At 70.3% G+C, this 57,671-nt stretch carries 49 protein-coding genes (2 of these 49 only partly in view); 24 read left to right on the forward strand and 25 right to left on the reverse strand.

Annotated features, from left to right (window positions below; translation table 11 throughout):
• From OH768_RS06570 to OH768_RS06585, 4 genes are all read left to right on the forward strand, one after another.
• Positions 1-3,552, forward strand: the 3' portion of a protein-coding gene (locus tag OH768_RS06570) for a beta-ketoacyl synthase N-terminal-like domain-containing protein (RefSeq protein WP_406450976.1). Its footprint begins 543 nt before the window's first position; only the last 3,552 of its 4,095 coding nucleotides appear in the window; its start codon lies beyond the left edge, outside the window; it ends in the stop codon at positions 3,550-3,552.
• Positions 3,553-3,731: 179 nt separating this feature from the next.
• A complete protein-coding gene (locus tag OH768_RS06575; RefSeq protein ID WP_406465168.1) occupies positions 3,732-4,655 on the forward strand; it encodes an alpha/beta hydrolase in 924 nt (307 codons plus the stop codon).
• 122 nt (positions 4,656-4,777) lie between these two features.
• Entirely contained in the window at positions 4,778-6,031 is a 1,254-nt protein-coding gene (locus OH768_RS06580; RefSeq protein ID WP_406450978.1) for a PucR family transcriptional regulator, read from the forward strand.
• Between the two features lie 95 nt (positions 6,032-6,126).
• A complete protein-coding gene (locus OH768_RS06585) occupies positions 6,127-6,768 on the forward strand; it encodes a cutinase family protein (protein WP_406450980.1) in 642 nt (213 codons plus the stop codon).
• A gap of 53 nt (positions 6,769-6,821) precedes the next feature.
• Here OH768_RS06585 and OH768_RS06590 read toward each other — a convergent pair whose 3' ends face one another.
• Both OH768_RS06590 and OH768_RS06595 read right to left on the reverse strand, forming a co-directional pair.
• On the reverse strand, positions 6,822-8,555 hold the full coding sequence (locus OH768_RS06590) for a hypothetical protein (protein WP_406450982.1): 1,734 nt from the start codon (positions 8,553-8,555) through the stop codon (positions 6,822-6,824).
• Positions 8,556-8,685: 130 nt separating this feature from the next.
• Entirely contained in the window at positions 8,686-9,120 is a 435-nt protein-coding gene (locus OH768_RS06595) for an OsmC family protein (RefSeq protein ID WP_406450984.1), read from the reverse strand.
• 288 nt (positions 9,121-9,408) lie between these two features.
• Here OH768_RS06595 and OH768_RS06600 point away from each other — a divergent pair, with 288 nt between their 5' ends.
• Entirely contained in the window at positions 9,409-13,680 is a 4,272-nt protein-coding gene (locus OH768_RS06600) for a discoidin domain-containing protein (protein ID WP_406450986.1), read from the forward strand.
• A 73-nt stretch (positions 13,681-13,753) separates the two neighbouring features.
• On the opposite strand, the gene OH768_RS06605 is transcribed toward OH768_RS06600, so the two are convergent.
• The 6 genes from OH768_RS06605 to OH768_RS06630 all read right to left on the reverse strand — a co-directional run bounded on the left by OH768_RS06605 (position 13,754) and on the right by OH768_RS06630 (position 21,053).
• Entirely contained in the window at positions 13,754-15,106 is a 1,353-nt protein-coding gene (locus tag OH768_RS06605) for a beta-1,3-glucanase family protein (protein WP_406450988.1), read from the reverse strand.
• 178 nt (positions 15,107-15,284) lie between these two features.
• Positions 15,285-16,634: a D-arabinono-1,4-lactone oxidase gene (locus OH768_RS06610; protein WP_406450990.1), complete on the reverse strand. Its 1,350-nt coding sequence runs from the start codon at positions 16,632-16,634 to the stop codon at positions 15,285-15,287.
• A 46-nt stretch (positions 16,635-16,680) separates the two neighbouring features.
• Entirely contained in the window at positions 16,681-17,952 is a 1,272-nt protein-coding gene (locus OH768_RS06615; protein WP_406450992.1) for an MFS transporter, read from the reverse strand.
• A 59-nt stretch (positions 17,953-18,011) separates the two neighbouring features.
• Entirely contained in the window at positions 18,012-19,280 is a 1,269-nt protein-coding gene (locus tag OH768_RS06620) for an amino acid deaminase/aldolase (protein WP_406450994.1), read from the reverse strand.
• 1 nt (position 19,281) lies between these two features.
• Positions 19,282-20,145, reverse strand: a complete 864-nt coding sequence (locus OH768_RS06625) for an SDR family NAD(P)-dependent oxidoreductase (RefSeq protein ID WP_406450996.1) — start codon at positions 20,143-20,145, stop codon at positions 19,282-19,284.
• Between the two features lie 74 nt (positions 20,146-20,219).
• Positions 20,220-21,053 carry an SMP-30/gluconolactonase/LRE family protein gene (locus tag OH768_RS06630; protein WP_406450998.1) on the reverse strand — a complete coding sequence of 278 codons (834 nt, stop codon included), beginning with the start codon at positions 21,051-21,053 and terminating at the stop codon, positions 20,220-20,222.
• Positions 21,054-21,305: 252 nt separating this feature from the next.
• Here OH768_RS06630 and OH768_RS06635 point away from each other — a divergent pair, with 252 nt between their 5' ends.
• A complete protein-coding gene (locus OH768_RS06635) occupies positions 21,306-22,847 on the forward strand; it encodes a succinic semialdehyde dehydrogenase (protein WP_406451000.1) in 1,542 nt (513 codons plus the stop codon).
• Between the two features lie 40 nt (positions 22,848-22,887).
• Positions 22,888-23,697, forward strand: coding sequence for a class II aldolase/adducin family protein (locus OH768_RS06640; protein ID WP_406451002.1), 810 nt, complete (start codon positions 22,888-22,890; stop codon positions 23,695-23,697).
• 19 nt (positions 23,698-23,716) lie between these two features.
• Here the strand turns inward: OH768_RS06640 and OH768_RS06645 are convergent, their stop codons facing one another.
• Positions 23,717-24,355 (reverse strand): TetR/AcrR family transcriptional regulator, encoded by a 639-nt coding sequence (locus OH768_RS06645; RefSeq protein WP_406451004.1) that lies wholly within the window; start codon positions 24,353-24,355, stop codon positions 23,717-23,719.
• Positions 24,356-24,546: 191 nt separating this feature from the next.
• Here OH768_RS06645 and OH768_RS06650 point away from each other — a divergent pair, with 191 nt between their 5' ends.
• Positions 24,547-25,308 (forward strand): class I SAM-dependent methyltransferase, encoded by a 762-nt coding sequence (locus OH768_RS06650; RefSeq protein WP_406451006.1) that lies wholly within the window; start codon positions 24,547-24,549, stop codon positions 25,306-25,308.
• Between the two features lie 63 nt (positions 25,309-25,371).
• Here OH768_RS06650 and OH768_RS06655 read toward each other — a convergent pair whose 3' ends face one another.
• The 6 genes from OH768_RS06655 to OH768_RS06680 all read right to left on the reverse strand — a co-directional run bounded on the left by OH768_RS06655 (position 25,372) and on the right by OH768_RS06680 (position 29,844).
• Positions 25,372-25,533 (reverse strand): hypothetical protein, encoded by a 162-nt coding sequence (locus OH768_RS06655; protein WP_406451008.1) that lies wholly within the window; start codon positions 25,531-25,533, stop codon positions 25,372-25,374.
• Positions 25,530-25,670, reverse strand: coding sequence for a hypothetical protein (locus OH768_RS06660; RefSeq protein WP_406451010.1), 141 nt, complete (start codon positions 25,668-25,670; stop codon positions 25,530-25,532). The genes OH768_RS06655 and OH768_RS06660 overlap by 4 nt, the downstream gene beginning before the upstream one ends.
• Positions 25,667-26,296 carry a tetrahydrofolate dehydrogenase/cyclohydrolase catalytic domain-containing protein gene (locus tag OH768_RS06665; protein ID WP_406451012.1) on the reverse strand — a complete coding sequence of 210 codons (630 nt, stop codon included), beginning with the start codon at positions 26,294-26,296 and terminating at the stop codon, positions 25,667-25,669. Before OH768_RS06665 ends, OH768_RS06660 begins: the two co-directional genes overlap by 4 nt.
• 206 nt (positions 26,297-26,502) lie before the next feature.
• Positions 26,503-27,411 carry a formyltetrahydrofolate deformylase gene (gene purU, locus OH768_RS06670; RefSeq protein WP_406451014.1) on the reverse strand — a complete coding sequence of 303 codons (909 nt, stop codon included), beginning with the start codon at positions 27,409-27,411 and terminating at the stop codon, positions 26,503-26,505.
• Positions 27,408-28,280, reverse strand: coding sequence for a methylenetetrahydrofolate reductase (locus OH768_RS06675; RefSeq protein WP_406451016.1), 873 nt, complete (start codon positions 28,278-28,280; stop codon positions 27,408-27,410). The genes purU and OH768_RS06675 overlap by 4 nt, the downstream gene beginning before the upstream one ends.
• Positions 28,281-28,503: 223 nt before the next feature.
• A complete protein-coding gene (locus OH768_RS06680; RefSeq protein WP_406451018.1) occupies positions 28,504-29,844 on the reverse strand; it encodes an aminomethyl transferase family protein in 1,341 nt (446 codons plus the stop codon).
• Positions 29,845-30,725: 881 nt separating this feature from the next.
• Here OH768_RS06680 and OH768_RS06685 point away from each other — a divergent pair.
• Both OH768_RS06685 and OH768_RS06690 read left to right on the forward strand, forming a co-directional pair.
• On the forward strand, positions 30,726-31,625 hold the full coding sequence (locus tag OH768_RS06685) for a LacI family DNA-binding transcriptional regulator (protein WP_406465170.1): 900 nt from the start codon (positions 30,726-30,728) through the stop codon (positions 31,623-31,625).
• A gap of 635 nt (positions 31,626-32,260) precedes the next feature.
• The gene (locus OH768_RS06690) at positions 32,261-32,749 is read left to right on the forward strand and encodes a hypothetical protein (RefSeq protein ID WP_406451020.1); all 489 of its coding nucleotides are present in this window, start codon (positions 32,261-32,263) and stop codon (positions 32,747-32,749) included.
• 121 nt (positions 32,750-32,870) lie between these two features.
• On the opposite strand, the gene OH768_RS06695 is transcribed toward OH768_RS06690, so the two are convergent.
• Positions 32,871-33,293 (reverse strand): YjbQ family protein, encoded by a 423-nt coding sequence (locus OH768_RS06695; RefSeq protein WP_388103954.1) that lies wholly within the window; start codon positions 33,291-33,293, stop codon positions 32,871-32,873.
• Positions 33,294-33,415: 122 nt separating this feature from the next.
• Here OH768_RS06695 and OH768_RS06700 point away from each other — a divergent pair, with 122 nt between their 5' ends.
• The 6 genes from OH768_RS06700 to OH768_RS06725 all read left to right on the forward strand — a co-directional run bounded on the left by OH768_RS06700 (position 33,416) and on the right by OH768_RS06725 (position 38,601).
• Entirely contained in the window at positions 33,416-33,499 is an 84-nt protein-coding gene (locus tag OH768_RS06700; protein ID WP_315986669.1) for a putative leader peptide, read from the forward strand.
• 126 nt (positions 33,500-33,625) lie between these two features.
• Positions 33,626-34,519 carry an ABC transporter permease gene (locus tag OH768_RS06705; protein WP_406451022.1) on the forward strand — a complete coding sequence of 298 codons (894 nt, stop codon included), beginning with the start codon at positions 33,626-33,628 and terminating at the stop codon, positions 34,517-34,519.
• Positions 34,492-35,259, forward strand: coding sequence for an ABC transporter ATP-binding protein (locus tag OH768_RS06710; protein WP_406451024.1), 768 nt, complete (start codon positions 34,492-34,494; stop codon positions 35,257-35,259). The genes OH768_RS06705 and OH768_RS06710 overlap by 28 nt, the downstream gene beginning before the upstream one ends.
• 42 nt (positions 35,260-35,301) lie before the next feature.
• A complete protein-coding gene (locus tag OH768_RS06715; protein ID WP_406451026.1) occupies positions 35,302-36,327 on the forward strand; it encodes an ABC transporter substrate-binding protein in 1,026 nt (341 codons plus the stop codon).
• Position 36,328: 1 nt separating this feature from the next.
• Positions 36,329-37,471, forward strand: coding sequence for an LLM class flavin-dependent oxidoreductase (locus OH768_RS06720; RefSeq protein ID WP_406451028.1), 1,143 nt, complete (start codon positions 36,329-36,331; stop codon positions 37,469-37,471).
• Positions 37,472-37,524: 53 nt separating this feature from the next.
• Positions 37,525-38,601: an NAD(P)-binding domain-containing protein gene (locus OH768_RS06725; RefSeq protein ID WP_406451030.1), complete on the forward strand. Its 1,077-nt coding sequence runs from the start codon at positions 37,525-37,527 to the stop codon at positions 38,599-38,601.
• Between the two features lie 16 nt (positions 38,602-38,617).
• Here OH768_RS06725 and OH768_RS06730 read toward each other — a convergent pair whose 3' ends face one another.
• The 3 genes from OH768_RS06730 to OH768_RS06740 form a co-directional block, all read right to left on the reverse strand.
• Complete coding sequence (locus OH768_RS06730) at positions 38,618-38,815, reverse strand: hypothetical protein (RefSeq protein ID WP_406451032.1); 198 nt, start codon at positions 38,813-38,815, stop codon at positions 38,618-38,620.
• Between the two features lie 79 nt (positions 38,816-38,894).
• Positions 38,895-39,740, reverse strand: a complete 846-nt coding sequence (gene mltG / locus OH768_RS06735) for an endolytic transglycosylase MltG (protein ID WP_406451034.1) — start codon at positions 39,738-39,740, stop codon at positions 38,895-38,897.
• A gap of 43 nt (positions 39,741-39,783) precedes the next feature.
• Positions 39,784-41,592 carry an ABC transporter ATP-binding protein gene (locus OH768_RS06740; RefSeq protein ID WP_406451036.1) on the reverse strand — a complete coding sequence of 603 codons (1,809 nt, stop codon included), beginning with the start codon at positions 41,590-41,592 and terminating at the stop codon, positions 39,784-39,786.
• Positions 41,593-41,722: 130 nt separating this feature from the next.
• Between OH768_RS06740 and OH768_RS06745 the strand changes: the two genes are divergently transcribed.
• Entirely contained in the window at positions 41,723-42,190 is a 468-nt protein-coding gene (locus OH768_RS06745; protein WP_406451038.1) for a MarR family winged helix-turn-helix transcriptional regulator, read from the forward strand.
• A 21-nt stretch (positions 42,191-42,211) separates the two neighbouring features.
• Here OH768_RS06745 and OH768_RS06750 read toward each other — a convergent pair whose 3' ends face one another.
• Positions 42,212-42,850 (reverse strand): HD domain-containing protein, encoded by a 639-nt coding sequence (locus OH768_RS06750; protein WP_406451040.1) that lies wholly within the window; start codon positions 42,848-42,850, stop codon positions 42,212-42,214.
• Positions 42,851-42,946: 96 nt separating this feature from the next.
• Between OH768_RS06750 and OH768_RS06755 the strand changes: the two genes are divergently transcribed.
• Positions 42,947-43,933 (forward strand): GlxA family transcriptional regulator, encoded by a 987-nt coding sequence (locus OH768_RS06755; RefSeq protein WP_406451042.1) that lies wholly within the window; start codon positions 42,947-42,949, stop codon positions 43,931-43,933.
• Between the two features lie 15 nt (positions 43,934-43,948).
• Here the strand turns inward: OH768_RS06755 and OH768_RS06760 are convergent, their stop codons facing one another.
• The gene (locus tag OH768_RS06760) at positions 43,949-44,608 is read right to left on the reverse strand and encodes a TetR family transcriptional regulator (protein ID WP_406451044.1); all 660 of its coding nucleotides are present in this window, start codon (positions 44,606-44,608) and stop codon (positions 43,949-43,951) included.
• 59 nt (positions 44,609-44,667) lie between these two features.
• On the opposite strand from OH768_RS06760, the gene OH768_RS06765 reads away from it, so the two are divergent.
• On the forward strand, positions 44,668-45,528 hold the full coding sequence (locus OH768_RS06765) for an SDR family NAD(P)-dependent oxidoreductase (RefSeq protein WP_406451046.1): 861 nt from the start codon (positions 44,668-44,670) through the stop codon (positions 45,526-45,528).
• Between the two features lie 64 nt (positions 45,529-45,592).
• Here the strand turns inward: OH768_RS06765 and OH768_RS06770 are convergent, their stop codons facing one another.
• The 3 genes from OH768_RS06770 to OH768_RS06780 all read right to left on the reverse strand — a co-directional run bounded on the left by OH768_RS06770 (position 45,593) and on the right by OH768_RS06780 (position 49,520).
• The gene (locus OH768_RS06770; RefSeq protein WP_406451048.1) at positions 45,593-46,993 is read right to left on the reverse strand and encodes a cation:dicarboxylate symporter family transporter; all 1,401 of its coding nucleotides are present in this window, start codon (positions 46,991-46,993) and stop codon (positions 45,593-45,595) included.
• A 174-nt stretch (positions 46,994-47,167) separates the two neighbouring features.
• Positions 47,168-48,787, reverse strand: a complete 1,620-nt coding sequence (locus tag OH768_RS06775) for a peptide-N4-asparagine amidase (RefSeq protein WP_406451050.1) — start codon at positions 48,785-48,787, stop codon at positions 47,168-47,170.
• A gap of 10 nt (positions 48,788-48,797) precedes the next feature.
• Positions 48,798-49,520: a L,D-transpeptidase family protein gene (locus OH768_RS06780; RefSeq protein ID WP_406465171.1), complete on the reverse strand. Its 723-nt coding sequence runs from the start codon at positions 49,518-49,520 to the stop codon at positions 48,798-48,800.
• A gap of 222 nt (positions 49,521-49,742) precedes the next feature.
• Here OH768_RS06780 and OH768_RS06785 point away from each other — a divergent pair, with 222 nt between their 5' ends.
• From OH768_RS06785 to OH768_RS06800, 4 genes are all read left to right on the forward strand, one after another.
• Positions 49,743-51,584: an ABC transporter ATP-binding protein gene (locus OH768_RS06785; RefSeq protein ID WP_406451052.1), complete on the forward strand. Its 1,842-nt coding sequence runs from the start codon at positions 49,743-49,745 to the stop codon at positions 51,582-51,584.
• Entirely contained in the window at positions 51,581-53,362 is a 1,782-nt protein-coding gene (locus OH768_RS06790) for an ABC transporter ATP-binding protein (protein ID WP_406451054.1), read from the forward strand. Before OH768_RS06785 ends, OH768_RS06790 begins: the two co-directional genes overlap by 4 nt.
• A 324-nt stretch (positions 53,363-53,686) precedes the next feature.
• Entirely contained in the window at positions 53,687-54,163 is a 477-nt protein-coding gene (locus OH768_RS06795; RefSeq protein WP_406451056.1) for a DUF5709 domain-containing protein, read from the forward strand.
• A 57-nt stretch (positions 54,164-54,220) separates the two neighbouring features.
• The gene (locus OH768_RS06800) at positions 54,221-54,490 is read left to right on the forward strand and encodes a type B 50S ribosomal protein L31 (RefSeq protein ID WP_406451058.1); all 270 of its coding nucleotides are present in this window, start codon (positions 54,221-54,223) and stop codon (positions 54,488-54,490) included.
• Positions 54,491-54,528: 38 nt separating this feature from the next.
• On the opposite strand, the gene OH768_RS06805 is transcribed toward OH768_RS06800, so the two are convergent.
• Positions 54,529-55,320, reverse strand: coding sequence for a metal-dependent hydrolase (locus OH768_RS06805; RefSeq protein ID WP_359612795.1), 792 nt, complete (start codon positions 55,318-55,320; stop codon positions 54,529-54,531).
• Positions 55,321-55,465: 145 nt separating this feature from the next.
• Here OH768_RS06805 and OH768_RS06810 point away from each other — a divergent pair, with 145 nt between their 5' ends.
• Positions 55,466-57,671, forward strand: partial view of a DUF3516 domain-containing protein gene (locus tag OH768_RS06810; RefSeq protein ID WP_406451061.1) — the 5' portion only. 308 nt of this gene lie beyond the right edge of the window; the window shows 2,206 of its 2,514 coding nt (coding positions 1-2,206); its start codon is at positions 55,466-55,468; its stop codon lies beyond the right edge, outside the window.

Raw genomic sequence — 57,671 nt, forward strand, 5'->3', positions numbered from 1 at the left:
GACCCCCAGCAGCGGATCCTCCTGGAGGTCGTCCGCGAGACGCTCGACCACGCCGCCGTCCCGGCCACGGCCCTCGCGGGCACGGCCACCGGCATCTACGTCGGCGTCTCGGCCCCGGAGTACGGCCGCCTCACCGGCGCCGACGCGCACACCGTCGACCCCTGGGCCCCGGCGGGCGCGGCACTCAGTGTGACGGCGGGCCGACTGGCGTACGTCCTGGACACCCACGGTCCCAACATGGCTGTGGACACGGCCTGTTCGTCCTCCCTGGTCGCGCTGCACCAGGCCTGCGTGAGCCTGCGCGGCGGCGAGACCGACACGGCGATCGCCGCCGGGGTCAACGTCCTGCTCTCCCCCGTTGTCGGTGTCGCCTTCGCCCGGGCGGGGGCACTCGCGCCGGACGGCCGCTGCAAGCCGTTCGCCACCACGGCCGACGGCATCGGGCGCGGTGAGGGTTGCGCGGCGGTGCTGCTGAAACGGCTGTCCGACGCCGAGCGCGACGGTGACCGCGTCCTCGCGGTGATCCGCGCCACCGCGGTCAACTCCGACGGCCGCTCGGGCGGCCTGCTGGCCCCCAACCCGGCCGCGCAGCAAGCCCTGTTGGCCACGGCGTACGGGCGGGCCGGACTCGCCCCGGCCCACGTGGACTATGTGGAGGCGCACGGGACCGGTACCCCGCTGGGCGACCCGATCGAGGCGGGCGCGCTCGGCGCGGTACTGGGCGCGGGCCGTGACCGCGAACAGCCCTTGCTGCTGGGCTCGGTGAAGGGCAACCTCGGGCACCTGGAATGCGCGGCCGGTCTCGCCGGCCTGGTGAAGACGGTCCTCGCCCTCCACCACGACCTCGTCCCGCCGTCGCTGCACGGCACGTCGCTTCCCGACACACGGCTGCGTCTGGTCACCGAGCCCGAACCCTGGCCCCGCTACGGCGGTACGGCCACGGCAGGTGTCTCGGGCTTCGGCTTCGGTGGCACCAACGCCCATGCGGTACTGGAGGAATGGCGGCCTGCCATACCTCCGTCCGGGAGGTCGGGGGCGACGGAGGCCGACAAGTCCGGCGCCAGGGCGGCCGAGAAGCCCAGAGCCACGGCGGTGGAGGAATCGACCGCCCGCCTGCATCTCCTCTCCGACATCGACACCGAGCGGGTCCGCGACACCGCGGCCCGGCTCGCCGCGTGGCTGCGCACGCCCGTGGGGAGCGCGGCCCGCCCCGCCGATGTGGCACGCACGCTCGCGGGACGTACCGGGCGCGGGCCGGTACGTGCCGCAGTCGTCGCCCACGACGGGCGCGAACTGGCCGACGTACTGGGCGCGTTGGGGCAGGGCGGCCGGGACCCGCGGGTGATCACCGGCGACCGTGATCGGGTGGGGCGCGGTCCGGTGTGGGTGTTCTCCGGATACGGCAGCCAGTGGACCGGCATGGGACGCCAACTCCTCGTGGAGGAACCGGCCTTCGCCGCCGCCGTGGAGAAACTCGACGCACAGCTCGCCGACGTCTTCGGCTTCTCGCTCCGCGCACACCTGGCCTCCGCCGGACCTCTCGACCGGCTCGACGTGTCCCAACCAGTGCTCTTCGGCACACAGTTGGCGCTCGCCGAGCTGTGGCGGTCCTACGGCGTCGAACCCGCCGCCGTGATCGGTCACTCCCTGGGCGAGGTGGCCGCCGCCGTGTGCGCGGACGCGCTGGACGTGGTGGACGCGGCGCGGGTCGTCGCCGTGCGGGCCCGGTTGCTCGGTGGGCTCCGCGGGGGCGCGATGGCCGTCGTGGACCTGGAGGACGGTGAACTGCCCGACCTGGACCGGGAGTTCCCGGGTGTCCAGGTCGCCGTGCACTCCTCGCCCCGGCAGAAGGTCGTCACCGGTGACGAGGCGGCGGTCGCCCGATTGGTGCGCCGGCTGGAGGAGCGAGGGCGTGCCGCCCGGGCCATGCGGGTCGTCGGCGCCGGGCACTCGCCCCAGGTGGACCCGCTGTTGCCTGAGCTGGTCGAGGCCCTCGCGGACCTCCGGGGCCGGTCACCGCGGGTCCCCGTCTACTCCACCGTCCTCGACGACCCGCGCGGTGTCTGCGAGTTCGGCGCCGACCACTGGGCGGCCAACCTGCGCCGGCCGGTGCGGCTGGACCGGGCCCTCGCGGCGGCTGCGGCGGACGGTCGTACCGCCTTCGTCGAGATCTCGCCGCATCCGGTCCTGGCCCGGTCCATCACCGACACCGTGCCCGGCGCTCTCACCGTGAGTACTCTGCGGCGCGACGCGGCCGGATCCGCCGCGTTCCTCGGGGAGTTGGGTGCCTTGTACGCGGCGGGGCTGTCCCTGCCGGTACCGGCCGGTCGGGTCGTCGACCTTCCGCTGCCGCGCTGGCGGCACGTCCGGTACTGGTGGACGGACGGGCGGGGGCACGTCACGGCGGAGCGGTGGGCGGGGACTGCCGTCGCGGCCGTCGTCCCGGAGCCCGCCGTTGCGCCAGAACTCGCCGCTGTTGTGGAACCCGCGCCTGCTTCCGTGGTCGCCCGTCTGAGTCACCACATCGCCGCCGTCACCGGCCATTCCCCGGCCCGCGTCTCCCCCACCACGGCGTTGGCCGACCTCGGCCTGGATTCCCTGATGGCCGTCCGGATCCGTACCGCACTGGACCGCGAGTTCGGGATCGAGCTGCGTCTGCACGACCTGTTCGACGCCACGACGGTCGATGAAGTCGCCGCCCGGATACGGCAGTTGACCGACGACCCGACCCCTCTCCGCACGTTGCGCGGAGGCGGCACGCAGGCCCCGCTCTTCCTCTTCCATGCCGCCGGCGGTACCACCGACGTCTACCGCGCGCTCGCCCAACACCTGGGCGACGACCGGCCGGTGCACGGTCTCGACCGGATCGAGGACGCCCGTACGGTGTCGGAGAAGGCGCGGCGCTACGCCGAGGAGATCACCGCCGTGCACCCCGACGGGCCGTGTGCGCTGGGCGGTTGGTCCTTCGGCGGGTTCGTCGCCCAGGAGACGGCACGCCGGCTCGCCGCCGCCGGGCGGGACGTCGAACTCGTCGCGCTCATCGACTCCGTACGTCCCCTCCCCCAGCCCGGCCGCACCCCCGCCGACCGCGTCCGTGCCCACCTCACCGGCTTCGCCAGGCACGTCGCCGACGCGTACGGCGTCCAACTGCCGCTGCCGTACGACGAACTCGTGGCGATGGACGACGACCGCACACGCATCGACGCCGTGCTGCGCACCCTGCGCGGGGCCGTGCGGGTGCCGCCCGCCGCGCTGGAGCACCAGCGTGCCTCGTACCTGGATCTGAGGATCGGCGAGGCACACCGCCCGGGCCGGTACGAGGGCCCGGTGGTGCTGTACCGGGCCACGGAACCGGCGCCGCACACCGTGCGCGACCCGGCGTACGAACGGGACGACGACGCGCTCGGCTGGGACGAGCTGTGCCCGCGCCTGACGGTCGTACCGGTGTCGGGGCATCACCTGTCGCTGCTCGACCCGCCGCACGTCGACGAGATCGCCGCCCATCTGCGGCGGGTGCTGGCCTCGCCGGGCGGACCCACCGCACCGGCCTGAGGACCCGCCGACCCGACCGAGGAGCCGCCATGCCGCACCACCGCCCCACCGAACCGACCCCCGGCACCGCCGTATCGCGTCACCGCCCCGCCGGAGTGACCCCGGGCGCCGCCACATCGCACCACCACCCCACCGGGATCTCCCCGCGCGCCACCCTGCCGCAGCGCCCGTCCGGCGGGATGTCCCGGCGTGCCGCCGGGCGGGTCGCCGCGGCCACCGGGCTTGCCGTGCTGTTCGGTGCCACGGCCGCCGTGGGCCGTGCGCGGGCCGCGACGCAGGTCTCGGCGCGTACCTTCGACGTGTCCGTGTCCTCGGCCGCGCTGGGCCGCAGTGCGCCGGTGCGGCTGATCCTGCCGTCGGACTTCGCCGCGCAGCCCGGTCGGACGTATCCCGTGCTGTATCTGCTGCACGGGGCGCACGACGACTACACGTCCTGGACCCGGGAGACGGACATCGAGGCCTTCACCGAGGGACGGGATCTCATCGTCGCGATGCCGGACGCGGGTCCGACCGGCATCCCCAGCGTCTGGCGCGAGGGCCCCGACTACGAGACCTTCCAACTCCTGGAGGTTCCGGCGCTGTTGGCCCGCGACTACCGGGCGTCCAGTGTGCGGGCGGTCGCCGGGGTGTCCACCGGCGGCTACGGCGCGATGGCGCACGCGGCCCGCCACCCGGGCGCGTTCGCCGCCGCCGCGTCCTACAGCGGGATCCTCGACACCACGGCCCCCGGAGTGCCCTCGCTGGTGGACGCCATCGTGGCCCGCGAGAGCCTGGCGCCCCGCACGCTGTGGGGCAACCCTCTGCTGGATGGCCTCACTTGGCGGGCCTTCAATCCGCGCGCCCGGGCCGGCGGTCTGCGCGGCACACCGCTGTACGTGTCCAACGGCAGTGGTGTGGCCGGGGGTTCGGGCGACTGGCTGCCCGAGGCGCTGGAGAGTCTGCTGTGGCCGTCCGCGCACAGTTTCACCGGTGTTCTCGCGCTGCTCGGCATACCGGTCGCCACCCACTTCTATCCGGGCGGAGGGCACAGCTGGGCCTACTGGAAAGGGGAGTTCACCGCCTCGTGGCCGATGCTCGCCGCCGCGCTGGGGCTGCCGGAGTGATGTCGGTGCAGCCGGGGCACGGAACGGAGCGCAGGGGACGGCCGTCCAACACGGGACGTCCCCCTCGTCCCACGGGCAACGGTCCGTGGGCGAGCCGCCTCCGGGGGAAAGGAGTGTCCGTCGTGGCCGTCCCCACCCCGCGCGGAGTACCCGCCGATCCCGCCACCGCCCCGGTCCCGCCCGAGCTGGCCGAGCTGCTGCGCGCCCAACTGCCGCGCGTCGCCGACGAGGTGGAGGAGGAGGTCCGCAGACAGGTGCCCGAGTACGGGCTGCCGTCCGGTGCCGTCTACCGCGAGAATCTGCGGGCCGGTGTGGTGCAGGCACTCACCCTGTTCATCGACCACATCGCGGACCCGCGCGACCAGCGGGCCGCGATGGCCACGACGTACTACGAGATCGGGCGTGGTGTGGCGCTGGAGGGCCGCAGCCTGGACGCGGTGCAGTCCGCGTTACGGGTGGGCGGGCTGCACGCCTGGCGGCTGATGGGACGGACGGCGGAGGAACTCGGCCTGGACTCGCAAGTCGTGGCCGCGCTCGGCGAATTGGCGTTCCAGACCGTGCACGAGGTCGCCGAGGCGGCAGCCGCCGGTTACGCGGACGCGCGGTCCCACAGCGCGGACGAGCTGGAGCGGCGGCGCGGACGGCTGCTCGATCTGCTGCTGGGCGACGGGCCGGTGTCTCCGGAGGAGTTGCAGGACCTGGCACACGGCGCGCGGTGGCGGGTGCCGTCCCGGGTCGCCGTCATCGCGCTGGCGGGACCCGCGGACCCGCGTACGGAGGACCGGCCGCCGGCGATGCCCGGCGCGCTGGCCGACATGGAGTCACGGCCGCCGCGTGTGCTGGTACCGGACCCGGAGGGCTACGGCCGGTTCGGCGGGCGGTCGTTCGTCCTCGGCCTGGGCGGCCGTCCGGCGGCGATCGGTCCCACGGTCCCGGTGGCGGAGGCCGCGCGGTCGTTGCGCTGGGCCACGCGGGCGCTGGGGCTGATGGGACGCGGGGTGCTGCCCCGGCAGGGCGTGGTGCTGTGCGCGGACCATCTGTCGACGCTGCTGCTGCACAGCGACGAGCCGCTGCTCGCGCAGTTGGAGGCCCGGGTCCTGGCACCGCTCGACGCGGCTTCCGAGGGCCAACGCGCCCGGCTGGCCGAGACGTTGCTCGCCTGGCTGCTCAGCGGCAGCAACGTCCCGGACGTCGCCGCCCGGCTCCACATCCACCCGCAGACGGTCCGCTACCGCCTGCGCCAGCTGGAGAAGCTCTTCGGCGAGTCCCTGCACGACCCCGGCACCCGGCTGGACCTGATTCTCGCGCTGCGTTCGGCGTCGTCGCGGGAGAGCGAGCGCGACTCACGCGCCGACAAAAACAGGGACGGTTTCTGAATTCCCGTCCATAACACCCGGTGAAACAACGCGAATACCTTCGAGGTGTCCTTTCCACAGGCGCGTCGCACGCGCCCCACCCTCAAAGGATTCCCATGCGTATTCGCTTGTGCCTGGCCGCGCTCTCGCTGGTCGGCGGAGCCGGTCTCGCCACTCTCACCACGCCCACGGCGTCGGCCGCCACCTGTGCGGACCTCGACGTCGTGGCGGCTCGCGGCACCCTCGAGCCGGGGACTCTCGGTCTGATCGTCGGCGACCCGGTGTTCTCCGCGCTCCAGCAGAAAATCACCGGAAAGACCCTCTCCAGCTATGCGGTGAACTATCCCGCCGACCTTTCCCTGACGTCCGCCGCGACGGGAAACGCCGATTTGGTGAACCACGTCAACGCGCAGGCGGCGGCCTGTCCGAATCAGCGTTTCATTCTCGTCGGCTATTCGCAGGGCGCGAATGTCGTCGACAACTCCATGGGGATCAGCAGCGACGGCGCGGTGGTCGGCAGCCCGATCGTGGCGACGATCCCGGCGGCGGTCGAACCCAAGGTCGCCGCGGTGCTGCTGTTCGGCAACCCGATCCGCGCCCTCGGCAAGAGCGTCACGGGCACCTACCAGAGCCGCACCATCGACTTCTGCGCCACGGGTGACCCCATCTGCCAGAACGGCGGGACGGACGTGCTGGCGCACCTCGGCTACACCTCCGACGCCGGTGCGGCGGCGACGTTCGCGGCGGGCAAGGTCTGAGCCGTAACAGCACTGTGGGGCCCGGGAGTTGATCCTCCCGGGCCCCGGTCGGTCTACTTGGGTGACGCGGCGAACCCGGCGAGGCTGCTGGAAACGACTTCGGGCCGGCCGTTGTTCTGGACGGGCGCCGCCGTCAGGACGTCCAGGTGCTGGTATCCGGGGGCGATCACCGGATGCAGTTCGGCCGGGACGCGGCCCGCGAGGAGTCCGTCGCCGGCGAGCACGGTGAGCGTCGGGTCGGCCGTCAACCCGCCCGGGTGGACGACGAGTTGCTTGACCTGCGGGGAGGTGGCCAGCTCGATGTCGGTGACCAGCTTGGTCGGGAAGTACTGCTCGGTGAAGTCCAGCGGCTGCTCCCCCATGCTGCGGGCCAGCTCGTGGATGTCGGTGACCTCCTTGGAGGCGTTGGTGAAGGGGGTGCCGTCGGCCGACCGGTACCCGGGGTCGTCGGCGGCGCCGACCCGGTCGTAGTTGCGCCAGGTGTAGAGCGGCCCGTGCGGCTGCGCCGGAATCGCCTTGTACTCGACGCCGAACAGCTGCGACTGGTCCGAACTCCCGTTGGCTGCGGGGAAGTTCTTGTCGGTGAGCGGTCCGCCGTCGAAGAGGCCCACGCTGCTCTGCAGGAACGCCAGCGGTTCGGAGTTGTCGTCCATGAGCGCCCCGAGCACGGCGTCGTCGGTGAGCCGGAAGTCCTTCACGGCGGGTGAGCCGGTGAGGAAGGTGGCGGTGTCCTTGGAGAACAGGAACCGGTTCGTGGCCTCGATGTTGAGGTTTGAGGGCAGAGAGGCGGGCAGATCCGACTCGCCGTCCGGGTCGCGTACGGCGCCCAGGCCCGCGATGGCGAGCAGGGTCATGGTCTCGGGGTTGAGCAGCACCGGCGCGGACAGGGAGCGCGACAGCACCCCGCTGTCGAGCCCCGCCTGCACGACGGCGTAACCGAGCCCGATGTCGGGCAGGTTGGTGTCGTCCGGGATGCTGCCGCTCAGGTCCGCGAGCGAGGTGGAGATCGTGGTGTCGAGGGCGAAGTAGCCGGCGCACTGGTTCTGTCCGGCGTCGGCCATGGTGGCGGGGTTCCCGTCGAAGTCGGCCGCCGCGAAGTACCCGGTGATCACCCCGCCGAGCGAGTGCCCGCCGCACAGCACCTTGCTCTTGCGCACTCCCTGACCGGGCAACTCGGCGACGAGCAGGTCGTATTCGTCCCGCACGGTCTGCTCGATGCCGAGCTTGGCCATCCAGCCGAGCTGGTCGTTGCCGACGAACCCGGCGAAGGTCCGGCCGTCGACGACCTTGCCGCGGTAGTAGTAGTCGACGGCCGTGTGCTGGTCGCCGGAGGCGATTCCGGTGGGATCCTCAAGGCAGTTGGAGCGCCGGTCCAGGGCCCAGAACTCGAAGTGCCGTCCCTGCGCGGCGGCTTGGGCGACAGTGTCGCGGGCGACGCTGTCGAATGCTCCGGCCCCTTCGAGGATGCCGGGCTGGGCCACGAGGATCCGGTCGGCGTCGGCCGAGGCGCGTGGGCCGTCGGCGGAGCGGTAGCGCAGATACGACAGCCAGTCGCACGCCGCGGGGCGGGTACCGAACGACTGCGGTAACGGCACTTTCACCCGCACCACCGACTCGACCACACCGTCGGCGGGATGCGTCGACGCGACCGGGGTCTCGGTGCGCGCGCTCTCGCCCTGCGCCTGCGGGGCGGCGGCGGTGAGCGTGCCCGCGGTCAACAGCGCCGCGAGCGCGGCACCGTGCCATGTCCTTGCCCTTGTCCGTCCTGTGCTGCGACTCGTCTTCATGGCCGGACCGTAGGACGCTCGCACCCCGGGGATCAGGCAGTGCTCACAAGAACGCAGCGCCCGGCGAACCCCTTGTCACCGGCCCGCAGAGAAAGAGCAGGGACCGGTGAGGTCGGGCACCCCTTGCCCGTCAGGCGTCCTTGATCGTCGCGGTGACGGGCGTGCCGGTCTCCACCGTGCGGCTGACCGTGCACAGCCGGTCGTGGGAGACGGCGACCGCCCGGGGCAGGATGGCGCGGGCCCGGTCCCCGGCCTCGCCCTCCGGGAAGGTCACGGCGAAGGTGACCGCGAGGTCGGTCATCCGGTTGCCGAGGTCGTCGCTGACCTTGTTGCCGGTCACGGTGACGGTGAAGCCGTCCGGCTCCGCGTGCCGGGTGGTGGCCACGTCGACATCGGCCGCGGTGCAGCCCCCGATCGCTGCGAGCAGCAGCTCGACGGGGGTGAACTCGGTGCCGCCACCGTTCGCGGTGCCGAACTCGACGGTGCCGCCACGGGCGTTGGTGGCGGTGAACCGGCCGGGGCCGGTGCGGTCGACGGTGACGAGGCGCTGCGGGTTGTCGCTCATGGTGGCGATCCTCCCAGAGAAGCGGATCACCCGGCGGAGGACGTCGGGCCGTACCGGAGGCATACGACGGACACAGAACAGAACAACGCAAGATTCCGGTGTTCGACCTGTAGACCGACTCACTCGACTCTGCAATATTTCGATGAAACAACGCAAAATCCTGCCCCACACGGTCCTCGCGCAGAGCACCGCACCGATCGTCCCGCACCTTTCTGCACCACTCCGTCAGGAATGAGCCGCCCTCGCCGCCCCACCGGCGCGCGAGCCTCCGCAGGAAGCGACCCCCGCATGACTCGACACAAGCAGAGATCCCCCGGGCGGCGCGCAGCGACCGCCGCCCTCGCCGCCACCGTCATGGTTCTCGGCCTGCCCGCCGTCGCCGCGCACGCGGCCGGCGGCCCCAACGCCGCAGCCGACGCCAGGACTTCGGCGGGCAGCACCCGTGGAAAGCACACCGCCGCGAACATCACCGACGGCGACCTCGACACCTACTGGCAGGCCGGGAAGAAGTCGGCCCAGTGGGTGGAGACCGACCTCGGGAAGAGCAAGCGCGTCCGCCAGGTCGTGCTGCGGCTGCCGGAGGGCTGGGGGACCCGCAAGCAGACGTTCGCGCTCCAGGGCAGCGACGACGGCAAGAGCTTCGCCACCCTCAAGTCGTCGGCGCAGTACGTCTTCGGCCCCGCCAACGACAACACGGTGAAGGTCTCCATCCCCGCGACCCTCGCCCGGTACGTACGCGCCGACTTCAGCGCCAACTCGGTCGCCGGTACAGCCCAGTTGGGCGAGATGCAGGTCCTCACGACCGCCGCCTCGACCCCCAACCTCGCCCAGGGCAAGCCCTTCAGCGAGAGCGGGCACGCCGATGTCTACGGCGCGGCCAACGCCGGTGACGGCAACCGCGACACCTACTGGGAGAGCACCAACAACGCCTTCCCGCAGTGGCTCCAGGTCGACCTCGGCTCCTCGGTCAAGATCAACCAGGTGACGCTGCGGCTGCCCAGCGGCTGGCCGAGCCGCAGCCAGACCTTCAAGATCCAGGGCTCGACCGACAACCAGAACTTCACCGACCTGACGGCCTCGAAGGCGTACACCTTCGACAGTTCCGACGACCAGTCGACGACGATCAGTTTCGACACGACCACCACCCGGTACGTGCGCGCGCTGTTCACCGCCAACACGGGCTGGCCCGCCGGGCAGGCGTCCGAGCTGGAGGTCTACGGGCCGGTCACCGGCGACACCCAGGCGCCCACCGCCCCGACGAACCTGGCCTACACCGAACCCGCCACCGGGCAGATCAAGCTGACCTGGAGCGCGGCCACCGACGACACCGCCGTGACGGGCTACGACGTCTACGCCAACGGGCAGTTGAGGGCTAGCGTCGCCGGGAACGTCCTGACCTACACCGACACCCAGCCCGCCGGCAGCGACATCACGTACTTCGTGCGGGCCAAGGACGCGGCGGGCAACGTCTCCGCGAACAGCAACAGCGTGACCCGCAAGGGATCGAGCGGCGACACCCAGGCGCCCACCGCACCGGGCAACCTCGCCTACACGCAGTCGGGCAGCGACGTGAAGCTGACCTGGCAGGCGTCGAGCGACAACGTCCAGGTGACCGGCTACGACGTGTACGCCAACGACCAGTTGCTCAAGTCCGTTGCCGGTGACGCGACTTCGTACACCGACACCCCGTCGGCCACAGCCACGGTCACCTACTACGTGAAGGCCAAGGACGCCGCCGGGAACGTGTCGGTGGCGAGCAACAGCGTCACCCGGGCAGGCAACGGCGCCGGCTCCGACCTCGCACAGGGCAAGCCCATCGAGGCCTCCTCGTACACGTTCACGTATGTCGCGGCGAACGCCAACGACGGCCAGATCGCGACCTATTGGGAGAGCGGGGGCGGCGCCTATCCGGCCACCCTCACCACCAAGCTGGGTGCCAACGCCGACCTGAGTCAGGTCGTCGTCAAGCTCAACCCGGACGCCGCCTGGTCCACGCGCACGCAGAACATCCAGGTGCTCGGCCGCGACCAGGACGCGACCGCGTTCACGAGTCTCGTCACGGCGAAGGACTACACGTTCAACCCGGCCACCGGCAACACGGTGACCATCCCGGTCTCCGGCGCGGCGGCCGACATCCAGCTCAAGTTCGCCTCCAACACGGGCGCCCCGGGCGGGCAGGTCGCCGAGTTCCAGGTGATCGGCACCCCGGCCGCCAACCCGGACCTGAAGGTCACCGGCATCACCAACTCGCCTGCGGCGCCGGTCGAGTCGGACGCCATCAGCCTCTCCGCGACCGTCACCAACAGCGGCAGCAAGGCGTCCAAGGCCACCGACCTGAACTTCACGCTCGGCGGTACGAAGGTCGCCACGGCCGATGTCCCGGTCCTCGCGGCCGGCGCGTCGACGACGGTCACCGCGAGCATCGGCGCCCAGGACGCGGGCAGTTACCCGGTCGGCGCCGAGGTGGACCCGTCCAACAAGGTCATCGAGCAGAACGAGGGGAACAACACCTTCACCCGTTCCGACGCCCTCGTCGTCAAGCCGGTCTCCAGCTCCGACCTGGTCGCCGCACCGGTGGCCTGGACCCCGTCCAGCCCCTCGGCGGGCGACAACGTCGCGTTCAGCGTGGCGATCAAGAACCAGGGCACGACCGACTCGGCCTCCGGCACGCACGGCGTCACGCTGACGGTCCAGGACGCGAACGGCGCCACCGTCAAGACACTCACCGGCTCCTACAACGGCACCATCGCCTCCGGCCAGACCACCGCACCGATCAGCCTCGGCTCCTGGACGGCCGCCAACGGCAAGTACACCGTCAAGACGGTCATCGCCGACGACGCCAACGAACTCCCCGTCAAGCGGACCAACAACACCACCGCACAACCCCTGTTCGTCGGCCGCGGCGCCGACATGCCGTACGACATGTACGAGGCCGAGGACGGCACGGTCGGCGGTGGCGCCACGGTCGTCGGCCCCAACCGGACCATCGGCGACATCGCGGGCGAGGCGAGCGGCCGCAAGGCGGTGACCCTCAACTCGACCGGCCAGTACGTCGAGTGGACCACCCGAGCAGCGACCAACACCCTGGTCACCCGCTTCTCCATCCCGGACGGCACCGACACGACGCTCGACGTCTATGTGGACGGCCAGTTCCTCAAGGCGATCGACCTCACCTCCAAGTACGCCTGGCTGTACGGCAGCGAGACCGCGCCAGGCAACTCGCCGAGCGCCGGAACCCAGCGCCACATCTACGACGAGGCAAATCTCCTGCTGGGCAAGACAGTTCCGGCAGGCTCGAAGATCCGTCTCCAGAAGGACGCGGCCAACTCCTCCACCTACGCGATCGACTTCATCAACCTCGAACAGGCGACGGCGATCCCGAACCCCGACCCGGCCGCCTACACGGTCCCGGCCGGCTTCTCGCAGCAGGACGTGCAGAACGCGCTCGACAAGGTCCGCATGGACACCACGGGCAAGCTCGTCGGCGTCTATCTGCCCGCCGGTGACTACGAGACCTCCAGCAAGCTCCAGGTCTACGGCAAGGCGGTCAAGGTCGTCGGAGCCGGGCCGTGGTTCACCCGCTTCCACGCCCCCTCCTCGCAGGAGAACACCGACATCGGCATCCGGGCCGAAGCCACCGCCAACGGCTCGACGTTCTCCGGCTTCGCCTACTTCGGCAACTACACGTCCCGAATAGACGGTCCGGGCAAGGTGTTCGACTTCTCCAACGTCTCCAACATCACCATCGACAACATCTGGGTCGAGCACATGGTGTGCATGTACTGGGGCGCCAACACCGACAACATGACCATCGAGAACTCCCGCATCCGTGACACCTTCGCCGACGGCATCAACATGACGAACGGCTCCACGGACAACCACGTCGTCAACAACGACGCCCGCGCCACGGGCGACGACAGCTTCGCCCTCTTCTCCGCGATCGACGCGGGCGGCGCGGACGAGAAGAACAACCTCTACGAGAACCTGACGTCGACCCTCACCTGGCGTGCGGCCGGTATCGCCGTCTACGGCGGCTACAACAACACCTTCCGCAACATCCGGGTCGCCGACACCCTGGTCTACTCCGGCATCACGATCTCCTCGCTGGACTTCGGCTACCCGATGAACGGCTTCGGGACCGACCCGACGACGATCGAGAACGTCTCCCTGGACAGAACGGGCGGCCACTTCTGGGGCTCCCAGGTCTTCCCCGCCATCTGGGCGTTCTCGGCCTCGAAGGTCTTCCAGGGCATCCGGGTCAACGACGTCGACATCGACAACTCCACCTACGGAGGAGTGATGTTCCAGACCAACTACGTAGGCGGACAACCGCAGTTCCCGGTGAAGGACACCATCTTCACCGACATCTCCATCACCAACTCCAAGAAGAGCGGAGACGCGTTCGACGCGAAGTCCGGGTGGGGCATCTGGGCCAACGAGCTCCCCGAGCCTGGTCAGGGACCGGCCGTCGGTTCGGCCACCTTCGTCAACCTGCGGATGAGCGGCAACGCCCAGGACATCCGCAACACCACGTCCACCTTCACGATCAACGTCCAGTAGCTCCGGCCATCACCCCATGACGCGGGGCCGCCCTTCCTGACAAGGGCGGCCCCGCTTCGCGCTGTTGACGTGCCTACCAGCCGACGGCGACCAGCAGCCACTGCGGGTCGGCGTGCGAGATGAAGGAGGACTGGCCCGCGACATCGTCGTAAGGGAAGCCGTAGGCAAGCTGGTTGATGGCGTTGTCGTGCCAGAACTTGGCGTAGTAGTTCGCGGGTGCCGCCTTGTAGAACTGCGCCGGGTCGGACTGCTGCGACGCCGGCAGGGTCGCCACATGGCGGTTGAGGGCCGCGCACATGTTGGGGTCGGCGGCCAGCGAGCCTGCGCAGCCGAAGATGTCGGAGGTGGCCGCGTTCACGCCGACCGACTGGGCGTACGACGTGAAGTAGTTGGCGTTGGCGCCGCCCGCGCGGAAGCTGGGGTCGCTGCCGGGCGCGATGATCCGGTACGGCGCCTGCGTCTGGGCCAGCACCTTGAACTGGGACGGCACCGCGTCGGTGAAGCGCTGGAAGGTGGTCGCGCGGTCCTCGGCGAAGGTCGCCCGGTTCTCGCCGACCTCGGTGTCGTAGCCGTCCTTGCTGTGCAGGCGCATGGCGAGCTTGAGGCCCAAGGCGTCGACGCGGGTGGTGTTCCCGTTGAAGACGTTGTTGCCGACCGTGAACTCGATGAAGTCGTAGTACGGCCCGTTGGGTGTGCCCAGATAGAAGTACATGCGGCCCGCGGAGTTGGCCGGCATGTCGAGGTAGGGCTGCTCGGCGATGGAGTGCGTCTGCCCGTTGAAGCTCCAATACACCTGGCTGTCGGGGTACTTGCCGTTGGTGCGGTTGAGGATCTTCACCTCCACGGCGTTGTTGGCCGCCGGAATGTCGCTGGTGCTGCCCCAGAAGTCGTCGGGCGGGGTGGTGCTTCCGGGGCCGTAGACCTGGAACTCCCAGAGGGAGTAGCCCCATTGGGTGGCCCGGGCGGTGCCGTACACGCGGACGTACCGCCCGCTGCCGGTGACGGTGATGTTCTGGGTGCCGCCCGTCGAGGTGGTGGTGGAGTAGACGGTGGTCCAGGTGGTGGCGTCGGTCGAGGTCTGGATCTGGTAGCCGGTGGCGTAGGCGGTCTCCCAGTTCAGCGAGACGCGGGTGAGCTGCTGGACGGAGCCGAGGTCCACCGACAGCCACTGCGGATCGGCGAAGGCGGAGGACCAGCGGGTCCCGGTGTTCCCGTCGACGGCCGCGCTCGCGGGGAAGGACGCGCTCTCGGTCGAGGACGCGGTGGCGGGCCGTCCCTGGGACAGGAGTTGGTCGGCGGCGCGGGCGGGCGAGGGGGTCAGGGCGGCGAAGCAGGCGACGATCAGGACGACGACCAGACCGAGAGCCGTACGCGAGCGTACGGCGGCGGGTGAAGGTCTGCCGGATGTGCCGGCGGAGGTCTGCATGGGGGGTCTCCTCAAGGTTGGGAGCGCTCTCCCCGGGTTGTAGCCCCGCCACTGGCCGGCGTCAACAACTGAAGGCACTACTCACCCGAACTCGCCTTTTTCCTCCATGACTTGACGCCTCTGGTATGGACTTTCGGGTGACCGCCGAGGACGACGGGAGCAGTCGGACGGGCGCGGGTCAGTCGCCCAGCACCCTGCGCAGATAGGCGTTGGTGAAGCGCCGGTCGGGGTCGAGCCTGTCGCGCAGTGCCGTGAACTCGTCGAAGCGGGGGTAGGCGTTCGCGAGGTGGGCGGCGTCCCGGGTGTGGAGCTTGCCCCAGTGCGGGCGCCCCTCGTGGGCGACGAAGATGCGCTCCGCCTCCGCGAAGTACTGCCGATGGGGCATCCCCCGGTAGACGTGGACGGCTACATAGGCGCTGTCGCGTCCGGACGCCGTGGAGAGGGCGATGTCGTCGCCGGGAGTGGTGCGGACCTCCACCGGGAAGCTGATGCGCAGATCGGAACGCTCGATCACGGCCTTCAGTTCGCGGAGGACGTCGAGGACGGCCTCGCGCGGAACGGCGTACTCCATCTCGATCATCCGGACCCGGCGCGGGCTGGTGAAGACCTTGTACGGGATGTCCGTGTAGGTCCTGGCCGAGAGTCCCCGGCTGGTGATCCGCGCGATCGCGGGGACGGCGGAGGGGATGGTCCGGCCCACTGAATTGAGCGCCTGGAAGACGTTGTTGGCGAGGAACTCGTCCTCGAACCAGGCTCTGAGCCGGCCCAGCGGGGCGTGCGGGCCGGGGGTCCGGTTGTTGCGCAGGGTGGTGCAGTTGTCCGTGTGCGGGAACCAGTAGAACTCGAAGTGGTCGTTGTGCGCGTGGAGTTCGTCGAAGCGCGCGGTGACCGTGTCGAACGTCATCGGTTCCTCGTGCGCGGCGAGGAGGAAGAGCGGCTCGACGGCGAACGTGAGTGCGCTGACGACGCCCAGGGCGCCGAGTCCGACACGTGCCGCGGCGAACACCTCCGGGTTCCGGGTCGCGGAGCAGGCCAGCAGCGATCCGTCCGCCGTCACCAGCTCAAGGCCACGGATCTGCGCCGCGATCGCGCCCGAGTCGCGCCCTGTGCCATGGGTGCCGGTGCTGGTGGCGCCGGCCACGGTCTGCTCCATGATGTCGCCCATGTTCCTGAGCGACAGGCCGTGTTGGGCCAGAGCCAAGTTCATCGTCTTCAGTCGCGTACCCGCCTCGACGGTGACGGTGCCGGCCTTCGGGTCGATCGTACGGATCCCGCTGAGCCCGTCGGGGCGAATCAGCACGCCGTCGGTCGCGGCGGCGGCGGTGAAGGAGTGGCCGCTGCCCACCGCTTTCACGGTCAGGCCGTCCTCGGCCGCCCGGCGGACGACGGCTCGCAGCTCCTCCACCGAGGCGGGGGTGACGACTCGGGCCGGGCGGGCGGTGACGTTCCCGGCCCAGTTCCGCCAGCTGTCCGGCTTCGGGCTCGGATTCGCTCTGTGCCGGGGCGCGTTGGAGGGGAGCGTGTCCACGGCTTTCCTTTCTTCTCGGAGCGCGGGAGTCATCGGGGTACGGGATCTATCTGACGGACCGAACGCGGTACACGAGCACGACCCCCACGGTCGCGGCGACGCCGACGCAGGAGAACAGCAGCGGATAGCCGCGGTCGGAGGTGATGACGAAGCTGGCGATCAGCGGGGCCAGCGCGGGCGGAACGACCGTCCCGATGTTCATGATCCCGAGGTCCTGGGCCCGGCTCCCGGCGTCGGGCAGGACCTGGGTGATCAGCGCCTGGTCGACGGCCATGTACGCACCGAACCCCGCGCCCATGACGGCCGACGCCACCAGCGTGACGCCGAGGTCGGGAAAGCTCGCCAGAAGGAACCCGGATGCCGCCTGGAGCAGCGCCGCCAGCGCGACGAAGATCCGCCGTCGGCCGAGGCGGTCGGACAGCACTCCGGCGACGGAGCTGGCCAGGACACCGGCCACGAGGTAGAGGACCGTACAGGCGAGAAGGCTGCCGGCCGGATCGGAGACCTTCAGGTCGTCGGTCAGGAAGTAGAGGGTGTAACAGACGCCCAGGGAGTTGGCCAGGTTGACCAGGAGCCGTCCGCCGAACGCCCACGCGAAGTCGCGGTTCCTGAGCGAGCGGCCCATGGAGGTGAGCAGGGTGCGCAGCCGCAGCGCGGCCTCGGAGTCGTACGAGGTGTCACGGAAACGCGCGAGGAACGGCACGGTAGAGACGACCAGCAGGGCTGCGACGACGAGGTAGCCGCTCGCGGGAGACAGCGCGAACGCGGAGACGAGGGCGATGCCGACCACCACGCCGAGGGCCTGGGGGCCGTAGATCGCGCTGGACACCACACCGCGCTGGCCTACGGGGACGCGGTCGGCGATCATCGCGGTGAGCCCGGCGGTGGCGGCGCTGAGGCCGAGCATGCTCGCCGACCAGGCGAGGGTCACGCCCACCACCGTCGTCTGCTCCCCGGTGACCGTCAGCCCGGCCGCGAAGAACAGGGCGCCGCCCGCCAGCCAGAGTCTCCTGCGTCCGAAGCGGCTTCGGGAACGGTCGCACAGCGCCCCGCACACCGGGAGGGCGAGCAGCGAGACCACTCCGGCGAGGGCGTTGACGACGGCGAAGCTGTGGACCTTGGACACCGGGTCGATGACCTCCAGTTGCTGGGGCAGCAGCAGTTGGAGGGGCACGAGACTCGCCATCCAGTACCCGAACCAGACCAGACCGAACAAGGTGATCCAGCCACGGGAGACGGGCTCGGCCGGCGCATGACCGGCGTCTGTCGCGATGGCGGCTGCCGGCACCGGGGCCGGAGGGTGGAACTCGGTGGACATACAACCTCCGGAGAACGGAAACGGGCCTGTTCAGGTACGGATCACAGGTCAGGTACGGATCACAGGAAGGCGTGCCCCTCGCCCCGGTAGGTCGCGACCTCGTCGACGATCTCCGCGCCGGACAGCAGGTGGAGGGTGTTGACGCGTTCGCACAGTTCGCCGGCCTTGGCATGCCGGAACCACACGTGGTCGCCGAGCCGCAGCCCGTGCGCGGCGGCGCCCAGGACCGGTGTCTGGACCTCGCCGGTTCCTTCCCTGGGGTTGGTGCGCAGGCCGTGCGGCCAGGTGAGCGTCGGCTGGCGGTCGAGGCCGGGCGGGCCGGAGGCGATCCAGCCGCCGCCCAGCACGGTGGCGATCCTGGGACTCGGGCGGCGTACGACGGACATCACGAAGTAGGCGGCGGGCTGCGGGCGGAAGCGCCGGTAGAAGTCGAAGAGTCCGGGCCCGTAGAGCCCCGATCCGGCACCGATCTCCGTGATGACGTGTTCGGCGGCGGTCTGCTCGATGGAGCCCGTGCCGCCGCCGTTGACGAACTCCAGTGGCGCCACGGCCTCGACGGCGGCGACGACCGCTGCCCGCCGGTCGGCCAGCTCACCCGCGGACACGCGCTGCATGGCGCGGATCGCGGCCCGCCTGAGCAGCGACCCGGGCTGGTTGTCGCCCAGCCCGGCGATCTGGCCTTCGTAGGACATGAGCCCGGCGAGCCGGAATCCGGGCCGTTCCCGGATGGCGCGGGCGAGTGCGGCGGCCTGCCGGGGTGAGTGCACGGGCGAGCGGTACGGGCCCAAGTGGATGCGGCCACCCGCCAGTTCGAGCGAGGCGTCCAGATCGATACAGACGCGGATGTCGGGGCGGGAGGCGCCCACCACCTCGTCGACGAAGTCCAGTTGGCCGATCGAGTCGATCATGAGGGTGACGCGTGCGGCGGCCCGCTCGTCCGAGGCGAGCCGTTTCAGCGCGGCGCGGTCCGTCGTCGGATAGCCGATCACCACGTCCTCGTGGTCCTCGGCAAGCCACAGGGCCTCGGGCAGGGTGAAGGCGAGGATCCCCCGGTACCCCTCGTGCCGGACGGCACGCCCGATCAGTTCACGGCTGCGGACCGACTTGCTGGCCAGGCGGATGGTCGCCAGGCCCGCCGCCCGGTGTGCCAGCTCCGTGGCGTTGGCGTCGAAGGCGTCCAGGTCCACCACGGCGAAGGGCGGGTCCAAGTGCTCGGTCGCCTTGCCGAGTTGAACCATCCGGTCCTCGTCCGGCCCGGTGCCGGCGGATGCGGCCCTGCTCAAGACCGGCTTCTTCGCGTCCGGCCGGGACGTCGTGTGCGTACTCAATTCAGCGTCCTTTCTGGGAGGTTCGCCGGTTCCCGGATGCCAAGATCCCCTGAGCGGCGCTCAGCCTCTCCCGCTCTCGCAGGCCTTTGGCCTCGACGAGGGGGATCACCCGGCGCATCAGCCGGGGGAAGACTCCGACGGCCCGCTGGAAGCGGCCGGCGAACGGCGGGAACACCACTTCGACCGGCTTGGCGGTCATGGCGTCGACAACGGCCTCGGCGATACGTTCCGGAGCGTAGGACTTCTCCGCGAAGGCGATGGCGGAGGAGGGATCGGCCATCTCCTGGTCGAGCATGCGGGTCCGGGTGGACGGCGGATGGACGATCGTGAAGTCCAGCGGTCCGTCGCGTTCCTCGATGGCGACGCTGTGGTGAAAGGCCCGGAGCGCGTGCTTCGTGGCGCCGTAGGTGGCGTATCCGGGCAGTGGCAGGAACGACGTCATGCTGCAGACGTTGATGACGTGTCCGTGGCCCTGCGCGGTCATGCGCTCGATCGCCGCGCAGACCCCCGTGATGGTGCCGAGCAGGTTGATCTCGACGATGTCGCGGTGCTGCTGGGGGCGGAGATCGCGGGCGGTTCCGGTGTGGGTGATGCCGGCGTTGTTGACCAGTACGTCGACGGCGCCGAAGCGTGCCCGGGCCGCGTCGAACGCCCTGTTCCAGTCCGTGGGGCGGCGGACGTCCAGGGTGTGTGCGGTGGCCCGCTCGCCCAGGGCGTGGGCCCGGGCCAGGACGGCCTCCTCGTCGACGTCGGTCAGCAGGACGCGATGACCGCGTGCGATCGCCAGTTCCGCGATGGCGGCTCCGATGCCGCCGGCCGCGCCGGTCACGAGGACGACCCGGCCTTTTTCGGGTGGTTTTGGCATGGCCACAGATTCTCCTGGTCAATCGTCCAAGTCAATTGTTCAGATCGAATTCCCCCGGATTGTTACCGGGGGACTCACAGCCGCACCGACTCGATGCGCCCGCCGTTGAGTTCGGCGGCACGGACGGGATCGTCGGTCGGGACGGTGGCGGCGAAGAGGGTGCGCCCGTCCGGCCCGGCCATCAGGCAGCTCAGGGTGTGCCGGCTGGTGGCGACCCGGTCGAGGACGCGGCCACCGGGGGCGACACGCACGCATTCGCCGCGCAGGGCGTTGGCGATCCAGACGGAGGTGCCGTCGGCGTCCCACGCGATGCCGTCCGGTGCGATCGGGGACGAGGAGCGCTGCGCGACGGCCGGGTGGTCGAGGAGGGCCGAGATCCTGCGGGTGACCCGGCCCACCGCCCCCGGGTGATTCAGCAGGCGCCACAGGAGCGGCGGGATCAGGGGCGCCCACGGTTCCGGACGGGACAGGGTGCCGTCGGGGTTCCTGGAGAAGGCGGTGAGCCGCATGGCCAGGGTCTCGGCCACGATCACCGTCCCGCCGTCTGCGCTGAGCAGGGTTCCGTTCGGAAAGAGCAGAGGGTCCGTCAGCCCGAGCAGGCTTCCGTCCGGCGCCAGGCAGGCGATCGGGGCTCTCGTGGGGCCGGGCGGCGCGTAGAGCATGGAGTTCGGATGCTCGCGGGAGAACGCGTGGTAGTCGAAGCCGAAGTTGCCGACGTAGGCGCGCCCTTCGGGGTCGACGAGCATGTCGTTGACCGGACCGCCGACGATGTGGCGCAGATCGGCGTGTACGACCAGTTCGCCGTCGGCCTCCAGGCGGTGGACGCGGCCCCCGTCCATGGACACGACGAGCAGCCGGCCGTCGGGAAGCCAGCCGAGGCCGCCGGCCCGGCCGGGGACCTCGAGCACTGTCTCCGGCTCCCCGGCGCCGTCCCATCGGTGCACCCCGTGCCGTGCGCGAGGTCCGAGAACCACAGGGCTCCCCCGTGCCAGCGCAGGGACTCGGGAACGCCCAGGCCGCTCAGTGCGATCGATGTCGTTCTTTTCATCCAACCGCTCCTTCACATCCACACTTGGACGCTTGTACAAGACACTTGACTTGTACGATTGACCGTCTCATTCTGGATGAAGAGAAGTCAACGTTCCGGTGGGGAGTTTTCGGTGACGCAGAATCAAGCCCTGGTGGCGGACGGCCCCCCGGTGGGCACGGGAATCGTGGTGGACAACCCCGCCACCGGAGCGGTCGTCGGCGAAGTGCCCGACACGTCCGCCGAAGAGGTGGCGCAGGCGGTGGAGCGCGCCCGGCGGGCGCAGCGGGGCTGGGCCGAGCTGGACACGCGGGCCCGCGCCGAGTTCTTCGCGCGAAGCCGCCGCTGGCTGCTGGCCCACCGGGAGGAGATCGCCGACCTCATCGTCGAGGAGAACGGCAAGGCGCGGGAGGACGCGGTCGTCGAGATCGTCTACTGCGCGAGTGCCTTCGCCCACTGGGCGAAGCAGGCCCGCGGTCTGCTCGCGACGACGAGAGTCCGCTCCCTCTCGCCGTTCGTCCTGGGCCGCTCCATGTACACGCGCCGGGTGCCGCGTGGCGTCGTAGGAGTCATCGGCCCGTGGAACAACCCGCTGCTCAACTCCTTCGGCGACGCCATCCCCGCCCTCGCCGCGGGCAACGCGGTCGTCCTGAAGCCGTCCGAACAGACCCCGCTGACCGCGCTGTTGATGGTGCGCATGGCCCGTGAGTGCGGCTGGCCCGAGAACGTCTTCCAGGTCGTCACCGGTGCGGGTGCCACCGGCGGCGCGGTCGTGGACACCGTGGACTTCGTGATGTTCACCGGCTCGACCAGGACCGGCCGCCTGGTCGCGGCCCGCGCTGGCGAGCGGCTCATCCCCTGCTCACTGGAGCTCGGCGGCAAGGACGCCCTGGTGGTCCTCGCCGACGCGAACCTGGAGCGGGCCGTCAGCGTCACCATCCAGGGGGCCCTGTCCAACGGCGGCCAGATGTGCACCTCGGTGGAGCGGGTCTACGTCGAGGAACCGGTCTACGACGCCTACGTCACCCTGCTGCGCGAGCGGTTCCAGCAGGTCACCTCGGGCAGGCCGGCCGGGCTCGGCAGTGTCGACGTGGGAGCCGTCACCTTCCCGCCCCAACTGGCGGTCATCCAGGACCATGTCGACGACGCCGTGCGCAAGGGCGCCCGGGTACTCGTCGGGGGGCACGCCCCCGAAGGACCCGGCCGGTTCTTCGAACCCACCTTGCTCGTCGACGTCGACCACGGCATGAAGTGCATGCGCGAGGAGACCTTCGGCCCCACGCTGCCCGTGATGAAGGTCGCCGACGCCGAGGAAGCCCTCCGGCTCGTCAACGACAGCACGTACGGGTTGCAGGCCTCGATCATCGGCTCGGACATGAAGCGCGCCCGCCGCCTCGCCGAACGGTTCGAGGCCGGCTGCGTCACCATCAACGACGCCCAGACCAACTACATGGCCCTCGGCCTGCCGATGGGCGGCTGGAAGGAGTCGGGCCTCGGTGTCCGGCACGGGGCCGAGGGCTTCCGCAAGTACACACGGCTCCAGGCCATCAGCACGAACCGGTTCCCGATGCGCCGGGACATGCACATGATCCCGTACGAGCCCTCGGCCTACCGGTTCGTCCTCCGCCTGGTGGACGTCATGTACGGAGCCGGCCTCCGCGGCCGAGCCAAGTAGCAGTACCCGCCCCGCTGTTCGGATCACGAAAGGCCGGCCCATGACCACCACACCCGAGACACCCACGCACGCCTCCGTCGCCGCCCTGCCCAAGGGCGTCTTCCTGCCGCTGCCCCAGCAGAACCTGACCTTCGAGCAGGAGCGCGAGGTGCGCAAGCAGGAACTCGCCGCCGCCTTCCGCCTGTTCGCCCGCTTCGGCTTCTCCGAGGGCGTGGCCGGACACATCACGGCCCGCGACCCCGAGAACCCGTCGGCCTTCTGGGTCAACCCGTTCGGCATGTCGTTCAGCCAGATCCGCGTGTCCGACCTGATCCTCGTCGACCACGACGGCACGCTCCTGGAAGGCAGGCGCCCGGTCAACAACGCCGCGTTCTGCATCCACTCCGAGGTGCACCGGGCCAGGCCGGACGTGGTCGCGGCGGCGCACACCCACTCCGTGCACGGCAAGGCCTTCTCCAGCCTCGGTGTCCCACTGCTGCCGATCACCCAGGACGCCTGCGCCTTCTACGACGACCACGGCGTCTACTCGGACTACCGGGGCGTCGTGAACGACACCGAGGAGGGCCGGCGTATCGGCGCGGCCCTGGGTGACGGCAAGGCGGTCGTCCTCAAGAACCACGGACTGCTCACGGTCGGGACGTCCGTCGCGGAGGCCGCCTGGTACTTCATCACCATGGAGCGGTCCTGCCAGGCCCAGTTGCTGGCCATGGCCGCCGGAGAGCCTCAACTCATCGACTCCGAGACGGCGTTGACGGTCCGTGACCAGATCTCCGGTCCGTTGCCGGGCTGGTTCCAGTTCCGTCCGCTGTGGGATCAGGTCACGGCGGAAGAGCCGGACCTGTTCGAGTAGGCACCCCACACTCGCGCGTCTACGACGCCGGGCTCGGCTCCGCAACCGGGCTCGGCTCGGCCGCCGGCCGGGTCCGCTCGCGGGCCAGCGACAGCAGGTGCTCGCCGGTCAGCCGCAGGACCTCGCGGCTCTGTTCGCTGTCGCGGTCGACCAGCCAGCTCAGGGTGATGCCGTCGAGCACCGAGTTGAGATAGCGGGCCAGCACCGGAACGGGCACGGCCCATTCGATGGCCGCGGCCTCGGCCGCCTCCGCCAGGAGTTCCTCGTGGACCTCGCGGTAGTGCTGGTACTGGCGTCGGGCCAGGTCCTCGAACCCGGCCTGGCGCAGGGCGTAGTGCGTCAGCTCATAACTGACCTGGTGTTCCCCCGGGTTGAGCTCGACCGTGCCCCAGAAGGCACTCAGGCTCCTGGTGATCCGTGATCCGAGGTCTCCCTCCGCCTCGAACGTCTTGCGCGCGGCGGCCACCGTGCTGTCGGTGAAGCGGGTGAGGACTTCCTGCAGCAGTTCCTCACGCGAGGTGAAGCAGTAGTGGAAGACGCCCAGCGGCATTTTCGCCTCGTTGACGATCGCGCGCGTCGTCGCCTTCGCGACCCCCTCGCGGATCATCACCCGGAGCGCCGCCGCGATCAGCTCTTCGCGTCGGTCCTTCGCTGCCATACGAGACATCTGGCCCGCTTTCTGCTTCGGGAACGGAATGCGCGTGCCCTTCATGCTATCGCAGCGTCTTGGACGAACGACCAACATGACACCAAGCCGCCGCGACCGTGACCGTCCGCCGTCGGAGTTCCCGCGGGGCGAGTGTCTGCCGGGTGAGCACAGACGACGCGAACCGGCGGTGGACACGGTCCATGCCCGAGGCCTACGAACGTCACCTGGTCCCGGTCTCCTTCCGGCCCTTCGCCATCGACCTGGCCGCCAGGGCGGCGGCGCTGCGGCCCCGCACGGTCCTGGAACTCGCCGCCGGAACTGGGGCGTTGACCTCGGCCCTGCTCACCGCGGTGCCCATGGCCTCGGTGGTGGCGACCGACCTCAACGAAGCGATGGTCATCGCAGGATCGGCGCGGGAACCGCGTGCGGACTGGCGGCAGGCGGACGCCCAGGAGCTGCCCTTCGAGGACGGCAGCTTCGACCTCGTCGTGTGCCAGTTCGGGGTGATGTTCTTCCCCGGCAGGCCCGCCGCATACACCGAGGTGCGCCGGGTCCTGACCCCGCAGGGGCGGTTCCTGTTCAACAGCTGGGGCCCGCCGGCCACACACGGATTCGGGGCCGCCTTCCAGACCGCCCTGGAACAGTCCATGCCCGACGGGGCACCCCCGTTCCTGAAGGACGTGCCCCACGGCTACTCCGACCCGGCCGCGGTCACCGCAGACCTGACGGCCGCCGGACTGACCCTGGCCACCGCCGAGGAGGTCACGCTGGAAGGCGTCGCGGAGTCCGCGGTCTCCGTCGCCACCGGGTTTCTCACCGGCACACCGGTGAGCGCCGCCGTACAGGCCCGCGAGGACGCGCAGGCCCTCCAGGCCGCCGTCACGCAGAGGATGACGGAGCAGCTCGGCACTGGCGCTGTGACGGCGCCGATGACCGCGACCGTCTATACGGCGCACCCGTAGGCACGGCCCTCCCCATCCGGTGAGCACGGCCACCGGAACCGGGCGCGGCTCCGGCCTGGGCGGTCACAGTGCGGTGACGTCGGTGCGCCGGTTGTCCGGCTTGAACGGCAGCGCGGTGACCCTCGCCCGGATCTCCCGCCGCGGGGTGCCCGGTCGGCCCAACAGGACGACGACCTCCGTGCCGGGTGCCGTATGGGCGGCGTCGAGTACACACAGGGAGATCATCGCGGTACGCCCTTTTCGGCGTCCTCGACCAGAGCGTCCCGGCCGACGAAGTCGCGGTCGGGGACGCCCTTGCGGAACTGCCTCGGCGCACCCGGTGTGAGGATCGATGCCGGCAGACAGTCCAGGCCGTTGGTCACGATCCCGGCCTCGATGTGCTGAACAGGCTGGGCGCGGAAGCCGAGTTGGCGGATGCCGGCGTCCTGCCCGCCCGCCACGACCGCGGCCCAGATCTCGTTGGCGTGCTCGGTCGGCCCGTGCAGCTCGTACCGCAGCCGACGACGGCGACGCATGCGCCCCTGAGTTCGATGCCTTCGGCGTCGAGGAGTTCGATGACGCCGCTCGGGGTGCAGGGGCGCAGTCCTCGTTCGCCGCGGGCCAGCCGGCCGGCGCCGGCCGTGGTCAGGCCGTCGACGTCCTTGGCCGCGGGGATCCGGTCGATCAGGGTGGCGGCGTCGAGCTGGGCGGGCAGGGGCAGTTGGAGGAGGATGCCGGAGACGTCCGGGTCGGCCGCCAACTCGTCGATGACCGCGGCGACTTCGTCCCCGGAAGCGTGCCGGGAGAGGTGCCGGTGGAAGTCGCGCATGCCGGCCTCGCGGATGGCGCGGCGTTTGGCGGCGACGTAGACGGCGCTGGCCGGGTCGTCGCCGACCAGGATGGTCGCCAGACCGGGCACCCGTCCGCAGGCCGCCGTCTCGGCGACCCGTTCGGCGACCCGGGCCCGGATGTCACGGGCGATCCGGGCCCCGTCGATGGTGGTTGTCATGATGGCGAACCGCTTTCTGCTGGTGAACGCTGCACCCGGCGAAGAGGACTACCTGCCGAGATCGCTACGGGCCGACCGCGGATGTGCGAATGTACGGCGCCGGGACCGCGCGCCGGACGCGGGGGCCTGCCGTGTCCACCGCCCCCGGTAACCGGGGGCGCGACACAACCACCGTTCCCTGCACGGGCGTTGGGACGAGACGTGGTTCAGGCGAAGACGATGGTGTGCTTGCCGTTGCGGATGACCCGGTCCTCGGCGTGCCACAGCACCGCGCGGGACAGTACGGCGCGTTCGACGTCGGCGCCGCGACGGGTGAGGTCGCCGGCGGTGTGGGCGTGGCTGACGCGCACGACGTCCTGCTCGATGATCGGGCCCTCGTCGAGGTCCTCGGTGACGTAGTGGGCGGTGGCACCCACCAGCTTCACGCCGCGTTCCCTGGCCTTGGCGTAGGGGCCGGCGCCGATGAAGGCGGGCAGGAAGGAGTGGTGGATGTTGATGATCGGTACGCCGACCCGTTCGATGAAGTCGCCGGAGAGGATCTGCATGTAGCGGGCGAGGACGACGAAGTCGACGTTGTCCTTGAGGAGCCGCAGATGTTCGGCCTCGGCGGCCGACTTGTCCGCTCCCATGGAGGGGACGTGGAAGAAGGGGATGCCGAACGACCGCACCTCCTCCGCCGTGTCCGGGTGATTGGAGATCACCATGGCGATGCTGACCGGGAGTTGACCCTGCCGGTGGCGCCAGAGCAGGTCGAGCAGGCAGTGGTCGGACTTGGAGGCGAAGATCGCCACCCGCTTCGGCACGGACAGGTCGCGCAGGGTGCAGCTGAGGCCGTACGGCTTCACCAGCTCCTTGTCGAAGTCGGCGCGCAGACCGGGCAGTTCGGCCCGCAGGCCGTCCAGCCCGAACACCGTGCGCTGGAAGAAGGCGCCGCCCTGCGGGTTGTCGGAGTACTGGTCGAGGGAGACGATGTTGGCGCCGTGCCGCCCGAGGACCGAGGTCACGGCCGCGACGATGCCGGTGGCGTCGGCACCCTGGACGATCAGCGACGCCTGGTGACCCGCTCCCCCGGTCTTCTTGGCGATGCCGGTGGGTGCGGCCTGCGTGACGGTCATACGAGGTTGTCCTTCCTGAACTGGGCGATCCACTCGGACGTGGCCCGCAGGCCGCCGAAGGTGTAGAAGTGGATCTTTATGTCTCCGTGGCGGGCCGGGTCGTAGCCGTCCGCGAGTGCGCGCAGGAACTTGTCGGGGCCGGCGGTGCCCATCAGGTTGGTGATGGACAGGCCGTACTTCTTGGCGATGGAGGCGCTGGTGCCGACGCCGAACCGGGTGGCGTACGACATCAGGCGCCGCACACCGGCCGGTCCGGGGACGCCGATCCGGACGGGGAGCGTGATGCCCTCTCCGCGGACCTGCTCCAGCCAGGCCAGGACGGGATCCACGTCGAAGCCGAACTGGGTGATGACGCTGCCGTCGAGTTCCTGTGCGGCGATGGACGCGTTCTTCTCGCGCAGCGCGGACCACAGCGCGTCCCCGGCGATGTCCGGGTGGCCCTCGGGGTAGCCGCTGATACTGACGTGCCGGACGCCGTACTCCCGCAGCAGTCCCGTCTCGATCAGCGCGAGCGAGTCCTCGTAGGGGCCCTCGGGACGGGTGGGGTCGCCGCCGACGGTGAAGACGTTGGCGCAGGTGCCGTCGGCCCGGAGCCGGGCGAGGAATTCCTCGAACTCGGCCTGCGAGCCGAGGCGTCGGGCGGAGATGTGCGGTACTGGCACGAAGCCGAGGCGTTTCACCGCCCGGGACGCCTGCAGGCGCAGTTCGAGGTTCTCGTTGCCGAGGAAGGTGACGTTGATGCGGGTGCCCTGCGGGATGGAGTGCCGGGCCTCTTCCAGCTTCGGGACGTCCTTGCCCGTCATCTCCAGGGAGAAGTCCTCCAGCAGCGATGTGCTCACCGCCGCCGTGGGTGTGCCGAGGGGGTTCATCGTGCTCCTTGTCGATAGGGAAGGGCAGGCCGCGGGGCACGTGGCCCGACCGGCGGCGGGGTGGGCCTCTCGGCCCGGAGAAGGGGGAACCGGGCAAGGCGGGGAGCGGCGGCGGGTGGCCGGATGCGTAACGCTGCCTCCGGCCACCCGCCGTGCAGGGGCGCGGGGAACTGCGCGACCAGCCCCCACAGACCCGCAGACGACTCACCGGCATCCAGCGGAGCTACCCGCGCCGGTACTCCGTGCGCGCGTGCCGGTCGAACGGGCTGGCCTGGACGGTGGCGCGGATGCGCGGGAACCCGAGGTCGGCCTCGGGGTCGGTACCGGGGCCGGGGTGCTCGCCCCAGACGACGGTCACCTCGGTGCCGGACTCGGCGTGCGCGGAGTCGATCAGCGTCTGCGCCAGCACGGTGCCGACGGGGTCGATGGACGCGGTCTGCATGGTCGCGCCGACCAGTCCGGCCGAGGTCTCCACCCGGTGGCGGGCGTAGGTGAGAACGAAGCCGGGGTCCTCTCCCCCGCCGACGACCCGGCGTACATCGTCGGCGTCGAAGACCAGGGTGACCTTGGTGCGGCGGGGCTCGTCCTTCGCCTTGAGCAGGGCGTCACGGCCGTGGAAGTCGTGCCCGAAGTGGATCAGCTTGCCGTAGCCCAGCTCGTACGGGGAGACGTAGTAGTCGGCGATGTCCTCCGAGAAGTAGCTGCCGTTGAGGGGACGCTTTCCCTCGATGCCGAACAGGGGCAACCAGGCACGGTATTCCGCGAGTTCGGGGTCCGCGTAGATACCCGGGACCGGCGAGGGGATCCAGCCGCTCTCCACGCTCGGCGTGGTGTACGCCAGCGCGCCGACCTGCACCAGGCCCAGCGGCTCACCGGCCTTGAGGAACGCCTCGTGCACGTACGCGGCGTGCTCCCACGGGCCGATGAACTCGTAGCCGGCCTGCCCGGCCATGCCGTGGCGCAGCGCCTCGAAGTTGCGGCCGTCCAGGGTGACCGGTGTGGAGTGGAAGAACTTGGTCTCCGGCAGCGGCCCGCCGAAGACCTTCTCGATCAGCTCCAGTGCCAGCGGACCCTGGATCTGGTAGCGGAACAGCCTGGGATCACCGCCGCCGGGACGGAAGGCGGAGGACGTGTCGGTCTCGAAGCCGACGTCGTAGCCGCCCTTCTCCGCGTGGTACTGCACCCAGTGCTGGGCGGCGGGGACACCGCTGAGGAGGTACTTGTTCTCGGCACGCCGCAGGAGGATGCCGTCGGTGACGATCTTGCCGTCCCGAGTGACCGGTACGTACTGCTTGGCCTGGCCGATCGCGAACTTCTCGAAGTTGTTGGCGCCGTACTCGGCCAGCACGCGGGTGGCGTCGGGGCCCTCGATCCACAGGTCGTACATGTGGTGCGAGAGGTTGAGCAGGGCGACGCCCTCGTGCCAGGCCGCCTGCTCCTGGCGCCATCCGACGTACTCCCGCTCGACCACCTCCGGGGTCCACGGCTCGGCGTTCGGCTGCCACAGCAGACCGATGGGCGAACCGGCCTTGTCGATGCCGTCCTGAAGACTGGGGATTGCCATTGCGGCTCCTCTCAAAGCCATCTCCCTGAAGTACTAAATCGATCTAGTGAGTGACGCGGCTCGCCACAATCGGCTCACTTCAGGAGAAAAAGGAGATCGCTAGAACGATCTAGCGCAAGCTAGCAGACGGGTTGGGAGCTTGGCGAGACTCGCGCAGCACCTTTCTGCACTGGCCCCGCACGCCGGTCTCCGACGCCGGAAACCGGCGGTCACCCGCCCAGGCAGCGGCCACACACACCGCGTGCAGGCCAGGGCGTAGCGCAGGGCCGCGACGCCGTCGTGGAGCAGCACAGCCACGCCCGCCGGCCTCAGGGCCAGCGCCGCGCGCAGTTCGGGATCACGTGGACGCGGGAGGTACCGCACCGCGTCGGACGAGGTGTGAAGGGCACACTGCACACCCGGCCGGCCAGGTGCGTGTCACCGATGACGACGTACGTACGGACGGACGGACGGGTCTGTGATGCGGGTGATTCGTTGGATTCGAGGTCATGAGGCCGACGTCCTGCCTTGAGAGATGCGGTGAGCCGGTGGGCAGCCGACCGGCTGGAGCCCGTCCGGGAAGCCGAGCCGGTCATCGAGCGACCTTCGGCCGCCGGTGATCGTGAACGATGACCGGCGAGGGAGCCACGGCCGGCCTTCCGGCGGCGCCGCGGCGTACCACCCCTCGCCCGGCTTTCCGACGGCTCGGCGCGACGCCGCGAGGATACAGAGGGACGCGGAACTCCCGATACGCGCCCGATCCGGGGTCCCGCAGTCGCCCATGCTTCGGCTCCCGTGGGCCTCCTTACAATGGGTGAACGCCGTGTCGCCGGGACTCAGGTGCACACGGCAGCGTCAGAGCAGGGGTGATGGGGACTTCCAGAAGAGTCACGTTGAACGACGTGGCCGCGGCGAGCGGTGTTTCTCGCGCCACCGTCAGTTTCGTTCTCAACGACGACCCTCACCAGACGATCTCGGCCGCCACCCGCGACCGGGTGAAGCAGGCGGCCCGAACTCTCGGCTACGTTCCGCACGGCGTGGCGCGAGCACTGCGCGAAGGCACCTCGCGGGTCGTCGTCCTGAACATCGACGCGGGCATGGAAGGCGCGTACTCCCGCAGCTACATCCACGGACTCGACACGGAGCTGGCCGCCCACGACCACGTCCTCCTGGTCCGGCACGGCCACCACACCGCGCAGTCCACGCAGCAGGTCCTCGACGCCATCGTCCCCCGCGCGGTGATCCGCTTCGGCGAGACGTACCTCACCGGTCACGCCCTCGACGACCTGGGAGGCGGCTGGCGCAACGGTCTCGCCGCCCACGCCGCTCTCCAACTCCGCCACCTCGTCGACCACGGTCACACCCGCATCGCCCTGGCGCTGCCGGACACCGAGTCACCGCTCGCCGAGGCCCGGCTTCGCTTCGCCGGCCATGCCGCGCAGAACCTCGGCATCCCCACTCCGGTGTCCTTCACCGCCCCCCACGACCGGCCCGCCTGCGCCGACGCCGTCAACGCGCTCTTCGCCCAAGCCCCCGAGGTGACCGCGATCGCCGGCTTCAACGACGACATGGCCCTGCGCGTCCTCACCGCCCTGCGCGACCTGGGCCGGCGCGTGCCGGACGACACGGCCGTGATCGGCTTCGACGACACCGGCTACGGCGAACACGTCATCCCCTCGCTGACCACGATCCATGTCGACGGCGAGGCCCACGGCCGGCTCAGCGCCCGGCTCGCCCTGGGGCTCGACACCAGTGGCCTGGAGCCCCCGCCCGCACGGGTCGTCGTCCGCGAGTCGGTCTGACGGAGCGGGCCACTTCACGGTTGCGGCTTCGCCGTCCCGTCGCGGTGACTGCGGTCCCCGTCGACGGGCGGAGTTCTGCGTCATGACCGTGCCTGCGCCGACCGGAGGACCTGCGCTCTCCCCGGCATGGGCGAGCACCGCCTCCGGGCCCGCGGCCAGGCTCGGCTCAGCGACCGGAGGCCGGACGCGGAGGCCGCGCGGACTCGACGAAGGCGTCCATCCCTTCGGCGTGCCCGCCCGTTCGGGCTGCACCCATCAGCCGCGACACCCCGAGCCGGGTCACTCACGACGCCAGGCACCGTGAACGGCTTCGCCCCGCCGCCACCACAACGGCCGCACATTGCGCAGCTCCGCCGACTTACTCCCGTGCGAGTCGGCGGTCAGGACTTTTGCCGCCAACGGTGATCGCGACACCCACGGGGACTGTCACCAGAGGTGCGGGCACCGGCGCCTCCAGCCCGTGCTCGACCGACGGAAGCACGCCGCCGGAAGCACGCCTCGTAGCCCGAACCGCTCAGCACGATCGTGCGGGATGTCGCGCAGCACTTCACCGATCCGGAGGGTCCCCTGCTGAGGGTGTCGCTCTCCATGGCCTGACGGCCGCCCGAGAGACGGGGAGTTGAGAGACTCCTGTCATGGGATCTTGGGGAACCTTGGGGCCGGCGCTGTTGTCTCTGGCAGGTGTTGCGCTCGGCGCGGGCGGGTCGCTGTTCGGCCAGTATCTGGTGTCGCGAGCGAGTGCCCGGCGGCTTGAGATACAGGAGTCGGCCGCGCACCGTGCGGAGCTCAAGAACGTGATCCTTAAGTTCCTGAGCATCGCGTCACAGGTGGAGAAGGCGGCGCTCGCGCGCGTGGCCGATGGACAGGCCACGTCGGATCCCGTGCTCGACCGGCTCGTCGACGACCTGTGGCTTGCGCAGGCGGAAATCGACCTGGCTGCCAGAAGCGAGCCCCTGCGGGGCGCCGCGTATCGCTGGGCGGCGCGCCTCGCCGAGGCGGCCCGGGGCGAGATTGCCGACGCATCGGCACTGCGCGGGCCGCAGGTGCAGTTCATGGATGCCTCGTATGACGACCTGTGGCCCGGCCGGCGACGTGCGGCCGGTCATTCCATGGCACCTTCGTGAGGCGGTGGGCCGGGTGAGACGATCTTGATGCGGCCGGCGTGATCACGGCGTCATGCGCGACAGCCGACGTAGCCCCAACAGGCACTCTCCGCATCGACGGCCACACCCGGGACGATCCGGCTCATCCCAGGAAGCTCAACCGCACGAGACGGTCGGCATTGTCGGTGTTGGTGTCGACCAGGCAGACCGACTGCCACGTCCCCAACTCCAGCCGCCCGCCCAGCACCGGCAGCGTCGCGTGCGGTGGTACGAAGGCCGGGAGGACGTGGTCGCGGCCGTGTCCGGGGCTGCCGTGGCGGTGCTGCCAGCGGTCGTCGGCGGGGAGGAGGGTGTGCAGCGCGGCGAGGAGGTCGTCGTCGCTGCCGGCGCCCGTTTCGAGGATCGCGACGCCCGCGGTGGCGTGCGGGACGAAGACGTTGAGGAGGCCGTCACGGCCGGCCGCCGCCTCCCGCAGGAAGGCCTCGCAGTCACGGGTCAGATCCATGACCCGCTCCCGGGAGCCGGTGGCGACGTGCAGAACTCGGGTGGTGAAGGCAGCTGACATGCACCCATCCTGACCCATACGCCGGGTCGCCCACCCGGTCGGTCGACCGGCCCGTGATACGAGGGGTCCAGTCCGCGAGACACCGTTGACCGTGGCACGCCATCTGACCTAGTTTCGGCCGCATGTTGCGTTCAGTTCTGCTCACCACGCGCGGTCACATCGACCTGCTGCGGGTGGCCTCCGCCGCGTGTTGTCGCGGCTGCTGACGCCTTCTTCCGCCTCACCCCCTCCTTTCCCGCACTCCGTCGCGCCCGCGCACACCGTCGTGACGTGGCGGCGTTGAGGCGTATCCCCTTCCTCACCGGACGCTCTCCCCACTCCGTGGAGCACCCATGAGCATCAGCCATGCGCCACCCGGCTCCTCCGGGCCCGACATTTCCCGTATATCCACCTCGAAGACCGGCCCGGACGACCGCGCGCCCCTCGATCTCGTCCCCCTCGTCCCCACCTCCTCCCGCCGCACCCGCGTCCCCCGCTGGCTGCGCCGCACCACCGGCCCGCTCGCACTGCTCGCCTTGTGGCAACTCCTCAGCGGCACCAGTGTGTTGACCTCCGACGTGCTCGCCTCGCCCGGGCGGATCGCTCATGTCGGCTGGGATCTGATCGACAGCGGTTCGCTGCCCTCGGCCATGGCCACCTCGCTCCAGCGCGTCGCGATCGGACTGCTGCTCGGCACCGTCATCGGCACCGGACTCGCCCTCGTCTCCGGTCTGTTCAGGATCGGCGAGGACCTGGTCGACGCGCCCGTGCAGATGCTGCGGACCGTGCCCTTCGTGGGGCTGATCCCGCTGTTCATCATCTGGTTCGGTATCGGCGAGGCTCCCAAGGTCGCCATCATCACGCTTGGTGTGACCTTCCCGCTGTATCTCAACGTCTACGCCGGAATCCGGGGCGTGGACAGCCAGTTGATCGAGGCCGGCGAGTCGCTGGGGCTGTCCCGCTGGGGGCTGGTGCGGCATGTGGTGCTGCCGGGCGCGCTGCCCAACGCGATGACCGGGCTGCGCTACTCCCTCGGTATCGCCTGGCTGGCGCTCGTCTTCGCCGAGCAGATCAACGCGGACGCCGGGATCGGCTTCCTCATGGTGCAGGCGCGGGACTTCCTGCAGACCGACGTGATCGTGGTCTGTCTGATCGTCTACGCCTTCCTCGGCCTGCTGGCCGACTTCGTCGTACGAACCCTCGAAAGGCTGCTGCTGCAATGGCGACCGACGTTCACGGGCCGGTGACCGCACGATCGGCGGCTGAGGCGCCGGCGACCGCGCAGGCGGTACGGGTCGAGGGGCTGACCCGCTCCTTCGACGGCCGTCCCGTCATCGACAGGCTTCAACTCGTCGTACGGCAGGGCGAGTTCGTGGCACTGCTCGGCCGCAGCGGCTGCGGCAAGTCCACGTTGCTGCGCATCCTCGCCGGGCTCGACCGGGACATCGAGGGCACCGTCCTCGTGCCGCGTCGCAAGGCCGTCGCGTTCCAGGCGCCCCGGCTGATGCCATGGAAGAAGGTGTGGCGCAACGTCCTGCTCGGGCTGCCCGGCAAGCCCGAACGGGCCGTGGCGGAACAGGCGTTGGCAGAGGTCGGGCTCGGGGACCACGCCGACGCCTGGCCCAAGACGCTGTCCGGCGGTGAGGCCCAGCGTGCCGCGCTGGCCCGTGCCCTGGTGCGCGAGCCCGATCTGCTGCTGCTCGACGAGCCGTTCGGCGCGCTCGACGCGCTCACCCGCATCAAGGCCCAGCGGCTGGTGGGCGAGCTGTGGCAACGGCGGGGCTGCGCCGTCCTGTTGGTGACCCACGACGTCGAGGAGGCCGTGCTGCTCGCCGACCGTGTCCTGGTGATGGACGACGGTGTCATCGCGCACGAGCAGCGCATCGACCTGGACCGCCCGCGTGACATCACCGAGCCCCGGTTCGCCGAACTACGCGCCGGGCTCCTGGAACGCCTCGGCGTCGACACGGCCGCCGAAGCCGCCTGAACTCCCCCCACTCAACGCTCACTTGCACAGAACGGATGCCCCATGCGACGTCGCCTCGTCCCCGCCGCACTGCTCCTCCCCTTCGCCCTCCTGCTCACCGCCTGCGGCGGCAACTCGTCCGCCAGCACGGGGACAGACACCGACGGCACGGGTTCCGTCACGCTCAATGTCGGTGACCAGAAGGGTGGTTCGGAGGCCATCCTGCGGGCCGCCGGTGAACTCAAGAGCCTCGACTACAAGATCAAGTGGTCCACGTTCACCTCCGGCCCGCCACTCCTGGAGGCCGTCAACGCCAAGGCCGTCGACATCGGCGGCGTCGGCAACACCCCGCCGGTGTTCGCCGCGGGCGCGGGATCCAAGATCAAGGTGGTGGCCGCCTGGCACGGCAACTCCGAGGGCGAGGCCATCCTCGTGCCGAAGGACTCCAAGCTGACCAGTCCCGCACAGCTCAAGGGCAAGTCCATCGCCGTGGCGCAGGGCTCCTCCGCGCACTACCAACTGATCGCCTCCCTCAAGGCGGCCGGACTGACCCTGAGCGACGTCAAGGTCAAGTACCTCCAGCCGGCCGACGCGCTGGCCGCGTTCACCAGCGGCAAGGTGGACGCCTGGACGGTGTGGGACCCGTACACCTCGCAGATCCTCGAAGCGAAGCAGGGCCGCATCCTGACGACCGGTCAGGGTCTGGTCAACGGGCTCAACTTCCAGGTGGCGGCGCCTTCCGCGCTGGCGGACGGCAAGAAGGCCGCGGCCATCAAGGACTATCTGGAGCGGCTGCGGCGCGCCCAGGACTGGGTCTACGACCACCCCGAGGCGTGGGCCAAGGTGTGGGCGAAGGACACCGGGCTGCCGTATGCGGTGGCGCTGGCCTCGGTGAAGCGCACCAACGCCTCCCGGATCGCGGTCGCCGTGGACAAGCCGCTGATTGCCTCGGAGCAGGCGATCGCGGACCAGTTCACCGCGTTGAAGCTGATCCCCGGCAAGGTTGATTTCGCCCAGTTCGTCGACACCCGTTTCAACGGCAGTCTGCCGGTCTCGACGACCGCGCCGCGCGTCTACAAGGAGAAGTGACATGACCGTCCGTCTCCACTGGTTCCTGCCGACCGGCGGCGACGGCCGTACGCTCGTCGACCGGCACGCCTACGGGCCCAACCGCGCGGGGTCGGTCCGCGGGGTGCGCCCGCCGGACATCGAGTACCTGGCCCAAATCGCCAAGGCGGCCGAGCAGTTGGGCTTCGAGGCGGTGCTGACGCCGACCGGCACCTGGTGCGAGGACGCCTGGCTGACCACCGTGGCGCTCGCGCAGCACACCGAGCGGCTGAAGTTCCTGGTGGCGTTCAGGCCGGGAGTGATCTCGCCGACGCTGGCCGCGCAGATGGCGGCGACCTATCAACGCCTCACGCGCGGGCGGCTGTTGCTCAATGTCGTGACCGGCGGCGACTCCGCCGAGCAGCGGCGCTTCGGCGACCATCTCGACCACGACCGGCGGTACGCCCGTACGGACGAGTTCCTGTCGGTCGTACGAGGGGTGTGGCGGGGAGAGCCGTACGACTTCGACGGTGTCCACTACCAGGTCGAGGGCGGGCTCACCGCGCTGCCGCCCGATCCGGTGCCGCAGGTGTTCTTCGGTGGTTCGTCGGCGGCGGCCGGGCCGGTGGCTGCCCGGCATGCGGACGTGTATCTCACCTGGGGAGAACCGCCGGCGCAGGTAAAGGAGAAGATCGACTGGATTCGCGGGCTCGGCGAGCGCGAGGGGCGGGACGTGCGGTTCGGGGTGCGGCTGCACACGATCTCGCGGGACTCGTCGGCCGAGGCGTGGGCGACCGCGAACCGGCTGCTCGACGACCTCGACGCGGACACGATCGCGGCGGCGCAGACCGCCCACGGGCGCAGCGAGTCGCTGGGCCAGCAGCGGATGCTGGCGCTGCACGGCGGTTCGCGCGACGAGTTGGAGATCCACCCGAACCTGTGGGCTGGGGTCGGTCTCGTCCGGGGCGGCGCGGGCACCGCGCTCGTGGGCAGCCATGCCGAGGTCGCCGATCTGATCGAGGAGTACCACTCGCTGGGTGTCGAGCACTTCGTGCTGTCCGGGTATCCGCATCTGGAGGAGGCCTACTGGTTCGGAGAGGGCGTGATTCCCGAGCTGGCGGCGCGCGGGCTGGTCGAGGGGGCGGCGCGGACGGGTGTGCCGTTCCTGGTGGGCGGCGGGCGCTGAGGGATCGGGAGCATTCCGGGAAGATCCACGGCCCCGGTTCTGTTCGTAGAAGCGTGAACAACCCTCGTGAGGTCGACGTGGTCGTCATAGGCGCCGGGCAGGCAGGACTCGCCGGCGCCTATCACCTGCGGCGCACAGGTTTCGAGCCGGAGCGCGACTTCGTGGTGCTGGACCACGCGCCCGCGCCGGGCGGCGCCTGGCAGTTCCGGTGGCCGTCACTGACGTACGGCAAGGTACACGGGATGCACGCGCTGCCGGGCATGGAACTCACCGACGCCGATCCGGCCCGCCCGTCCGCCGAGGTGATCGCCGCGTACTTCGCCGCCTACGAGCGCGCCTTCGACCTGCGGGTACGACGGCCGGTGGACGTGAAGGCGGTGCGGGAGGGCGAGGGCGGGCGGCTGCTCGTCGAGACGTCCGACGGGACCTGGTCGACGCGGGCGCTGATCAACGCGACCGGCACCTGGGACCGGCCGTTCTGGCCGCGCTATCCGGGTCAGGAGACGTTCCGGGGGCGGCAGTTGCACACCGCGCAGTATCCGGGGCCCGAGGAATTCGCCCGGCTGCGGGTGGTCGTGGTGGGCGGGGGCGCGTCCGGTACGCAGCATCTGATGGAGCTGGCCCCGTATGCGGCGGCGACGACGTGGGTGACCCGGCGTCCGCCGGTCTTCCGTGAGGGTCCGTTCACCGAGGACGTGGGACGGGCGGCCGTCGCGCTGGTGGAGGAGCGGGTGCGGCAGGGGCTGCCGCCGAGGAGCGTGGTCTCCGTGACCGGGCTGCCGTTGAACGACGCGATCCGGCAGGCCATCGCGGACGGAGTCCTGGACCGGCAGCCGATGTTCGACCGGATCACCCCCGACGGCGTGGACTGGGACGACGGCCGGCATGTGGACGCCGATGTCATCCTGTGGGCGACCGGCTTCCGGGCGGCGATCGACCACCTGGCACCGCTGAAGCTGCGCGGCCCGGGCGGCGGCATCCGCCTCGACGGCACCCGGGCGACCGCGGATCCGCGCATCCATCTCGTCGGCTACGGACCCTCCGCGAGCACCATCGGCGCCAACCGCGCGGGGCGTGCGGCCGTACGGGACATCAGACGACTGCTGGCCGGGGAGCCGATCGCGGTCTGAGGTCGTTCCGGCGGCGTCACTTCGTACGCGGGGCGGAGGCGTCGAAGGCACGCATGCCGTCGCTGATGCGCAGCTCCGACTCATCGGCTACGGGCTGCCCGCCAGCAGCTTCTACGGCGCCGGCCGCGTGGCCATGGGCGACATCAGGCAACTCCCCGCCGGAGAAACTGCCACCACCGAACACCGCCCCGCCCATCGCGGAGACCGTCCGCAAACGCCTCCGCGCAGCCCCACGGGACATCGGACGGCTGCTGGCCGGGGAGCCGGTGCCGTCTGACGCTGTCCCGGGCGGGTCACTTCGTGGGCTGCGAACTGCCGCTCTTCCGGGCCGCGTTGAACTCGGCGACGTTGCGCTGGTGTTCCTCGTAGGTGGCCGCGAAGCGGGTGTCGCCGGGCTTGACCGTGACGAAGTACAGCCAGTCGCCCGGGGGCGGGTTGATCGCGGCGCGCATCGCGTCCTCGCCCGGGTTGTCGATCGGGGTGGGCGGCAGGCCCATGCGCTGGTAGGAGTTGTAGGGGCTGTCGACCCGGGTGTCGCTCGTGGTCGTCCTCAACGTGGTGCGGTTGAGCGCGTAGTTGACGGTCGAGTCCATCTGCAGGGGCATCCCGCGTTCGAGGCGGTTGAAGATGACCCGGGCCACCTTCCCCATGTCGGCCTTGGAGGCCGCCTCGGCCTGCACGATGCTCGCGATGGTGACCGCCTGGTAGACGTTCATCGCGTTGCGCTGGGCGCCGGCGGCGACCGGGGCGCCGTTGAACTTCTGGCTCGCGGTGTTGACCATGAACGACAGCAGCGACTCCGGCGTGGCCTTCTCCTTCAGCGGATAGGTCGCCGGGAAGAGATAGCCCTCGGGGTTGCCCTCCGCGTCGTTCGGCAGCTTGAGGCCGGCCTTCGGGATGGACTTCTTGGTGGTGCCGGCCGGGAGCGCGAGGGCCTTGTCGACGGCTTCGTAGATCTGGCCCGAGCGCCAGCCCTCCGGGATGACCAGTGAGGTGGGGCGCGCGTCCCCTTCGTCCTCCAGGACGAGCAGCGGCACCGCCACGGCGGTGCCGGCCACGACGGCCCCGGTCGCGATGAGGGCGACCCGGCCCCGGCGGGTCAGTCGAATCGTGCTCCGTGGCGGAGTATTCATCTGCATGCGGGCACGGTAACCCGCATATCGTCACAATCCCGGCATATCTTCAGCTTGTCGGTTCCAGTTGGGCATCCCGGCGTACGAGAGCCGCGTACCGCCCGTCCAGTTCCAGCAGTTCTTCGTGCGTGCCCCGTTCCGCCACGTGCCCGGAGTCGAGGACCACGATCTGGTCCGCGCCGCGGATGGTGGACAGGCGGTGGGCGATGGTGAGCGTGGTGCGGTTGGCCGACAGGGCGTCGATGGCGTCCTGGACGGCCGCTTCGGTGCGGTTGTCGAGGGCGCTGGTCGCCTCGTCGAGGATGAGCACCGGCGGGTCGCGCAGGATCGTGCGCGCGATGGCCAGCCGCTGCTTCTCGCCGCCGGAGAACCGGTGGCCGCGCTCGCCGACGACCGTGTCGTACCCGTCGGGCAGGCCCGCGATGTGCTCGTGGATCTGCGCCGCTCGCGCCGCCGCATACAGCTCCTCGTCGGTGGCGTCCGGCTTCGCGAAGCGGAGGTTGTCGGCGACCGTGGCGTGGAAGAGGTACGTCTCCTGGGAGACGACGCCGACGGCACGCGCGAGCGTGTCGAAGTCCAGGTCGCGGACGTCGACCCCGTCGAGAGTGACCCGGCCGCCCGTCACGTCGTAGAGCCGGGGCGCGAGATAGCCGAGGGTCGACTTTCCGGCGCCGGTCGGGCCGACGATCGCGAGGCTGCTGCCGGCCGGGACGGTGATGTCGATGCCGTCGAGGATCGGACGGCGCTTGTCGTTGCTGTCGTATCGGAACTCGACCTCCTGGAAGGCGACTTCACCCTTGATGCTGTCCAGGTGGACCGGGTTCTCGCGTTCGGTGATGTCGATCGGGAGGTCGAGGTACTCGAAGATGCGGGCGAAGAGCGCCAGCGAGGTCTGGATCTGGACGCCGGTCGACAGCAGGCTGACGGCCGGGCGGAACAGGCCCTGCTGGAGCGAGACGAAGGCGACGATGGTGCCGATCGAGACGTCCGGGCCACCCATCTGGAGGGCGATTCCGGCGGTCCAGTAGATGACGGCGGGCATCGCGGCCATGACGATCGAGATGACGGCCATGCGCCAGCGTCCCGCCATGTTCGACCTGACTTCCAGGTCGACCAGGCCCTCGGACTCCTCGGAGAAGGACTGGGTGAGCGAGTCGGAGCGGCCCATGGTGCGGCCGAGCAGGATGCCACTGACGGACAGCGACTCGGTGACCGTCGCGGCCATCACCGCCATCTGCTTCTGGCGCTGGGTGGCGATCTTCTTGCGTTCGTTGCCGACCCTGCGGCTGATCCACACGAAGACCGGGAGCAGCAGCAGCGAGACGACGGTGAGCCGCCAGTCCAGGGCGATCATCGCGATGATCGTGGCGACCACGCTGGTCAGGTTGGAGACCAGGGAGGTGGCCGTGGAGGTGACGGTGGCCTGCATGCCGCCGATGTCGTTGGCTATACGGGACTGGACCTCGCCGGTGCGGGTCCGGGTGAAGAAGGCGAGCGACATGCGCTGCAGCCGACCGTAGACCGCCGTGCGCAGGTCGTGCATGACGCGCTGGCCGACCGTCGTGGAGATCAGGGTCTGCAGGACGCCGAAGATGCTGGTCAGGACGGCGCTCAGGATCATGCCGAGCGCGAGCAGGCTCAGCAGTCCGGTGCGGCCCTGCGGGATGGCGACGTCCAGCGTCTCCTTCAGCAGGAACGGGGTCGCCACAGTGACCAGGGACGCGGCGCCGACCAGGAGGCCGACGACCGTGAGCCGGGCGCGGTAGGGCTTGAAGAGCCTGAGGATGCGGCGCACCTGCCGGGGTTGGTCGGTCGAGGTGCCTGGGGACGGTGTCCATCTGATTTCGTCGCGGGGCATGGTCTCCTACGGATGGTGAGGCGATCAGGACTGGTCAGGCGCTCAGAGCTCGTGGAGCGATGAGACCTCGTGGAGCATAGCTCATTGTTACCTATACTCACAATGAACCAGGTCCTGATATTGTTCCCACATGACCACCCCCGATTCCGACGGCCTCCTCGCGGAGCAGCTGCTGCGGCTCACCCGCCGGGTGCACCGGATCCAGAAGCGCCATCTGGAGCAGCGCGACCTCGGTATCACCCCGGCCCAGTCCCGGCTGCTGCGCACCCTCGCGCACTTCGGCTCGCCGCCACGCATGGCCGACCTCGCGGAGCGCCTCGAGGTGGTGCCGCGTGCCGTGACGACACTGGTCGACGGCCTGGAGGCGAGCGGCAAGGTGCGGCGGGTGCCCGACCCGTCCAACCGGCGGGTCATCCGGATCGAGATCACGGACGACGGCCGCAAGGCGCTCAGCGAGCTGCGGAGTGCGCGGCGGGGCGCCGCGGACGAGATCCTCGCGCCGCTCACGGATGTGGAGCGCGAGGTGTTGCGGACCTTGCTGGACACGCTGGTGGACGGAGCGCCCGGCGCCCATGAGGAGCACGGGCGGACCTGCTGACCACCGGCGGTCGCCACGGCGTCACTCCGGCCAGTCCGAGTCCTTGATCTTCTCGACGAAGTCGCCGCGCACGAAGCCCGGTACGAAGTGGGCCAGGACATCCGCCTTGATGTTGCCGAAGGTGGTCTCGGGGCGGTCCTTGACGCCCTCGGTGAAGGCGGCGAGGATCCCGTTCTTGAAGTCCGGGCGGGGATGCGCCGCCACGACGGCCGCGCGCTGCTCGTCGGAGACGGCGTGGTAGCCGATACCCAGGACGTCCAGCTCCACGCCACGGGTGACCGGCGCGATCTCGGGCGCCATGCGCAGCGGGATCTCCGGTGTGGTGTGCAGGGCGATGCTCGTCCAGACCCGGTCGGCCGGCTCGCCGGCGATGCCGTGGGCGCGCAGGAAGCGGCGCGCCTCGTCGGCACCGTCGATCTCGAAGCGCTGGTCGGTGCGGCGGAACTTCTCGGTGAGCCCCAGGTCGTGGAACATCGCGCCCACGTAGAGCAGCTCGGGGTCGTAGTCGAGCCGCTGCTCCCGGCCGCGCAGGGCTCCCCACAGGAACACCCGCCGGGAGTGGGCGAACACCAGCGGCAGTGCGGCCTCGCGCACCAGCTCGGTCGCCTCCCGCACCAGAGCGGTGTCCGGGATCTCCACGCCTGCGATCACTTCATTCATCGTTCTTCCCTCTCCTCGATGGCCCGTGTCTCCAGGATCTTCGGCGGAGTACGCTGGGGCCATGTCCTCAGAGCCACGAAAACCACGGATTCGGACATGACGGCGACCGCGGGCGGGCCTCATCGCGTGGGATTCGTCGTCTTCGACGGCGTGACCATGCTCGACGTCAGCGGCCCCGCCGAGGTGCTGCACCAGTCGGGCAAGCTCGGGCACCCGTACGAACTGGTGCTGGTGTCTCCCGGCGGCGGACCGGTGACCGCCGCCAACGGGCTGACGCTGAGCGGCACGGTGACCGCGCTCGACGCCGGGCCGGTCGGGACAGTCGTGGTGGCCGGGGGCGACCGGCTGGCCCAACAGCCCGCCGAGGAGGAGCTGTTGAGCACGACCCGCACCCTCGCCGATCGGACCTCACGGGTCACGTCCGTCTGCACGGGCGCCTTCGTCCTCGCCGAACTCGGCCTGCTCGACGGCCGTTCGGCCACGACCCACTGGCGGCAGGCCGCGACTCTGGCCCGCCGTTATCCCCGGGTTCACGTCGAGCCGGACGCCATCCACATCCGCGACGGGCGGTTCGTCACCTCGGCGGGCATCAGTGCCGGGATCGATCTGGCGCTCGCGCTCGTCGAGGACGACCACGGAGCGGCCGTGGCCCGGGAGGTCGCACGCGAGCTGGTCGTCTTCATGCAACGCCCGGGCGGCCAGTCGCAGTTCTCCGCGGCGACCACCACCCCGCCACCGCGCACCGATCCCCTACGGTCGCTGATCGCGGCCGTGCTGGCCGACCCCGCCGCCGATCACAACCTGCCCGCCATGGCGGCGACCGCGGCCGTCAGCACACGGCACCTGACCCGACTCTTCCGCACCGAACTCGGCACCACACCCGCCCGTTGGGTCGAACGGGTCCGTCTCGACCGCGCCCAGCACCTTCTCCTCGAAGGCCACAGCGTCACCTCCGCGGCACACCACAGCGGGCTCGGCACCGACGAGACCCTCCGCCGCGCCTTCGCCCGCCATCTGGACACCACACCGACGCACTACCGCAGCCGTTTCGCGAGCACGCACGGCCGTACGCCCACACCATGAGCCCCCGGTTTCGCCTCACGTCGCGGTAGACCGCATCCCCTCCAGCAACGCGCTCAGGATGCGGGCGAGTTGGGGTTCGACGTCGACCACCGCGTGCGCCAGCTCGGGGCGGGTCTCATAGAGCGCACGGAGGCCGGTGCCCGGGGCCGCCATCTGCCACAGCGCCCCGGCCATGCTCGTGGCCGTGGCGACCACATCGATGGCGGCGCGTTCGGTGATCGCGAACAGTCGGCACAACTCGGCTGCCAACGCGGCGACTTCACCGAGTACGACCGTCTTGAACTCGTACACGGACTCCATGGAGACATTGCGTTCCAGGTTCAACGGCGCCTGGGCCAGCAGGTCGCAGAAGAACGGCCGCGCTACGAGCGACTGCGCGACGACGGCCGCGACCGCGCCGGGATCCGCGTCGACGAACTCGCGTAGCCGCGCGCGGAGCGCTCCCGACCAGTCCTCCCAGCCCTCGGCGGTCAGCGCCAGGAAGATCTGCTCCCTCGTCTCGAAGTACCGCAGCATGGCGGACTTGTGCATGCCCACGGCCGCGGCGATGTCCGTGAGCGTTACCTCGCGGACGCTGCGATCGGCGCCGAGGGACCGGGCGGCATCGAGAATCGCCCGCTCACGCTGCTGCTTGGCCGCGGCGCTGCGGGCGCGTTGCGGGCTGGGCGTGCTCATGACGCAGAGCATAGCGCAACCCGGTTGCACTAATAACGAAACAGTGTTTTGCTAGACCCATGACACAGACATGGTTCATCACCGGTTCATCCCGCGGCTTCGGCCGCAGCCTCACCGTTGCCGCCCTGGAAGCCGGCGACCGGGTCGTCGCCACGGCACGCAAGCCGGAGCAGTTGGACGACCTCGTGAAGGAGTACGGCGACCGCGTACTGCCCGTCGCGCTCGACGTCACCGACCGAGCGGCGGCAACGGCCGCTCTACAAGCCGGAGTCGACCGCTTCGACGGGATCGACGTGGTCGTGAACAACGCCGGGTACGCCAACCTCTCCCCGATCGAGACGACCCCCGAGGAGGACTTCCGCCGCCAGTTCGACACGAACTTCTGGGGGGTCTACAACGTCTCGACGGCAGCACTCCCGTTCCTCAAGGCGCAGGGCGCCGGCACGGTCGTACAGTTCTCGTCCGTCGGCGGCCGGGTCGGCGGGAACCCCGGGCTCGGCTCGTACCAGGCGGCGAAGTTCGCGGTCGACGGCTTCACCCGCGTCCTCGCGGCCGAGACCGCGCCGTTCGGCATCAGGTACCTCGTCGTGGAACCGGCCGGCTTCGCGACCGACTGGGCCGGATCGTCGATGCAGATCCCGGATGTGGCTCCGGAGTACGACGAGACCGTCGGCGCGATGATCCGCCTCTTCGACGGTCCCGTGGCCGCCGCGGGCGATCCGAAGCGCGCCGGGGAGATCCTGGTCCGGATCGTCAAGCAGCCGGCCCTGCCCTCCCACCTCCTCCTGGGCGCCGCCGCCGTGGAGCTCGCGCAGAACTACTCCCACGACCAGATCGCACAGGCAACCGCATGGGAACCGGTGAGCCGCTCGGCGGACTTCGACCAGCCCTACCCGGTCGAGCTCGTCGACCACGCATAGAAGAACGGGCCGCGATCCCCCGCCACATGGGCGGATCAGGAGCCGCGACCCGTCACAACAGGGGTCAACTGGCCTCGGACGCCGGCTCCTTGACGAGTTGCGCGGGGATCTCCGCGTCCGCCTCCACATCGTTCTCCACAACGTCGTTCTCCACGACATCGTCTTCTACGACCGCGATCTCGCCGTCGAGGACCTTCTTCGCCCGCTCGATGTCCAGCGCGCCTTCCCAGCGGGAGACCGCGAAGACGGCGACGCAGTTGCCGAGGAGGTTGGTGACGACACGCATCGAGTCCATGATGCGGTCCACACCGAGAAGCAGGGCGACCGCGCCGGCCGGGATCGCGCCCAGCGAGGAAGCGGTCGCGGACAGGGCGAGGAAGGCTGAACCGGGGATGCCGGCCATGCCCTTGCTGGTGAGCATGAGTACCAGGATCACGGTGATCTGCTGGCCGAGGCTGAGGTCGACGCCGACGGCCTGGGCGATGAACAGCGTGCCGATGGACAGGTAGAGGGAGGCGCCGTCGAGGTTGAAGGAGTAGCCGGTGGGCAGCACCAGGCCCACCGCGTCGTCACGGGCGCCGGCCTTGCGCAGCTTCTGCATCACGCGCGGCATGACGGACTCGGTGGAGGCGGTGCCGAGCGCGAGGAGCATCTCCTCACGGATGTAGCGGAGGAACTTCCACAGGCTGAGCCCGGTGACCAGCCGCAGCGCGACGGCGAGCAGCGCGACGAAGAGCGCGGCGGCGACGTAGCAGAGGATGATCAGCTTGGCGTAGGTCTTGATCACGCCGAGCCCGTACTGGCCGACGAGGACGGCCATCGCGCCGAACACGGCGAGCGGGGCGAGCCGCATGACGAAGCCGACGATCGCGAAGATGATCTCCTGGGCCTGCTCGATCGCGGGCAGGACCTTCGGCACCTTGGTGTTGCCGAGGTGGAGCAGCGCGGCGCCCACCAGGCAGGCCAGGATGAGGACTTGGAGCAGCGAGTTCTCGGCGAAGGCGCCCACGAAGCTGGTGGGCAGCGCGTTGACGATGAACTCGGTCGTCGAGGGCAGCGCGGCACCGCCCGTCTTCGCGTCCACCGCCGAGGTGTTGAGGGTGGACGGGTCGACGTGCATTCCGGAGCCGGGCTGGACCACGTTGCCGAGGACAAGGCCGATGATCAGCGCCGCGGTGCTGGCGACCTCGAACCAGATCAGTGCCTTGAGGCCGATCCGGCCGAAGGCCTTGAGGTCACCGGCCTTGGCGATGCCTACGACGACCACACAGAACACGAGCGGCGAGATGATCGTCTTGATCAGCCGGGTGAATCCGTCGCCGAGGGGCTGGAAGTCCGTGGCCACGTCGGGCCACAGCTTTCCGACGAGGATTCCGAGGACGAGCGCGCAGGCGACCTGCGCGAAGAGAGAGGTACGCAATATGCGTGCGACGCGTCGCGGCAGGGACGGGACGGACGGCGGCACGGGCACTCCTTGGAGGGGGGACGGTCGTTCGCGGAAGTCGAGTGGGGTGACTTCTGCGATACGGAAAGTGGCTTCCGGTGGATCACTTTGGAGCCGTCGTTGATCCCCTGGAAAACCTCCGTGTGACAGCCGTGTAAAACACGCACCTGAGTGACGCGTCGCACGCACGACGGCTCAGCAGCCGCTGCGGTCCTCGGTCAGCACCCCCTGCGCGGTCGCCAGCGAACGGTCGTAGCAGCCGCCCGAGCCGTACAGCCGATAGCGTTCGCTCGACGTCCCGACGGCATGCCGCTGATCACGGGGCACATTGAGCGTGTACGTCGCGTCCCCGCTGTAGGTGTCGTCGAACCGCGACCATCCGGTCCGCCGCCCGTCCCGCGTGTCGACGACCGCCGCCCGGTCGCCGAGCGTGAGAACGGTACGCAGCCGGTCGTCCGTCCCGATCGTCGTCGCACCGTTCATCGTGTACGTCCGATGTGTGGCCGTCGTCCGGGCCGGTCCCCGTCCGTCGACGGTCACCGACTCGTCGTCCGTCCAGGTCGCGTCGAGCCCGTCCATGTTCTCGCCGTCGATCCAGCGGTGCACGGAGGTGTTCGTGAGCTTCCGGTCGACAGTGGTCGCCACCCGCCCGTGCGAGGTGTCGACGTAACCGGCGACGGTAAGCCGATGACCCGCGTCGGTGTCCACGCGTTCCTCCGAACCGGGCGTGTACGTCGAGGAGTTGGCGGGCTCGCCAGCCCTGTCCAGCGTGAGCTTTCCGGTGACATGGGCGCGCTGCGCGTCCTGCCAGACGAGCACGTTCACCGGCGCGCTCCAACCGCTCTGCCCCTCGGGCACGCCCACGACGGAGACGTCGACATGGTGCGGGCGGCCGTCGTCGAGCAGCCCGGCGAAGGGTGTGAGGTCGTATTCGATCGGCTTGACGTCGAAGGCGCGGGGGCCCGGAATGACGTACCAGAGGAAGGGGTCCGACCAGCCGCCGGTCCACACGTTCGGGAACGGCGCGGCGATTCCGGCGAGTTGGCCGTCGACCTTGATCTGCACCTCGCGGTAGGGGCCCTTGTCGGCCTGGCAGGAGTACGGCGCCGAGTCGGGCACCGCGAGATACCAGAACTCCTCGCAGCCGCCGCCGGATCCCGTGGCGTACACCTCGGCGACGATGCGTTCGCTGTTGCGCGGGGTGGTGACGGTCGAGTCGGTGCCGAGGGTGAGGACGCGGTCGGGGGTCTGCGCCGCCGCGGGTCTCCCCTCGTAGAACGTCAGCGTGGCCTTGACGCCGATGACTCCGGTGTAGGTGTCGTCGACGACGTTGCCGATGAGCATCTCGACGTTCTGTGTGCTGCGGAAGGTGGCGCTGTAGCGCGTGACGTCCTTCTCGACGGACCACGCGATGCCGTCGGGCGAGGGCTCCGGTGTCGAGGTGCGCAGGATCTCGACCCCGCCGACATGCAGGTAGCCGAGCCGGTCGTACTGGCGCCCCTTGACCGTGCCGTCGAGGCGGAGCACGACCTTGCTCCAGTGGTCGCCGCAGGCCTTGGGCGGTGCGTAGGTGCCCTCGTAGGGGGTGAAGTCGCGGAACTCGGTGTCGGCGAGGGTGACTTGGCAGGACTTGGCGGCGGGCCTGGCGATGGGTGGGGCGGCGGTCAAGGGGTCGTGCCAGTCGGTGCCGAACTCGGCGGGGACATCGACTGACGGGGTCTTCCCATCGGCCGCCCGGGCGGGGCTCACGCCTAGAAGGGCGCTCGCCAGGAGGGTCGCCCCGGCGAGCATGGACATGACTATCCGGCTTCTCATGGGCGGTGTTCTACCCCTTGAGGTCCGCCCTGTCCCCCATCAGCACCACGGGATGCTGCTCCGGGTCGAGGGTGCGCAGCAGGTACTCCATCGCCTCCTTGGGCAGGCTGACGCAGGCCGACGTACCGCCGCCGTGGTCCAGATGCAGCCAGATCCCGCCGCCCTTGTCCTCGCCCTCGGGCTGTTCGGCGTCGTCGGGCGGGGTGCCCTTGACGCGGTTGTAGTCGATGGCAATGACGTAGTCGAAGTCGTGCCGGTGCGACTCGTCCCAGTCGCGCGGCGCCTCGTACGACTCGTCCTGGGAGTACGGGAGTGCCGTGCCCGGGTCGTCGAGCACACCGCCCGCGGCGGTCAGCGTGAACACGCCGACAGGGCTGCGCCGATCGTCGAGGTGATGGTCGAGGGTCCAGCCCTGCTTGCCGTTGTGCGCGGGCCAGCTGCGGGTCCGGTCCCAGGTGGAGCCGTGCTTCGTGAACAGGACGGCGGTGGAGTTCGGGGAGTCCTTGCCGTCGCCGTAGACCGCGAGGACCTGGCGGGTGTCGGGGCGGATGTCGCGGTGGAGCCGGTCGCCGACATCCGGGATGCGGGTCCGGGCGGCGACGGCTTTTCGCGGGTGGGCCGGCTGGAGTCCCGGTCTTCCCTCCCGGCCGCTGGTGTGTCTTGTTTCCGTGCTTCCGCACGCGGACAGGGTCGCCATCGTCAGGAGGGAACCGAGAGCCGCCATCGCGACCATCGCACGTCGTGTGCCGCCACTCTGCATCGGCCCATGATCACATCGCGTTCGACGACATTGCGTGAGGTAACGGACGTTTCGCCACGGATGGGTGAACGCCGGTTCTGGCCCCCGGTGGGGAAAACCGCTTGCTTCCGACCACGCTGCGAGGCGAACCTTTCACGGTTTGTTGCCGCACTCCGCGGTTCCTTCCGCCGCCCCGACCAGAGCCACTGGGACGTCATGCAGATTCAAGACCTTCCGTATCCCGACCCGGGTGTGCCGGACGCCCGCTCGGGACCCCGATTCCTGTGGTGGCTCGGCCGGAACCAGCTCGGCGGACAGTTCAAGTCGCTCGCCTGGGGACTGCTGCACTTCGTGTCCGTCTGCGCGCTGCCCTTCTATGTGGGACTCGCCGTCCAGGCCGTGGTCGACCGCTCCGGCAGCCGGCTCGCCCTGACCGGGGGGCTGATGGCGCTGTGCGGAGCGGGTATCGCCGTGGGCGACACCTTCCTGCACCGGGCCGCCGTCACCAACTGGATCACGGCCGCCGCCCGCGTCCAGCAGCTGCTGGCCCGCCAGGCCGCCCATCTCGGCTCGGCGCTGACCCGGCGGGTCGCGGCCGGTGAGGTCGTGGCCGTGTCCACGGGAGACGTCGAGAAGATCGGCTGGTTCGTGGAGGCGCTGTCCCGCTTCCTGGCCGCCGCGCTGACCGTCGTCATCGTGTGTGTCGGCCTTTTCGTGTACCAACCGGCCCTCGGTGTCGTCGTCGCCGTGGGCATGCCCGCGCTGGCGGTCTCCGTACTGCCGCTGCTGCCCCGCGCCACCAGACGCGCGGACGTGCAGCGCGAGAAGGCGGGACGCGCCACCGAGCTGGCCTCCGACACGGTCGCCGGACTGCGGGTGCTGCGCGGCATCGGCGGTGAGGAACTGTTCCTCGACCGCTACCGCCGTGCCTCCCAGGAGGTGCGCCACGCGGCCGTGCGCAGTGCCCGGATGTGGTCCCTGATCTCCGCGATCCAGGTGCTGCTGCCGGGTCTGCTGCTGATCGTCGTCGTCTGGCACGGTGTGCACCTGGCCCGCGAGGGCCGGATCACGGTGGGTGAACTGGTCACCGTCTACAGCGCGGTGATGGTCATGTCCTATCCGCTGCGGCACTTCGAGGAGATCGCCATGGCGTACTCCTTCTCCCGTCCCTCGGCCAGACGCGCCGCGCGCGTGCTGGCCCTGGAGCGGGTCACCGACACCGTGGGAACGCGCGCGGCCGAGGTGCCGGCCGGGGATCTGTACGACCCGGCCACCGGTCTGCTCGTCCCATCCGGCCGCTTCACCGCCGTGGTGTGCGGCGATCCCGACGCGGCCGGGCGGCTGGCGGAACGCCTCGGTGGGCACCCCGCCGAGTCGAGCACGTCCGTACTGCTGGACGGCGTGCCTCTCGACGAACTCCCCCTCGCCTCCGCCCGCACCGCCGTCCTCGTCCAGGACAAGGACCCGGTACTGCTGTCCGGTTCGCTGCGCGAACTGCTCGATGTGCCCTCCTCGGGTGCGGTCGGCGCGGAGGAGGCCCTGGCCGCCGCGCAGTGCGGTGACGTGCTGGTGGCGCTCGCGCAGGGTTCGCTCGACACCGACGACCCGATGGACGCCCGCATCACCGAACGCGGGCGCTCCCTCTCCGGCGGCCAGCGCCAGCGGCTCGCCCTGGCCCGGTCGCTGATCACGGATCCCGAGGTACTCGTCCTGGACGAGCCGACCTCCGCCGTCGACTCCCACACCGAGGCACGGATCGCGGACAGCGTAAGGAAGTTGAGGACCGGCCGGACCACGGCGGTGTTCACCTCCTCGCCCCTGCTCCTGGACCATGCGGACCGGGTGGTCCTCGTGCACGAGGACGAGGTGGTGGCGGTCGGCACCCATCGCGACCTGCTCCGGAGCGAGCCGCGGTACCGGGCCGTGGTGACCCGTGAGACGGAGGAGGAGACGGCACTGCAGAACGCCGTCAACGACGAGGCCGCTCTGCGGAGCACCCTGGACGACCATGACGTCGCGTTGCGCGGCGCGCTGGAAGAAATCGAGGAGACCGCATGATCGGCGTGGCGCCCCCGGCGTACGACCCGGCGGCCCCGACCACGGCCAACACCCTGCCGGTCGGCGCCCCTGCGACCGTACGCGCCTACGTGTCCGAACTGTTCCGTCGGCATCGCCGGGCCTTCCTCCTCCTGGTCTCCGTGAACACGGTCGCCGTGGTCGCGTCGATGGTGGGTCCCTATCTGCTCGGCGACCTGGTCGAGCGGGTGTCGGACGGAGCGCGGCAACTTCATCTCGGCCTGACCATCGGACTGTTCGGGATCGCGCTCGCCGTCCAGGCCGTGTTCATCCGGCAGGTGCGGCTGCGTGGCGCGATGCTCGGCGAACGGATGCTCGCCGATCTGCGCGAGGACTTCCTCGTACGTTCGGTCGGGCTGCCTCCGGGTGTCCTGGAACGGGCGGGCACCGGCGACCTCCTGTCCCGCATCACCACTGACATCGACCGGCTCGCCAACGCGATGCGCGAGGCCGTACCGCAGCTGGCGATCGGTGTCGTGTGGGCGCTGCTGCTGCTCGGCGGCCTTGTCGTGACCGTGCCGGCGCTGGCGCCCGCCGTGCTGATCGCGGTGCCGCTGCTGGTGGTCGGCTGCCGCTGGTACTACAAGCGCGCACCCGCCGGCTACCGCTCCGAGGCCGCCGGGTACGCCGCCGTGGCCGCGGCCCTCGCCGAGACCGTGGACGCGGGACGCACCGTCGAGGCACACCGCCTCGGCGACCGGCGCATCGCCCTCTCGGAGCGCCGCGTCAAGGAGTGGACCTCCTGGGAGAACTACACGCTCTGGCTGCGGTCGGTGCTCTTCCCGGTGATCAACATCACCCATGTCACGGTGCTCTGCTCGGTCCTGATGCTCGGTGGGGTGTTCGTCCTGCAGGGCTGGATCGGGGTGGGCCAGCTGACGACGGGCGCCCTGCTCGCGCAGATGCTCGTCGACCCGGTGAACCTGATCCTGCGCTGGTACGACGAGCTCCAGGTCGCCCAGGTCTCGCTGGCCCGGCTGGTCGGCGTCCGGGACATCGAGCCCGATGCCGGGGACGCCGGGCTGTCCCCCGAGGGCCGCAACGTGCACGCGGACCGGGTGCACTTCGGCTACCGCGAGGGCGTCGACGTGCTGCGCAAGGTGTCCCTGGAGGTAGCGCCCGGCACCCGGCTGGCCCTGGTCGGCCCTTCGGGCGCGGGCAAGTCCACCCTGGGCAGGCTGCTCGCCGGTATCTACGCGCCCCGGGACGGCCGGATCACCCTCGGCGGCGCCGAACTCTCCCGGATGACCGCCGAACACGTCCGCTCCCATGTGGCCCTCGTCAACCAGGAGCACCACGTCTTCGTGGGCTCCCTGCGCGACAACCTCCTGCTCGCCCGGACCGACGCGGCGGACGCGGAGCTGTGGGCGGCGCTGGGCGCGGTCGACGCGGACGGATGGGCGCGGGCGCTGGACGAGGGCCTCGACACCGAGGTGGGCTCGGGCGGGCTGGCGCTCACCCCGGCCCAGGCCCAACAGATCGCGCTGGCCCGGCTGGTACTGGCCGATCCGCACACGCTGGTCCTGGACGAGGCGACCTCGCTCCTCGACCCGCGCGCGGCCCGCCATCTGGAGCGGTCCCTGGCCCGCGTCCTCGACGGCCGCACGGTCGTCGCGATCGCCCACCGGCTGCACACCGCACACGACGCGGACGTCATCGCCGTGGTCGAGAACGGCCGCATCAGCGAACTGGGCAGCCACGATCAGCTGGTGGCGGCGGAGGGCGCGTACGCGGCGCTTTGGCGGTCCTGGCACGGCTAGCTCCGCCGGTGGGGCGGTGACGGGCCTGGCGGCCGGTGGCTTGGCTGCGGGTCGGTGGGGGCTGGTCGCGCCCAGGCGGCGGAGCCGCACATGTCGCAGTCCCGGGCCCCAGACGGGGCACGGCCCCGGCGGGCCGTCGCCCCCGGTCCGGGCCCGTGCCGTTGCGCGCGGGGGAAAAGGGGTGGAAGGCTGGGGAGCGGCACCGGTTCGGGGAGTGCCCGGGAACCATGTGGTTCGTGCCGGGCTCCGCCTGTGCCCCGCACCGCGGCGGCCCGCCGCCGAGCGCGGTGAGTACGGGCCGGTCCCCACCACCTGGAGGTACCCGTGAACAGCGTCGACGGATGGGGAGACGACGTCTACCAGCCCGACGGATCCGAGGTACAGGACGACGCGGGCCTGCTCGACGCGGAGGACACCCTCGTGGTCGACGGCGTCGAGGACCCTCTCGACCGCGGCTGGTCGCCACCGGACCGCCCCTGGGCGGTGGAACGCGCCGATGTCACGGCCGCCGAGCGTCAGCACGGTGAGACGCTCGACCAGCGGCTCGCCGAGGAGGTCCCGGATCTCGTGGTGCCCGACGGTGACGGCCTCGGCGACTCCGAGGACACCGACGGCGAACTCCGGGACTTCGAGGTCGGTGACATCCGCTCCGGCCGGCTCGTGGCACCCGACGAAGGGGCGCACGACGACGAGGAGAGCGGCCTGATCGCCACCGACGTGGGCATCGACGGCGCGGCGGCCTCCGCCGAGGAGGCCGCGATGCACATCGTCGACGAGGACGAGGGTTCGCTCTACGGCTGACCTCGCCGCCCCTTGGCCGTCACCCACACCCCCTCCGCACAAGGAGCAGGAGTAGCCATGCAGCAGGACAAGCAGCCCGACTACCACCCCGTGGTCTTCCGCGACCGCTCCGCCGGATACGCCTTCCTGACCAGGTCCACCGCGACCAGCGACCGGACCATCGACTGGGACGACGGCGAGACCTACCCGGTCGTGGACGTGGAGATCTCCTCGGAGAGCCACCCCTTCTACACCGGCAAGGCCAGGACGGTGGACTCGGAGGGCCGCATCGCCCAGTTCGAGCGGCGCTACGGCGGCGGAGCGGGCCAGGCTTCCGGCGGGGCATGAGCCGCTGCCCGCACCGACGCCGGAACAGGGGCCGGGCCTCAGATCACGTTGAGCGCCGCCGCGCAGCCCACTCCCCCGAGGAGTATGAACACCGGCATCAGCACCTTGAGCTCGACCCAGCTGCCCGCGCGGAACCGCATCACCTTCGGCGGCCCGATCGGGTACCAGCGCTTCCGGCCCAGCGGGATCGGCCACAGGATGGGGCAGCCGGAGACGGTCAGCGCGTCCCCGATGTCGTGCACCAGCGCGCCCAGCACGACCGGCAGGCCCAACCACAGGTACTGGTGCTGGTCCGTGAACAGCCAGTCCGAACCGTTGCCCGGCTTGTCCAGCACTCCGGCGAGGATCCACGCGCTGGTCGCCGCCAGCAGCCACACCAGGATGTCGCTGCTGGAGCCGCGGGCCGCCCGCCACAGCAGGCCCTCGATGGCCAGCACCATGTGCACGAAGAGGATCGCCAGCACTCCCCAGCGACCGCCCAGGATCGCCACGCCCGCACTCCCCGCCCCGATCAGGACCGCCCACAGCCAGGTGTGGGTGAGCGTGCGGTGCCCGCCGTTGCGGCGCGGGTCGCCCTGCTTCCTGGTCCCCTTGTAAACGGCGTACGAGAGCTTGTCGACGACCTCGCACACGGTCCGGGAGACGGGTCCGAAGGCCCGCGAGATGGTCGCGGCCTTGTGGTCGAGGTCCGGGGCGAGCGCGGCGCCGGCGCAGATCAGGGCGCCGACCAGGACCACCGGCCAGGGCATCGGATGCCCGGCCGCGGCGGTCGCCGCTCCGACGCCGAGCCAGGCCGCCGCTCCCGACAGTGAGTGTGCTGGTCCCATCATGGCCGTTCCCCGCCCCATTCCTCTTACGCCGCCGGTCAGTTGCTCGGGCGCCCTGACACTCTGTCGGCGACACAGCGTAGCGGTAGCGATCTTCATTTCCGCAGCCGATTCCCCCATCGGCCACGGCGCCAGGCAAGATGGGGTCGTGACCCTCATCGACCAGTTGCCGCCGACCGCAGATCCCGACGCCCTCTACGAAGCCTTCGAGTCGTGGGCCAAGGAGCGCGGTCTCACGCTCTACCCTCATCAGGAGGAGGCGCTGATCGAGGTGGTCTCCGGTGCGAACGTGATCGTGTCGACGCCCACCGGCTCCGGCAAGAGCATGATCGCCGCCGGTGCGCACTTCGCGGCGCTGGCCCGGGACGAGGTCACCTTCTACACCGCCCCGATCAAGGCGCTGGTCTCGGAGAAGTTCTTCGAGCTGTGCAAGATGTTCGGCACCGAGAACGTCGGCATGCTGACCGGCGACGCGTCCGTCAACTCGGACGCGCCCATCATCTGCTGCACCGCGGAGGTCCTCGCGTCGATCGCGCTGCGCGACGGCAAGCACGCGGACGTCGGCCAGGTCGTCATGGACGAGTTCCACTTCTACGCGGAGGCAGACCGCGGCTGGGCCTGGCAGATCCCGATCCTGGAGCTGCCGCAGGCGCAGTTCATCCTGATGTCGGCCACGCTCGGCGACGTCGCGATGTTCGAGAAGGACCTCACCCGCCGCACCGGGCGCCCCACTTCGGTGGTCCGCTCGGCGGTCCGGCCGGTGCCGCTGTCCTACGAGTACAAGCTGACCCCGCTCACCGAGACACTGACCGAGCTGCTGGAGACCAGGCAGGCGCCGGTCTACATCGTGCACTTCACCCAGGCGCAGGCCGTGGAGCGGGCACAGGCGCTGATGAGCATCAACATGTCCTCGCGCGAGGAGAAGGACCAGATCGCCCAGCTGATCGGCAACTTCCGCTTCACCACCAAGTTCGGCCGCAATCTCTCCCGTTACGTGCGGCACGGCATCGGTGTGCACCACGCCGGCATGCTGCCCAAGTACCGGCGCCTGGTGGAGAAGCTTGCGCAGGCCGGTCTGTTGAAGGTCATCTGCGGTACGGACACGCTCGGGGTGGGCGTCAACGTGCCCATCCGCACAGTGCTGTTCACGGCGCTGGCCAAGTACGACGGCGTTCGTGTGCGTACGCTGCGCGCCCGCGAGTTCCATCAGATCGCGGGCCGCGCGGGCCGCGCCGGTTTCGACACGGCGGGGCTCGTGGTCGCCCAGGCTCCGGAACACGTCGTCGAGAACGAGAAGGCGCTCGCCAAGGCGGGCGACGACCCGAAGAAGCGCCGGAAGGTCGTCCGCAAGAAGGCACCCGAGGGTTTCGTCGGGTGGACGGAAGGCACCTTCGAGAAGCTCATCACCTCCGACCCGGAGCCGCTGACGTCCCGGTTCCGGGTCACACACACGATGCTGTTGTCGGTCATCGCCCGTCCGGGCAACGCCTTCGAGGCGATGCGGCATCTCCTGGAGGACAACCACGAGCCGCGCAAGCAGCAGTTGCGGCACATCCGGCGCGCGATCGCGATCTACCGCTCGCTCCTGGACGGCGGCATCGTCGAGAAGCTCGACACTCCGGACGCCGAGGGCCGCATCGTGCGCCTCACGGTCGACCTGCAGCAGGACTTCGCTCTCAACCAGCCGCTGTCGACCTTCGCGCTCGCCGCGTTCGAGCTGCTGGACCCCGAATCGCCGTCGTACGCGCTGGACATGGTGTCCGTCGTCGAGTCCACGCTGGACGACCCGCGGCAGATCCTGGCGGCCCAGCAGAACAAGGCGCGCGGCGAGGCCGTGGCCGCGATGAAGGCGGACGGCGTCGAGTACGAGGACCGCATGGAGCGCCTCCAGGACGTCAGCTACCCCAAGCCGCTGGAGGAGTTGCTCTTCCACGCGTACAACACGTACCGCAAGAGCCACCCGTGGGTCGGAGACCACCCGCTGTCGCCGAAGTCCGTGATCCGTGACATGTACGAACGGGCCATGTCCTTCACGGAGTTGACCTCGTACTACGAACTGGCCCGCACCGAGGGCATCGTGCTGCGCTACCTCGCCGGCGCCTTCAAGGCCCTCGATCACACCGTCCCGGACGACCTCAAGTCCGAGGATCTGGAGGATTTGATCGCCTGGCTCGGCGAGATGGTGCGCCAGGTCGACTCCAGTCTGCTGGACGAGTGGGAGCAGCTGGCCAACCCGGAGGAGATGACCGCGGAGGAGGCCCAGGAGAAGGCCGACCAGGTCAAGCCGGTCACCGCGAACTCGCGTGCCTTCCGGGTCCTCGTCCGCAACGCGATGTTCCGCCGCGTCGAGCTGG

The sequence above is a fragment of the Streptomyces sp. NBC_01622 genome (assembly GCF_045209635.1).
In the GTDB taxonomy this organism is placed as follows: Bacteria; Actinomycetota; Actinomycetes; order Streptomycetales; family Streptomycetaceae; genus Streptomyces.

Bases quoted from the DNA above. Each gene is read 5' to 3' on its own strand.
- OH768_RS06575 (WP_406465168.1), top strand. From the start codon at position 3,732: ATGTCCCGGCGTGCCGCCGGGCGGGTCGCCGCGGCCACCGGGCTTGCC.
- OH768_RS06585 (WP_406450980.1), top strand. From the start codon at position 6,127: ATGCGTATTCGCTTGTGCCTGGCCGCGCTCTCGCTGGTCGGCGGAGCC.
- OH768_RS06590 (WP_406450982.1), bottom strand. From the start codon at position 8,555: ATGAAGACGAGTCGCAGCACAGGACGGACAAGGGCAAGGACATGGCAC.
- OH768_RS06595 (WP_406450984.1), bottom strand. From the start codon at position 9,120: ATGAGCGACAACCCGCAGCGCCTCGTCACCGTCGACCGCACCGGCCCC.
- OH768_RS06600 (WP_406450986.1), top strand. From the start codon at position 9,409: ATGACTCGACACAAGCAGAGATCCCCCGGGCGGCGCGCAGCGACCGCC.
- OH768_RS06605 (WP_406450988.1), bottom strand. From the start codon at position 15,106: ATGCAGACCTCCGCCGGCACATCCGGCAGACCTTCACCCGCCGCCGTA.
- OH768_RS06615 (WP_406450992.1), bottom strand. From the start codon at position 17,952: ATGTCCACCGAGTTCCACCCTCCGGCCCCGGTGCCGGCAGCCGCCATC.
- OH768_RS06625 (WP_406450996.1), bottom strand. From the start codon at position 20,145: ATGCCAAAACCACCCGAAAAAGGCCGGGTCGTCCTCGTGACCGGCGCG.
- OH768_RS06640 (WP_406451002.1), top strand. From the start codon at position 22,888: ATGACCACCACACCCGAGACACCCACGCACGCCTCCGTCGCCGCCCTG.
- OH768_RS06645 (WP_406451004.1), bottom strand. From the start codon at position 24,355: ATGGCAGCGAAGGACCGACGCGAAGAGCTGATCGCGGCGGCGCTCCGG.
- OH768_RS06650 (WP_406451006.1), top strand. From the start codon at position 24,547: ATGCCCGAGGCCTACGAACGTCACCTGGTCCCGGTCTCCTTCCGGCCC.
- OH768_RS06655 (WP_406451008.1), bottom strand. From the start codon at position 25,533: ATGATCTCCCTGTGTGTACTCGACGCCGCCCATACGGCACCCGGCACG.
- OH768_RS06665 (WP_406451012.1), bottom strand. From the start codon at position 26,296: ATGACAACCACCATCGACGGGGCCCGGATCGCCCGTGACATCCGGGCC.
- purU (WP_406451014.1), bottom strand. From the start codon at position 27,411: ATGACCGTCACGCAGGCCGCACCCACCGGCATCGCCAAGAAGACCGGG.
- OH768_RS06675 (WP_406451016.1), bottom strand. From the start codon at position 28,280: ATGAACCCCCTCGGCACACCCACGGCGGCGGTGAGCACATCGCTGCTG.
- OH768_RS06680 (WP_406451018.1), bottom strand. From the start codon at position 29,844: ATGGCAATCCCCAGTCTTCAGGACGGCATCGACAAGGCCGGTTCGCCC.
- OH768_RS06690 (WP_406451020.1), top strand. From the start codon at position 32,261: ATGGGATCTTGGGGAACCTTGGGGCCGGCGCTGTTGTCTCTGGCAGGT.
- OH768_RS06695 (WP_388103954.1), bottom strand. From the start codon at position 33,293: ATGTCAGCTGCCTTCACCACCCGAGTTCTGCACGTCGCCACCGGCTCC.
- OH768_RS06700 (WP_315986669.1), top strand. From the start codon at position 33,416: ATGTTGCGTTCAGTTCTGCTCACCACGCGCGGTCACATCGACCTGCTG.
- OH768_RS06705 (WP_406451022.1), top strand. From the start codon at position 33,626: ATGAGCATCAGCCATGCGCCACCCGGCTCCTCCGGGCCCGACATTTCC.
- OH768_RS06710 (WP_406451024.1), top strand. From the start codon at position 34,492: ATGGCGACCGACGTTCACGGGCCGGTGACCGCACGATCGGCGGCTGAG.
- OH768_RS06715 (WP_406451026.1), top strand. From the start codon at position 35,302: ATGCGACGTCGCCTCGTCCCCGCCGCACTGCTCCTCCCCTTCGCCCTC.
- OH768_RS06720 (WP_406451028.1), top strand. From the start codon at position 36,329: ATGACCGTCCGTCTCCACTGGTTCCTGCCGACCGGCGGCGACGGCCGT.
- mltG (WP_406451034.1), bottom strand. From the start codon at position 39,740: ATGCAGATGAATACTCCGCCACGGAGCACGATTCGACTGACCCGCCGG.
- OH768_RS06740 (WP_406451036.1), bottom strand. From the start codon at position 41,592: ATGCCCCGCGACGAAATCAGATGGACACCGTCCCCAGGCACCTCGACC.
- OH768_RS06745 (WP_406451038.1), top strand. From the start codon at position 41,723: ATGACCACCCCCGATTCCGACGGCCTCCTCGCGGAGCAGCTGCTGCGG.
- OH768_RS06750 (WP_406451040.1), bottom strand. From the start codon at position 42,850: ATGAATGAAGTGATCGCAGGCGTGGAGATCCCGGACACCGCTCTGGTG.
- OH768_RS06755 (WP_406451042.1), top strand. From the start codon at position 42,947: ATGACGGCGACCGCGGGCGGGCCTCATCGCGTGGGATTCGTCGTCTTC.
- OH768_RS06760 (WP_406451044.1), bottom strand. From the start codon at position 44,608: ATGAGCACGCCCAGCCCGCAACGCGCCCGCAGCGCCGCGGCCAAGCAG.
- OH768_RS06765 (WP_406451046.1), top strand. From the start codon at position 44,668: ATGACACAGACATGGTTCATCACCGGTTCATCCCGCGGCTTCGGCCGC.
- OH768_RS06775 (WP_406451050.1), bottom strand. From the start codon at position 48,787: ATGAGAAGCCGGATAGTCATGTCCATGCTCGCCGGGGCGACCCTCCTG.
- OH768_RS06780 (WP_406465171.1), bottom strand. From the start codon at position 49,520: ATGGTCGCGATGGCGGCTCTCGGTTCCCTCCTGACGATGGCGACCCTG.
- OH768_RS06785 (WP_406451052.1), top strand. From the start codon at position 49,743: ATGCAGATTCAAGACCTTCCGTATCCCGACCCGGGTGTGCCGGACGCC.
- OH768_RS06790 (WP_406451054.1), top strand. From the start codon at position 51,581: ATGATCGGCGTGGCGCCCCCGGCGTACGACCCGGCGGCCCCGACCACG.
- OH768_RS06800 (WP_406451058.1), top strand. From the start codon at position 54,221: ATGCAGCAGGACAAGCAGCCCGACTACCACCCCGTGGTCTTCCGCGAC.
- OH768_RS06805 (WP_359612795.1), bottom strand. From the start codon at position 55,320: ATGATGGGACCAGCACACTCACTGTCGGGAGCGGCGGCCTGGCTCGGC.